The organism is Roseovarius pacificus (assembly GCF_900142665.1).
GTDB classification, from domain to species: domain Bacteria; phylum Pseudomonadota; class Alphaproteobacteria; order Rhodobacterales; family Rhodobacteraceae; genus Roseovarius; species Roseovarius pacificus.
On record NZ_FRBR01000004.1, the window covers coordinates 164,697 to 220,193 of the forward strand.

Sequence of the window (55,497 nt, forward strand, 5' to 3'; positions counted from 1 at the left end):
GACCCCAAGATGCTGGAACTGTCGGTTTACGACGGCATCCCGCATCTGTTGTCGCCGGTCGTGACCGATCCGAAGAAGGCCGTGGTCGCCCTGAAATGGGTCGTGGCCGAGATGGAAGAACGCTATCGCAAGATGTCCAAGATGGGCGTGCGCAATATCGACGGCTACAATGGCCGGGTCGCGGATGCGCTGGGCAAGGGCGAGATGTTCAGCCGCACGGTGCAGACCGGGTTTGACGACGAGACCGGCGAACCGGTGTTCGAGACCGAAGAGTTCGCGCCCGAAAAGATGCCCTATATCGTGGTCATCGTCGACGAGATGGCCGACCTGATGATGGTGGCCGGCAAGGAGATCGAAGCCTGCATTCAGCGCCTTGCGCAGATGGCGCGGGCGAGCGGCATTCACCTGATCATGGCCACGCAGCGCCCGTCGGTGGACGTGATCACCGGCACGATCAAGGCGAACTTCCCCACGCGGATCAGTTTCCAGGTGACCTCGAAGATCGACAGCCGCACCATTCTGGGCGAGATGGGCGCCGAGCAACTGCTGGGCATGGGCGACATGCTGTATATGGCGGGCGGCGGCAAGATTACCCGCTGTCACGGGCCGTTCGTCAGCGACGAAGAGGTCGAGGAAGTGGTGACCCATCTCAAGGCCTATGGCCCGCCGGCCTATGTGGGCGGTGTGCAGGATGGCCCGGACGACGACAAGGCCGACAGCATCGACGCGGTTCTGGGCCTGTCCACGGGCGGCAACACCGATGGCGAGGACGCGCTGTACGATCAGGCGGTGGCGATTGTCATCAAGGATCGCAAATGCAGCACCTCCTACATTCAGCGCAAGCTGGCGATCGGCTATAACAAGGCCGCGCGTCTGGTGGAGCAGATGGAAGACGAGGGCGTCGTCAGTTCGGCCAACCATGTCGGCAAGCGCGAGATTCTGGTTCCCGAACAATAGGGCGGTGCGCGCCGGTGATTTGACCGGCGCGGTCGTGCGCTGCGGTTCGTCGGAAGGCGGTGGCGGACCGGCGCGGGCTTGATATCCCTGTCCGGGGTCCTGATATCAGATCGAACGCTGTTGTTATTGAATATCCGGCAGGGCACGGGCCAGATTGGTGTGTGACCTGTCACGAAAGGAGCCCGACGGCATGAAATTGATCCCTGTTCTGGCCGCTGGCGCACTGAGCGTCGCCATGGCCTTGCCCGCGGCGGCGGAAAAGTTGTCTCTGAGCCAGCTCTCGTCTTATTTCAACGGGTTCCGCACCGCGCAGGGCGAATTCACCCAGATCAACGACGATGGCACGATCAGCACTGGGCGGTTGTACATCAAGCGCCCCGGCCGGGTGCGGTTCGAATACGATCCGCCCGAGCGCACGCTGGTGGTGGCCGATGGCGTTACGGTGGGCGTGGTCGATCCCAAGTCGAATACCGGCCCCGAGGGCTATCCGCTGCATCGCACGCCGCTGAAGATCATCCTTGCGAACCGGGTAGACCTGACCCGCGAGCGGATGGTGACCGGCCATGACAGCGACGGCAAGACCACCACGGTGCGCGCGCAGGACCCCGAGCATCCCGAATACGGCAGTATCGACCTGGTGTTCACCGCCGATCCGGTGCAGTTGCGCCAGTGGATCGTGAACGACGACAGCGGCAGCAAGACGACGGTGGTTCTGGGAAATATGGAAACCGGGATGCAACTGGCCAATGACCGGTTTGTCATCCCCGGCATCGGAACCGGCCCCAAACGCAACGACCGCTGATCGCGGGGCCGCCTGCGAGGGTGAATGAACGGGCGGGTATGCGACCCCGCCCGTCGTTTCTTTAGAGTACGCCGAAACCGCGCCCGTTGCAGGACATGAGCTGTGCCTGATAGAGGCGCGAGCGTTCCTCGACATTGGCCGACACCCGCAGGAGCCATGGCTTGGCATTGTAGCTGCCCCGCGAAAACCCGGTGCGGCCTTCGTGGTAGGCGAGGTACTGGTTGCGCGCGTCATGAAGCGGGATGCCCAGCCGTTCGTAGGATTTGGCCATGTACCAGCCCATGAAATCGGTGGCGTCGTCGATATCGTTGCGCCGGGCCGAAAACCGCCGCGTGTCGCGTTTGTATTCGTCCCATGTGCCGTCCAGCGCCTGGCTGTAGCCATAGGCCGAACTTTGCCGGCCCATCGGGATGACCCCCAGAACATAGCGGAACGGCGTGCGGGCGTTGCCGTCGAATTTGCTTTCCTGATGGATGGTGGCCATCTGCACGTGCACGGGGACGCCCCAACGGCGCTCGGTCGCGCGGAAGGCGCGTTTGTACTGTGGCCGTTCGGCCAGAATGGCGCAGGCATTGTCCAGGTTTCCGGGCGGCGGGCCGCTGCGCCCGCCCATGCCGCAGGACGCGACCAGAAACAGGATCATGACTGCGCGAAGAGTTCTGCTCATCTGCCTCTCGCTTTCGTTTTGTCTTTTTTGCCAAGTCTAACGCAATTGGCGGTGCGGGGGAATCCTGAAATCGGGGGTGTTTACGGCAGGGCCACGGGGAGGCCGGTTTGACGGACTGTCACTGCAAGGTTCACAGACTGTTTCCCGCGTTTTTCCGCCCAGAGGTTGGACAAACCGCCCTTGAAACCGGTAGGCTGCGCAGTTAGGGGCTGCATTATGATGTTGAAGACACGCGCAAAGTATCATTTGGGACAGGTTGTCCGTCACCGCAAACATCCGTTTCGCGGCGTCGTGTTCGATGTGGACCCAGAATTTTCCAATACGGAAGAATGGTATCACTCGATTCCCGAGGACAGCCGCCCGTCGCGCGAGCAGCCTTATTACCACCTTCTGGCCGAAAACGAACAAAGCTACTACGTGGCGTATGTATCGGAACAAAACCTGATCGCCGACTATTCCGGCGAGCCGGTGGATCACCCGGATATTCCCGATTTGTTCGGCCCGTTCGAGGATGGGCATTACCCGCTGCATTTTCAGTTGAACTGAGGGGGCGCAGGGGCGTTTTGCCCGGCATTTCCTAGTATCCCAGGGCGCAGCCGTCCTTGCGCGGGTCGCTGGCCCCTTCCAGCACGCCGTCAGGGCGGATCAGGATGGCCTGTGCGCCGCCGATGGGCTGTTCGGGGATGGCGATCCGGTGGCCCATTTCGGCCAGTTCGGCGCGCACCGCGTCGCTATAGCCGCGCTCGACCTTCATCACGCCCGAATCGGTGAAGGCGCGCGGGGCGTCGATGGCCGATTGCGGGTCCATCCCGAAATCGCGCAGGTTCGACACGAATCGCGCGTGCCCGTTGGGCTGATAGGCGCCGCCCATCACGCCGAAGGGCATCGTGACGCGCCCGTTTTCGCCCAGCATGCCGGGGATGATCGTGTGCATGGGGCGTTTGCCACCGGCCATTTCGTTGGGGTGGCCCGGTGTCAGGCAGAACCCCGCGCCGCGATTTTGCAGCAGGATGCCGAATTTTTCCGATGCGATGCCCGACCCGAAGCCGTGGAAGATCGAGTAGATCAGCGAGACTGCCATGCGGTCGCGATCGACGACGGTGATATAGATCGTGTCGCGATGCACGGCCTCGGCCACGGGGGCGGGATCGGGCATGGCGTTTTGCGGGTCGATCAGCGCGGCGAGTTTCGCGGCGGTGTCGGGCGACAGCATGTGGTCCAGCCGCGCGGTGTGATCGGGATCGGCGATGATGCGGTTGCGCGCATCATAGGCCAGTTTGGCGGCCTCGGCCTCGATATGGGCGCGCTGGCTGCCGGTGGGGTCCATGCGTGCGATGTCGAAATGCGACAGGATATTGAGCATCAGGATCGCGGTGGCCCCTTGCCCGTTGGGCGGATGTTCCACCAGATCGACGCCCTGATACGGGCCGGACACGGGCGTGGTGTAGTTGCTGGCGGGGGCGGCGAAATCATCCGCCGTGTGAACGCCGCCAAGCGCGTTGAGCACGGCCAGCATATCGTCGGCGACTTCGCCGCTGTAGAAGGCATCGCGCCCGTCGCGGGCGATGCGGCGCAGCACCTCGGCCTGACCGGGGGAACGGAAGATTTGCCCGGTGGTGTAAGGTGCGCCGTTGTTGGAATAATGGTCAAGCCCATGACCTTGCAGGATTTTTCCTGCCTCCGGCCAGTCCAGCGCGACGCGCGGGGCCACCGGCACGCCCTGATCGGCATAGTGGATGGCCGGGGCCAGCAGGGCATCGAGGCCGAGTTTGCCGTGATCGGCGCTGAGGCGGCAGAAGGCGTCGATGGCGCAGGGGATCGTCACCGCGTCGGGGGTATTCAGGGGGACGGTGGCATGGCCGCGTGCGCGCAGCCCGGCGGCGCTGGCCGCAGCGGGGGCGCGGCCCGAGCCGTTCAGGGCCTGAATGTCGTCGCTGCCCGGCGGGGTGAACAGCACGAAGCAATCGCCGCCGATCCCTGTCATTTGCGGTTCGCAAATGCCCAGCAGGACCGCGCCCGCGATGGCCGCGTCCATGGCGTTGCCGCCACGTTCCAGAATGTCGATTGCGGTTTTTGCCGCCAGCGGGTGCGAGGTGGCGCACATGCCGTTGGTGGCGAAGGTGGCGGACCGTCCGGGAAGGTGAAAATCGCGCATCGGGAGCCTCTGATTGATAGCAGGGGCAAGCCTAGGGGGCTACGGGCGATTTGCCAATGTTTCTGGGGAAGTACCTCGACGCCGCGCACTGGGTGGGGGCTGTTGAACGCGACGCCGAGGGAAGCCTTTTGCAGCTACGCGATCAGTTTTGCCCCGGCATTCAGGCGGATTTTCGTGCACATTTGGGCAAATTCGTGATCTTGGGTTTATACGCCTGCGTTCCGGTCCGGAACCGGGCCGAAATCCAGCTCCAGACGATTTTCCCCGCCGGTTCGCGTGTAAACCGCCGATTCGGTGAGATCGCGAATCAGGAACCAGCCGAATCCGCCTTCGGGCAGGTCCGAACGGGGGACGTGCGGATCGGGCAGGATACCGGGCGGTGGTGTTCCTGCGGGCATGGGGTTGCCCCGGTCCTCAAGAACGATGCGCAGCCGGCCATCCCGCAGAGAGGCGCGCAGGGTGACCGGGCCGGACACCTGCCCGGCATAAGCATGTTCGGCGATGTTGTTCAGCGCCTCGGCAAGAACCAGTTCCGCCGTTCCCAGCCGATCCCGGCTCAGGCCATGCCGTGCCAGGGTATCGCGCACCTGTCGCAATACCGGGCGAACCTCGGTTTCACACCCGGTCAAGCGCAGGGTGAAACCGTCGTCGGGGGGGATGGGCGGCATGACGTGATTTGCCTTGCCCGGGGCCGGGGGCCGCTCAGCCGGCGGTGTGGGGGGCCAGATCGGCGACATGGGCGTGAATGTAGAAAACCGAATCCATCCGGGTCAGGCGAAAGACCTTGGCCACATCGGGCGTCAGCCCGGCAAGGTCCAGTTGTTTGCCATGTGCCAGCTGCTTTTTCGAGGCCACGATGGCCCCAAGCCCGCTGGAATCCACGAAACAGACGTTGGACAGGTCCAGCACGATATGGTTCGGACCCGTTTCGGTGGCGGCGCGCATGGCGTCCTTGAACCGGATGGCCACGGCGGCATCGATTCGCGGGATAGTGACGGTGATGATCTTGAGATCGTTGTTTTGGGTTTCCTGGAGGGGCATGATGTTCTCCGGCCGTAGGTAGTAATACGGGCGAGGCTAGACCCCATTCCTTACCATTCGGTATTCATCCACGGGACAACAGGAGGACGGAGCATGAAAGAGGTTGTGATCGCGGGCGCGGCCCGCACGCCGATGGGCGGATTCCAGGGGGACTTCGACGGGGTCGAGGCCCCGGTTCTGGGCGGTGCGGCTATTCGCGCGGCGCTGGCCGATGCCGGAACGCAAAGCGTGGACGAGGTATTGATGGGTTGTGTGCTGCCAGCCGGGCAGGGGCAGGCACCCGCGCGGCAGGCCGGATTCGCCGGGGGGCTGGGCGAAGAGGTTCCCGCGACCACACTGAACAAGATGTGCGGCTCGGGGATGAAGGCGGCGATGATGGGGTTCGATCAGATCGGGCTTGGCCATGCCGACACGATGATCGTGGGCGGGATGGAGAGCATGTCGAACGCGCCCTACCTGTTGCCCAAGATGCGCGGCGGCGCGCGGCTGGGGCATTCCCAGGTGATCGACCACATGTTTCTGGATGGCTTGGAGGATGCCTATGACAAGGGCCGCCTGATGGGCACCTTTGCCGAGGATTGCGCCGAAAAGTTCCAGTTCACCCGCGAAGCGCAGGACGAATATGCCATTGGCTCGCTGGAAGGGGCGCTGGCGGCGCAGAAATCCGGTGCGTTCGAGGGCGAGATCGCGCCGGTGACGATTTCCACCCGCAAGGGGGAGGTCACGATTTCGCAAGACGAGCAGCCCGCCAAGGCACGGCCCGACAAGATCCCGCAACTGAAACCGGCCTTTCGCAAGGACGGCACGGTGACGGCGGCGAATTCCAGTTCGATCAGCGACGGGGCGGCGGCGATGGTGCTGGCCTCGCGCGAGGCGGCCGAGGCGGGCGGGCTGAACATCCGGGCGCGGATCGTCGGCCATGCCAGCCACGCGCAGGCGCCGGGATGGTTCACCACCGCGCCGGTGCCCGCCGCGCAAAAGCTGCTGGAGCGGATCGGCTGGAGCAAGGACGAGGTGGACCTGTGGGAGGTGAACGAGGCCTTTGCCGTGGTGCCGATGGCCTTCATGCAGGAAATGGGCCTGCCGCGCGACAAGGTGAACGTGAATGGCGGGGCCTGTGCACTTGGGCACCCCATCGGGGCCAGCGGTGCGCGGATCATGGTGACGTTGCTGAATGCGCTTGAAAAGCGCGGGCTGAAACGCGGTGTCGCGGCGATCTGCATCGGCGGCGGCGAGGGCACGGCGATCGCGATCGAGCGCGTTTGATTTCCGATCCGGCCCGGCGGCGTAAAGCGCGCCACCGGGCCGTCTTTATTATGCCTTCATGCGTGCGCTGGCAGGGTCGTAGAGCGGTTTGAGGCTGGCCTCGGCCCTGACCCGTGTTCCGGCCACGTCGATTTCATAAGCGGAAGCCAGGAGCTGATCAGCGGTTTCACCGGCGCAGGGTACGTAGCCCATGCCGATGGCCCCGCCCAGATGGTGGCCGTAACTGCCCGATGACAGATAGCCCACGATCTGCCCGTCGCGCAGCACGGGTTCGTTGTGATAGAGCAGCGGCTCGGGGTCGGTCAGGCGGAACTGCATCATGCGGGTTTGCAGCCCCTCGTCGCGCTTGCGCTGCACGGCGTCGCGGCCGATGAAATCGGGTTTGGATTTCGACACGGCAAAGCCGAGACCGGCCTCGAGCACGTGATCCTCGCAGGTGATGTCATGGCCGAAATGACGGAAGCCCTTTTCGATGCGGCACGAATCCATCGCGTGCAGGCCGCAGAGTTTCAGGCCGTGATCTGCCCCGGCTTCGATCAGGGTCTCAAGCACATGCGCGGCCATGTCGGTGCCGATGTAGAGCTCCCAGCCAAGCTCGCCCACATAGGACACGCGATGCGCACGGGCGAGGCCCATGCCGATCTCGATCTGGCGGGCGGTGCCGAACGGGTGGGCGGTGTTGGAGAAGTCATCCGGTGACACCGCGCGCAGCAGGTCGCGCGACTTCGGGCCCATGACGGCCAGAACGCCCTCGGACGTGGTGACATCGGTGATCACGGCCATGTAACCGCCAAGGTGACGGCGCAGCCATGTTTCATCGGCCAGCCGCGTGGCGGCGGGGGTGACGACCAGATAGGCGGTTTCCGACAGGCGGGTGACGGTCACGTCGGCCTCGATCCCGCCCTTCGGGTTGAGGAACTGGGTATAGACGATCCTGCCCACCGGAACGGAGATATCCGCGCCGCAGACCTGATTGAGGAAACCTTCGGCGTCCGGGCCTTCGATGCGCAGCTTGCCGAAGGAGGACATGTCGTACAGGCCCACCCCGTTGCGGATCGCGCCATGCTCGGCGGCGGCGTTGGCGAACCAGTTCTGACGGCCCCAGGAATAGGCATAGTCACGGTCCTGCCCCGGATCGGCGAACCAGTTGGCGCGTTCCCACCCGGCCATTTCGCCCATCACCGCGCCCCGATCGAGGAGGTGGGCGTGAAACGGGCTGCGCCGCACGCCGCGTGCGGTGGCTTTCTGCCGGTAGGGGAAGTGATCGGCGTAAAGCAGCCCCAGCGTTTCGGTGGAGCGGCGTGCCAGATAGGTGCGGTTGCCCTGAAACGGGTGCATGCGTGAGATATCGACATCGCCCAGGTCGAAGGGCTTTTCGCCGTCCTCCATCCATTGCGCCAGCGCCATGCCCGCGCCGCCCGCGGACTGGATGCCGATGGAATTGAACCCGGCGGCGATCCAGACATTGTCCATCTCGGGGGCGACGCCAAGGTGATAGGCGTCGTCGGGGGTGAAGGATTCGGGCCCGTTGAAGAAGGTGTGAATGCCTGCCTCGCCCAGCATGGGCATGCGGTTGACGGCCCATTCGAGGATCGGTTCGAAATGGTCGAAATCCTCGGGGAGCTGGTCGAACTCGAAATCCTCGGGGATGCCGTTCAGAGCCCAGGGTTTCGAGACCGGCTCGAACGCGCCGAGCATCATCTTGCCCGCGTCTTCCTTGTAATAGGCGCATTCGTCGGGCACGCGCAGCACCGGCAGAGGAGTGAGGCCGGTGATGGGTTCGGACACGATATAGAAATGCTCGCAGGCCTGAAGCGGGACGTTCACGCCCAGCATCGCACCCACCTGCCGCCCCCACATGCCCGCGCAGTTCACCACATGCTCAGCCTCGATATGGCCCGATGTGCCGTCTTCGCCCTGCCAGTCCACGCCGGTGATGCGGCGGCCCTGACGGGTGACGCCGGTGGCAAGGGTGCGCTCGGCCACGGTTGCGCCGCGCTGACGCGCGCCCCTGGCCAGGGCAAGCGCGATATTGGCCGGATCGCCCTGACCGTCCTTGTCGAGATAGACCGCGCCGGTGACGCCGTCGATGTTCAGATGGGGATATTTCGCCTGAACCTCGGCGGGGCTGATTTCCTCGACATCGACGCCGAAGGCGCGGGCCATGGCGGCCTGACGGTAGATTTCCTCGCGCCGCTCGTCGGTGAGGGCGACGGTGATCGAGCCAGTGCGCCGGAACCCCGTGGCGACGCCGGTTTCCTCTTCGAGATTGCCATAAAGTTCCTGACTGTACCTGGCGAGCCTGGTCATGTTCGCCGTGGCGCGCAGTTGCGCGATGAGGCCCGCGGCGTGCCATGTGGTGCCGGAGGTGAGCTGTTTGCGCTCCAGCAGGACGACATCGCGCCAGCCGAGGCGGGTGAGGTGATAGGCGACGGAACAGCCGATGATGCCGCCGCCGATGATGACGGCGCGGGCGTATGTGGGAAGCTGGGTCATGAGCGGGCCTCTGGGTGCGATTGGCGGTTGGTTTCGGATGTTGCCGCGTCCGACCGTCCGGGGGATGTTGTCCCCCGGACCTGCCGGGATATCTGGAAACAGAAGACGGCGGGGGTCATGTGACTATGTGCCCGGCAGCTTGGAGGCGGCGGGCGAGTTCGGCGATATGATCCGGCCCGATTTCGCAGCAGCCGCCGACGATGCTGGCCCCCTGATCGACCCAGCCCATGGCGAAATCGGCATAGGCGGTTGGGGTGAGGTCCGTCCGGGCGGAGAGCGCATCGACGGTTGCGCCGTCTTGCAGGAAGGCCTGGGTGATGGCGGTGAAGCCGTTGGCATAGGCCCCGTAAGGACGGTCGAAGGTTTTCAGGATATCGAGCGCCGGGGCGACGGCCTCGGGGCGGGTGCAGTTGATCAGCACGGCGTCGGGCCGAAAACGTTCGATCAGCGGGGCGAGCCCGTCGAGGGCTTCGCCCGAGCGCAGGCGGGTGCCGTCTTCGTCCTGCACGGTGACGGCCAGCCAGACCGGCAGGCCGGTGCGCGAGGCGGCGCGCAACGCACCTTCGGCTTGCGGGGTCGAGGCCATGGTTTCGAGCAGCAGGAGATCGACGCCGTGTTCGCCCAGCAGGCGCATGGGGCGTTCATAGAGGTTTTCGGCCTTGTCGGGGGGCGGGCAGATATCGGGCCTGTAGGAGGCCAGAAGCGGGCCGATGGCCCCGGCGATGCGGCCATGCCCCGCGGCATCGCGCGCGGTGCGGGCGGCGGTCACGGCTGTGTCCATCAGAGGCGCCATCTGTCCCTGAAGCCCGGCATGTTGCAGGCGGTTTTGCAGGATGGTGTAGCTGTTGGTGGTGGCGACCGTGGCCCCGGCGGCGAAATAGGCATCATGCACCTCGCGCAGCAGGTCGGGATGGTCGATCATGGTTTGCGTGGACCAGAGCGGCGTGGGCGGATCGCCTGCACGGTTGACCAGTTCCTGCCCCACGGCACCGTCGAGAAGGGTGATGCCACTCATGCGCGCAGCCTTTCGTTTTCCGGGTCCCAAAGGGGGCCGTCGGGCTGCACGGTGGCGCGGTGGCGCTGGCCGTAAATCTCGACCTCGAGCACCGTGCCGGGGGCGGCGAGATCGGCACGGACCATGCCGAGCGCCACCGAGGCATTGACGCGATACCCCCATGCGCCGGAGGTGGTTTCGCCCACGATCTGCCCGTCATGCCAGAGGGTGGACATATAGGGGGCATCGGCCTTGTCCGCCTCGACGATCAGGGTGACGAAGCGTTTGGCGGGGCCTGTTTTCCGCTCGGCCAGAAGGGCCTGTTTGCCGGGGAAATCCTGTGGCTTGTCGAGGTTCACGAAGCGGTCCAGACCGGATTCGAACAGGGTGTAGTCGGTGGAGAGGTCGCCCTTCCATGCGCGGTAGCCCTTTTCGATGCGCAGGGAATTGAGCGCGTACATGCCGAAGGGTTTCAGCCCGTGCGCCTGCCCGGCCTGGCAGACGGTATCGAACACGGCGGCGGTGTCCGGGGTTCTGGTGTGGATTTCCCACCCCAGTTCGCCCGCGAAAGACACGCGAACCAGCCGCGCCCACCGGCCCGCGATTTCGGTGGCCTGATGGGTCAGCCAGGGCTGGTACAGGTCGGCGTCGCATATCCCGGCCAGCAGATCGCGCGATTTAGGACCGGCCAGGATTTGTGTCGCATATTCGGCGGTGCGGTCGGTGAGGGTGACGCCCTCGACCCCGTGCAGGGCGTTTGAGAGCAGGTCGTGATCGTGCCATTGCGCGGCGGCGGCGGTGATCAGGGTCATCAGGTCGTCGCGGTGGCGGACGACGGACATTTCGGTCACGACACGCCCACGCGCATCCGCGAAATGGACCAGCCCGATGCGCCCCACGCGGGGCACGGCGCCGGTGATCTGCCCGGCCAGCCAGTCGGCGGCGTTCGGGCCTTCGATGTTGAAGCGCGAAAAGCCGGGCAGATCGAGGATGCCGCAGGCATCGCGCACGGCCTCGCATTCCTCGCGAATCCGCGGCTCCCACGGGCCGGCGCGGTTCCAGGTTTGGGTGCTTTCCTCGGAGGTGTCGTCGCCGGGACGGGCGAACCAGTTGGCGCGTTCCCAGCCGTTATAGGCCCCCATCACGCCGCCCAGATCCCTGATGCGGTCATGCACGGGGCTGAGTTTCCGATCCCGCCCGGCGGGCCATGAATGCCAGGGGAAATGCATGGCGTATTCGTGGCCGTAGACCTCCATCCCCTTGGCGATGCAATAGTCGCGGTCGGTGTAGTCGGTATAGCGGCGCGGATCGGTGGCCCACATATCCCATTCGGTCGCGCCCTCGGTGACCCATTCGGCCAGCACCTTGCCCGCGCCGCCGCCCTGCGCGATGCCGAAGGTAAAGACGCAGGCCTCGAACGCGTTGGGCACGCCGGGCATCGGGCCGATCAGCGGCAGGCCGTCGGGGGCATAGGGGATGGGGCCGTTGATCACCTTGTTGACCCCGCCGGTGCCAAGGATCGGCACGCGCGCGACGGCATCCTCGATATACCATTCCAGCCGTTCCAGATCGTCGGGGTAGAGCTGAAAGCTGAAATCTTCGGGCATGGGATCGTCGGGTTGCACCCAGTGGGCGCGGCAGTTGCGTTCATAGGGGCCGAGGTTCAGGCCGTATTTTTCCTGCCGCAGGTAATAGGAGCTGTCCACGTCGCGCAGCAGCGGCAGTTTGTGGCCTTGCTGGCGGCTCCAGTCCTCCAGTTCGGGGATTTCGTCGGTCAGCAGGTATTGGTGACTCATCACCATCATTGGCACGGTGCGCCCGCCGAAGGGTCTGAACCATTCGCCCACGCGTTGGGCGTAGTAGCCTGCGGCGTTGACCACGTAATCGCAGCGGATGTCGCCCTTGTCGGTTTTTACGATCCATTCGCCGTTCTGCCGGTCGATGCCGGTGGCAGGGCAGAAGCGCAGGATCGTCGCGCCCATGTCGCGCGCGCCTTTGGCAAGCGCCTGCGTGACCTGAGCCGGGTCGATATCGCCGTCGTTGGGATCGTAGAGCGCGCCTTGCAGGTCGTGGGTTTCGATGAAGGGATAGCGGGCCTTGATCTCGTCCGTGGACAGGATTTCAAGATCCATGCCCTGATAGCGCCCCATGCCGCGCGCGCGTTCGAATTCCTGCATGCGTTCGTGGGAATGGGCCAGCCGGATCGAGCCGGTCTGGTGGTAGTTCATCGGGTAATCGACCTCGGCCCCGAGGCGGGCGTAAAGCTCGGTCGAGTAGCGCTGCATGTTCATCACCGACCAAGAGGTCGAGAAGGTGGGCACATTGCCCGCCGCGTGCCATGTGGAGCCTGCGGTAAGTTCGTTCTTTTCGAGCAGGACGCAATCGGTCCAGCCTGCCCTGGCCAGATGGTAAAGGCACGAGGCCCCGACCACGCCGCCGCCGATGATGACCACCCGTGCGGTGGATGGAAACTCCGCCATGATACGCCCCCCTTTTACTGATCCTGTTGCGGCAACCCGTCCGCGATGTCGTAATAGTCGCCCTTGTCGGCCACGAAGATGTGCTTTTCGATTTTGAGGCCGGTGGGTTCGTCCAGCGCGCCGAGCGCGACGCTCATGGTGGTTTCGTCATGGGCGGTCCAGAACAGGAACGAGCCGCAGCGCGGGCAGAAGCCGCGTTTGGCGGCTGGCGTGGCCTCGAACCATGCGACGGGGCCGGTGATCGTGATGTTTTCCTTCGGGGCATAGGCAGAGGCCCAGAGATGGCCCGACATCTTGCGGCACTGGCCGCAATGGCAGGCACTGGCCCCTTGCAACGGGGCGTCCACGGTAAAGCCGATATCGCCGCAAAGGCAGTGTCCGGTGTGCATGTGTTATACCTTTCCTGTAGGGGTGGCGGCCGTGCCGAGCGCGATGCCGTAGACGACGAAGCACGCGGCCATGGCGCGGCGCAGCCAGATGTTGAACACCGCCCCGAGTGCGGCGCGCCCCAGCCCTGCGCCAAGCGCGGTGAACCCTGTATAGCTGAGTGCGGTGATGGTCAGGGCGGTGGGGAAGATCACCCACATCTGATCCCAGATCGGTATGCCGGGCTGTACGAACTGGCTGAAGGCGGCAAGGTATCCGGCGACGCTTTTGGGGTTGATGGTGGCGATCGCGAAGGCGCGCCAGTAGATCGATCCGGGGGCGGCGGGTTCGGCGCGGACGGGCCGTCGTGCCATGATCCAGCCGCGTATGCCGAGCCAGATCAGCACCCCCGCGCCGATCAGTTTGGCGGCGGTAAAGGCCGTGGGTGAGGCCGCGATCAGCGCGGTGATCCCGGCGGCGGAGAGTGTCAGGAACAGGGTGGCCTGTGTCAGGATCGCTGCCACGCCCCACAGTCCGCACCGGAACCCGTGACTCATGCCGTTGCGGATGCAATTCAGGTGATTGGGCCCCGGCGTGGTCACGAAGACCACCCAGAATACTGCGAAAATTGTCCAGGCGTCGAAGGTCATGAATTACCTCAATAGACTGGCGGGGCGATCACCCAGATCGCCACGGCGGGGGCGTCATAGGGGTTGATCCACTCAAAAGGTTCGGCCCGGACGCGGAAACTGTCGCCGGGATGCAGGGTGAACCGGCGCTTGGCGATGATCAGGTCCAGCTTGCCCGAGATCAGGTACCCCACTTCTTGCGTGGGGCGGGTGACGACCTCGCCGATGCGGCTGTGGGGCTCGAAGGTGCAGTGGACCATCTCGAAATCGTCGGTGAGGTCAGGGGAGAGGAGTTCTTCGATCAGGCCCGCCGCGCCCGAGCCGATGCGCCGCCGTGCCCCTTGCCGGACCACATGACCGGCCTCGTCCACCGGGCCGGAGGGTTGGCCGAAGAGCATGGAAACGGGCACGTCCAGAATGGCGGCCATATGGCGCAGGTCGGTGATCGAGGGGTCGGACATGTCACGCTCGACCTGGCTGAGCCAGCCGACGGAACGGTTCAGCCGCTCGGCCATGGCGTTGAGCGTCAGCCCCCGCGCCTTGCGCAGCGCGCGCAGGTCGGCGCCAAGGGTGCGGAGGCGGGTGATGTCGGCTTGTTGCATCTGCGGCGGGTCGTGAAATTATTGCGTCGAATTTCACGGTGCGGTGATTCCGTGAAAAAATCAAATGAAATTTCACGCCGGTTGCGTTGCAGGGCGGGGACGGGCCGGATATGTGCAGGGGTCTGGCACCGGAGGCCCGTCAATGATCGACCCCTTGCAAATCCTTCTGGGCTGGCTGGCCCTGGTCAACCTGTTGGCGTTTCTGGCACTGGCCAAGGATAAGCACGCTTCAAAAAAACGCCGCCGCCGGGTGCCGGAGCGGCGATTGCTGTGGCTGGCCGCGCTTGGCGGGATGCCGGGGGTTTTCGTGGCGATCCACCTGTTTTCGCACAAAACCCGCAAACAGCCGTTCCGCCGGTGGCTGTTCCTGATCCTCGGGGTGCAGATCGTGGGGCTGGGCCTGCTGCTGGCGATGTGAGCCGGGCGCGGTCAGAGGCGGCTGAAGGTGGCGCGCAGGATCAGGGCCAGTTGCTCGGCGTCGTGGCTGTCGAAGGCGGCGGGCCGGTCGCTGTCGATGTCCAGAACCCCGATCAGGCCGCCCGCACCGTTCCAGACGGGCAGCACGATTTCGGAGCGGGTGGAACTGGAACAGGCGATGTGATCGGCGAAGGCCTCGACATCGTCAACGATCTGCGTTTGCCCCGTGCGGGCCGCCGCGCCGCAAACGCCACGGTCGAAGGGGATGGACAGGCATCCGTGCCCGCCCTGATAGGGGCCTATTTTCAACAGGTTGGGGTCGGTCACGCGGTAGAATCCCGTCCAGTCGAACCTGTCGTCGGCATGGTGCAGCTCGCAGGCGAGGGTGGCCATCAGGGCGACGGGGTCGGTTTCGCCTTCGGTCAGGGCGGCGATGGATTTCGAGACGGTGTCATAGTCGATGCGCATGGGAATAGCCTTGCCATACTGTGCCGCAGCGCGCCAGAGGGTGTGGCCCCGGCGGCGGGGCTGGTGTAGAGGGCCGCCTATGGACAGCGTTTACGACCCGCCGCAAGACCCGCTGAAGGTGCTGCACGAGGATCACGAGATCGTCGTGGTGGACAAGCCCGCCGGATTGCTGAGCGTGCCCGGCAAGGGCGCGCATCTGGCCGATTGCCTGTTGGCGCGGGTGCAGGAGGCGTTTCCCACGGCGCTGCTGGTGCATCGGCTGGATCGCGATACATCGGGTGTGATGGTCTTTGCACAGACCCCGCACGCGCAACGCCACCTAGGGCTGCAATTCGAGAAGAGGCAGACGAAAAAGACATATGTGGCAAGGGTTTGGGGATATCTCGAGCCGAGATCCGGCACGGTGGACCTGCCGTTGATCGTGGACTGGCCCAACCGCCCGCGCCAGATGGTGTGCCATGAGACCGGCAAGGCGGCGGTCACTGACTGGCGGGTGTTGCGGCATGGGCAGGAGGAAACACGGGTGCGGCTGATGCCAAAGACCGGGCGCAGCCACCAGTTGCGGGTGCATATGCTGGCGCTCGGGCATCCGATTCTGGGCGATCCGCTTTATGCGACAGGCGCGGCGGCGGCGTTTCCCCGGCTGATGCTGCATTCGGAAGAATTGCGCCTGCGCCACCCGGATGGCGGGGCCGGGATGCGGTTCAGGGCGAAGGCGCCGTTCTGAGGGGCGACTGACGAAAATCCGGTTCGGTATCGCATCGGTATCACGTCGGTATCGTGTCGGTGTCAGAGGTGCAGCGCCAGCTTGCGCCCCTCGTAGAAGGCATAGGGCGCCAGCCGTGGCGCGACGCAATCGCCGATCTGGTGACAGGCGATCCCGGCGGCGTCCAGATCCTGCGCCAGCATATCGAAGGCGGTGTTGGTCGTGGCCAGAACCAGCGTGTCGGCGTCGATCATGGTGGTATCCCCGGTCAGCATCGAGAGCACGGCGGCCTGTTGACCCGTCCATTTGTCGATGACGGATTCGGTGTGGAAACGCACCCCGGCGCGGGCCAGTGTCTGGCGCAGCGGCACGTCCGAGGTGGTGCGGCCCAGTTCGGCGGCGATATGGGCATCGGGCGTGACGATGGACACCTCGTGGCCGCGCTCGGCAAGGAACCATGCCGTGCCAGAGCCGCGCCAGTGCCCGCCCTCGTCCAGAAGGACGACGCGTTTGCCGGGCACCATCGCGCGGCGCATGATGTCCTCAACCGAGCAGACATTGCCCGCCCCGATCCCGTCGAGCCTGTCGCGTTCGGGCAGCCAGCGCTGGAAACCGGTTTCCGGCGGGAGCGAGCCGGTGGCGACGATTACCTCGTCCGCGCCGTATCCGGCCACGTCCTCGGCATCGACAAAGGTGTTCAGGCGCAGATCGACCCCGAGCGCGTCGAATTGCCGTTCGTACCAGTCGAGCAGTTCAAGCACCTGACCGCGCCGGGGCTGTTCCCCGGCCAGCCGGAATTGCCCGCCGATTTGCGCGCCGGCCTCGCAGATCGTGACGCTGTGACCGCGCGCTGCCGCAACGCGGGCGGCCTCCAGCCCCGCAGGGCCCGCGCCGATCACCAGCAGTTTGCGGGGGGCGTCCGCAGGGGCGATGCTGCCTTCGCTGCCCCAGTCGTGTTCGCGCCCTGCGGAGGGGTTGACCAGACAGGAAATCCAGTAATCGCGCGAGCGGCGGCCCCAGCACATCTGGTTGCAGGAAATGCAGTCGCGGATGTCGTCATCGCGGTTTTCGGTGACTTTGCGGCCCCAGAACGGATCGGCGATCTGGCCGCGCACGACGGACACCAGATCGGCCTCCTGAGCGCGCAGCATGGATTCGGCGTTGTCCGGTGTTCTGATCTGGCTTTCCGCGGTGATGACCGCGTGCGATACCTGCGCCTTGAGCCGCCGGGTCAGATCGGCACTGAGTTTTTCGCCATGCACGAAGGTGGGCATGACGCGATCATAGTCGATATAGCTGCCGGACCCGCAGGAGATGTAATCGACATGGCCGGTGGCGTCATAGCTGCACAGGATTTCCGTCATGTCGTCCAGTGACAGGGCGACGGGGTCTTTCGCGGCGTGGCTGGCGGAAAGGCCGATGATGAAATCCTCGCCGCAGGCCTGCCGGATGCCCTCGATGATGCGGCGGCCAAAGCGCATGCGGTTCTCCAGACTGCCACCCCATTCATCCGTGCGCCGGTTCGACCACGGGCGCCAGAACTGTTCGATGAGGGAATGATAGGCGGCCCAGACTTCGACCCCGTCGAACCCCGCCTTGCGACAGCGTTCGGCGGCACGGATGTAGCCGCCTATCAATTCTTCGATCTCGTTGGCGCGCAGGGCGTGGCTGCCATCGCTGTCGTGATAGGAGGGCATGCCCGAGGGCGACCAGTTGGGGCGGTAGGACAGATCGGCATCGCCATGTTGGCCGACATGGTAAAGCTGCTGCACCATCACCGCGCCTTCGGCCTTGCACGCCTCGGTGATCCGGCGAAAACCGGGGATGACGGCATCGTCGTTCGGGCGGAAATTCCCACGGGTCAGAACAGCGGTGTCATGCACGGGCTGTGGTTCGACCACGATCATCCCGGCCCCGCCGCGCGCCCGTTCGAGGTAGTAATGCAGGTGCTGTGTGCCGGGCAGCCCGTTTTCGGACATGTTGGCGGTATGCGCGCCGAACACCACCCGATTGCGCAGGGTCTTGCCGCGCAGCACAAGCGGCTGGGTCAGGATGCGGGCGGATGGGGTGCCGGTCTGTTGCATTTGGGGTCTCCGGAGGGGGATGTGCGCGTGATCCCAGGGGTTTGATTGGGTGGGCCGCAGAAAACTCTAGCCAAACCGGGGCACATGAATTGTATAATTGTCCTATTTTACGGAATAATTGATCGCAGGTTTCATGATGCCCCCATCCCGGCCCGAGGCCCGGCCTTATCTGAGTGCGGCGATTGTCCTGTGTCCCGGTTTTACCCTGACGCCGATGTCGTGTTTTTCGGATGCGTTGCGGCTGGCGGCGGATCAGGGGGACAACAGCCGCAAGGTGTTGTTCCAATGGGAGTATGCCGTGGCGGGCGAGGGCGGGGCGGTGTCGAGTTCGGGGCTGGAGGTGCGCCCGACCATCGCGCTGGACGAGATCATGGGGTTCGACTGTATCGTGGTGTGCGGTGGTTTGCTGCGGGATATGGGGCAGATCCGCCCTGACCTCTACGATCTTCTGCGGCAGGCGCATGAAGGGGGGGCGCTGGTGGTCGGGCTGTGCACCGGGTCTTTCGTGCTGGGCGAGGCGGGGCTGCTGGAGGGCAAAAGCTGTGCGGTGCATCCCAATGTGCTGCATGCGTTCAGCGAAAGGTTTCCGGGCACCACGCCGCTGACGCGCAAGACCTATTGGGAGGAAGGCCGGGTCATCACCTGCCCCGGTGGGGTGTTGTCGCTGGATGTCGCCGCGCATCTGATCCGCACATGGGGCAACATGAGCCGGACGTTCAAGGCGCTGGATTATCTTCTGTTCAACTATGAAAACCCCCGCACATATTTTCCCAAACGCCCCTATCAGGAACGGCTGGAGCGCGCCGCGACCCTGACGCGCGATGCGGTGGGGCTGATGGAGGCCAATATCGAAACGCCTTTATCCGTCGCCTCTCTGGCGCGGAGGCTCGCCACCACCCGGACCCGCCTGACCCGCGTGTTTCAGCGCGATATGGGGGAAACCCCGGCCGCGTTCTGGCTGAACATGCGCCTCGATATCGCGAGCCGCTTGTTGGTGGAGCGGTCCCTGTCGGTGACCGAGATCGGGTATGAACTGGGCTTTTCGGATACCGCGCATTTCTGCCGGCAGTTCCGGCGCCGGTTCGACCGGACGCCCGGCCAGTTCCGCAAGCTGCATCAGGACCGGAGGGACGGTGCGCGCTGACACCCGTTTCTAGCTGCGCAAAACGCGGTCGGTCAGGTTGAGCCGGGCGGCGACAATCGGTTTCAGCGTGGCGGCGAGCGCCGGGTCATCCGCCTGTATCTGCGCCAGTTCGTCCAGCCGGTTGGTGGCCACCAGTTGCAGCGCGTCCATGCGCGCAGCGCCCTGGGCATCGCGGGGCAGGGCCGGGACGGGCTGGATCAGGTCCGGTTTGGGATCGGGCGCGAGGCCGGCCAGATCGGCGGCGGGCAGGTCGGTTTCCACGAAGGCATAGAGCCCCACGCCCTTGGCGGGCAGGGCGTAGGTGCACAGCGCCACGTCGCGCACCTGTGCGTGATCCAGCAGGGCGGTGCGCAGGGCGGGGCCGTCGCGCTCGATCCGGTCTTCGGTGCCTTCGCCGTCGGACCAGTTCATCAACCGGCGGGTGACGAAATTATAGAGCTTCTTGCCCGTGGCCATCCAGATACGGGCCGGAAGGGCCTTTTGGTTCAGCATCCGCTGTTCGGACGGCGTGAGCAGGTTCGGCGCATAGGCGCGTTTCTGTTTCAGAAGGTGGCGCAGGTCTTCGCGCGCCATGATGCGAAACAGCTTGCTCCGGCGGCGGTGGACGCTGGCCAGCTGGAAGTCGATCACGGCGGCGCGGCCTTCGGGGGTCATCAGCCAGTTCTGCGGTTTGGCGATGTCGTTATGGGTCACGCCCGCGCGGCGCATCTGGCGCAACAGGCGTTTGGCGTCGCGATACCATGCCGGATCGGTGGGTTTGGCCAGTTGCAGGGGTGTGCCTTTGGTCCAGCTGCGCAACAGGCCGGTCTTGTCGACGCGCACCAGAACCGGGCAGCCTTCGATCCCCTGCACGGCGCGCAGGGCCTTGATTTCGCGCCGGGCAAGACCCCAGGCGATGGGCCTGGCATATAGCGGCACGGTGTCGAGCTTGCGCAGCACCACCGGGAAATCGGCCACACCCGCAAGCTGCCCTGAAACGGTTTCAGAGAAGATATCGCGCTTGTGCACGGTTTCGGGCAGGAAATCGGCCCGAGAGAGATCGGCAGGTGGTGTCATCGCGCCTGTCTTAGTGGCTTTCGCAGGACGTGGGAAGAGGTGGGGCTAACCGATCAGCCCGCCGGATGGGGGCGCGGCGCTGTTTTGCGACAGGCGGGCCACGGCGCGCAGGTATTTGCGTTGCGCCAAGCGTGTCGATCAGGGCCGGGTGCCGGGATGATGCGCAGTTCGATCAGGCCGAGGACAGGACGATCCCACAATTATCGAGGGCGTCACGCGCCCGCGCCCTGGCATCGCGATCACGGTCGGGATGCAGGGCGAAGGCGCGCAGGTCCATGGGCTTATGCGCCCGGTGTCCAGCCCGAGACGGCCTTGACTTCGAGGAAGTCCTCGATGCCCCATTTGCCGCCTTCGCGCCCGTTGCCGGATTGCTTCATCCCGCCGAAGGGCGAGCCCATGCCGCGGCTCTGGCCGTTCATTTCCACCATGCCCGAGCGCAGCTCGACCGCGCAGCGGTTGGCGCGGGCGCCATCCTGTGTCTGCACATAGTTGGTCAGGCCGTAGGGGGTGTCGTTGGCAATGGCGAGCCCGTCCTCTTCGGTGTCGAAGGGGATGATCGACAGGACCGGGCCGAAGATTTCCTCGCGCGCGATGGTCATGTCGTTGTGCACGTCGGCAAACACCGTGGGTTTCACGTAAAAGCCCCGGTTCAGCCCGTCGGGCCGCCCGGTGCCGCCCGCAACCAGCCGTGCGCCTTCGTCGATGCCCTTCTGGATCAGGTCCTGAATCTTGTTGAACTGAACCTCGTTCACCACGGGGCCGATATGCTGGCCTGCCTCGCTGGCCGGGCCGACCTTGACCGATTTGGCCACCTCGGCGGCGGTTTCGACGGCCTGGTCGTAAACCTCGCGCTGCACCAGCATGCGGGTGGGGGCGTTGCAGGACTGCCCCGAGTTGTTCATGCAGTGCAGCACGCCACGCTTGACCGCGTTGTCATCGGCATCGGCGAAGATCAGGTTCGCGCCCTTGCCGCCCAGTTCGAGGCTGACGCGCTTCAGCGTGTCGGCGGCGGCCTTGGAAATGAGCTTGCCCGCGCGCGACGAGCCGGTGAAGCTGACCATGTCGACATCCGGGTGGGTCGAAAGCTGCGTGCCGACGCCCGCACCGTCGCCGTTCACCAGGTTGAACACGCCCTCGGGGAACCCGGCCTCGTCCATCATTTCGGCGAACAGGAGCGAGGACAGCGGCGATTCCTCGGAGGGTTTCAGCACCATGGTGCAGCCGGCGACCAGCCCGGCGATCACCTTGAGCGTGACCTGGTTCATCGGCCAGTTCCACGGCGTGATCATCGCCACCACGCCGATGGGGTCGTGAATGATGCGATCGTTGGGGGCGTGATCTCCGAGCGGTTCGATGAATTCGAAATCGCGGGCGACGGTCAGGAACGCCTTGATATGGCCCATGCCCGCGCCGACCTGCGACTGACGGGCCATGTCGATGGGCGCGCCCATTTCCAGGCTGATGGCCTGGGCCATGTCCTCGGCGCGGGATTTGTAGATGTCATACAGTTTTTCGACCAGCGCCAGGCGCTCGTCCTTCGATGTGCGTTTCCATGCGGGAAAGGCGGCCTTGGCAGCGGCGACGGCGGCGTCGGTATCGGCCTGTCCTCCCAGAGAGATCACCGCGCAGGGCTCTTCTGTGGACGGGTCGATCACATTGTGATCCTGTGAGGCGGCGGGATTGACCCATTCGCCGCTGATGTAGAACTGGCGTTTCTCGATCATGGTTGACCTCCGTGGATTTGCTGGCACCTTGGCAGTCTGGTAACCGGCCCGCAAGGGCAGGGATTCTCTGGTTTCCGGAATTTGATCAAATTCCGTATTGCAACGGACTTCAAGCGAAAAGGACACGATTATGTCACTGCGTATCAATGACACGATCCCGAATCTGACGGTCGAGACCGATCAGGGCACCATCAATCTGCATGACTGGGTCGGCGACAATTGGGCGATCATCTTCTCGCATCCCAAGGATTTCACCCCGGTTTGCACCACCGAATTCGGAGCGGTAGCGCAGCTGGCCGATGAATGGGACAAGCGCAACTGCAAGGTGCTGGGCGTATCGGTGGACGGCGTCGAGGACCACAAGAAATGGAAGGGCGATATCGAGGCGGTGGGCGGTGCGACCCCCGGTTTCCCTATCGTGGCCGATGACGGGCTGGAACTGTCCAAGGCGTTCGACATGCTGCCCGCCGAGGCCTACCTGCCCGAGGGCCGTACACCTGCCGACAGCCAGACCGTGCGCTCGGTGTTCATCATCGGGCCGGACAAGCAACTGAAGCTGAGCATGACCTATCCGATGAACGTGGGGCGCAACTTTGCCGAGGTGCTGCGCGCACTCGACGGATTGCAGACCGCCGCCCGCGAAAACGTGGCGACGCCCGCGAACTGGAACGTGGGCGATGACGTGGTGATCCCCACCGCTGTCAGCGACGAGGACGCCAAGGCCAAATACGGCGCGTTCGAAACCAAGCTGCCCTATCTGCGCATGACCAAGCTGCCGGGGTGAGAGTTGCAGACGCATGACAAAATATCGGAGGCGCCACTGTCGAAGTGGCGCCTTTTGTCGATCGGAGCGGCGCTTCGATAGGAGAAGCGGAATTTCTGAACCACAGCGTGTCAGCGGTGTCTGGTTGACGACGGGTTTATCAAGGCCGCTTTTTGTTGCAAGTTCCTGGGATGTCCTTAGTGAGCCGACGTGACCCCTGACCCAAAGTGATGATCATGAACCTCCGCCCAACCAGAAATCACTCCGACTGGCGGCTTTCCGCGGGTTTCCGGCTTGGGCTGATGCCCGAAGTCGAACAGAAGGTGTTCTGTATAGGTTTCCAACGCAATGGCACGACGTCGACGGGCGATTTTTGCGAACAGCAACTGGGAATGGCGCGCCGTGGCTATCGTATTGCACAGCGGCGCAAATGGTCGCGATGCTGGTATCAGGGGGCGTTGGAGCGCATTTTCTCAGACCCCGTTTTCCGGACCGGCCAGGTTTTTGATGACGGGCCCTGGTGGTTTCCCAAGCTGTATGAAACTCTTTACGAGAGGTTCCCGCAGGCAAAATTCGTCATGTTCGACAGAGACCCGGAAGCCTGGTTTCGCTCGATGGTTGCCCATTCCGGTGGCCGTTCGCCGGGGTTCACGGATATACATGCAAGAATTTACCGACGCGAAGACGAATTGCGCGAACTGAGCGATGGTGATCCTGGAAATGTGCCGGCCATCAACGGTTTTTCGCTGGAAGACAAGAAAGAGCACTACATAGGCATTTATAGACAGCATAATGAAGATGCTGCGGAGTTCTTTGCCAGAAGGGCCCCAGACAGGTTTTTCCGCACCGATCTGAACGATCCTGAAAAATTCAGGAAGATGGCATGTTTTCTGGGCTTCGAGGACCGGAGCTATGATGAGGTCAGATCAAACGTCATCGCTTCGAAATGAAGTGGCGCTGGTGCGGTGTTTCATCCTGTCCCCGGCCCATTACGAAGACCTGGGCCTTGCGACGCAGGCGGCGGTTTTGTCGCTGTCAAATATCCTGTTCTGGACCCAGTCGGGTTATTTCGACACCGAAGCGATCCACAAACCGTTGCTTCACACCTGGTCGCTCGCGGTTGAGGAGCAGTTCTATTTTGTCTGGCCGCTCGTGCTTGTACTGCTTCTGAAGATCACGAGCCTTACACGAACATTGGCGATCTTCGCCGCGGCAAGTGTGATCAGTCTGGCGGCGGCGGAATACATGCTGGGCCGCGATCCGTCCGGTGCCTTCTTTCTGCCGGTGTTTCGCGTGTATGAGTTCGGGTTCGGGGCGACGCTTGCCCTGACCGGGAAGATTGCCCGCCCCGGGGCTGTTGCGCATTTCTCCTCGCTGGCCGGGCTGGTGCTGGTCTTGGGCGGAAGCCTTGTATTTACCGAACATCAGCGGTTTCCCGGTCTTGCGGCGCTGGTGCCATGCCTTGGCGCAGCGCTTTTGATCTATGCCGGACCGCAGGCGATCCTGAACCGTGTTCTTACCCTGCAACCGATCCGATATATCGGGCTTATCAGCTATTCGCTGTATCTCGTGCACTGGCCGATGCTGGTGTATTTTGCCTATTATCATAATATTCCGGACAGCCCGGCCGAAATTGCGATGCTCAGCCTGGCGGCTGTGGCCCTTGGCGGGCTGTTCTACCATTTCGTCGAAACCCCGTTCCGGCGAAGAACCCCGGCAAGGTTCCGGATTTCCGGCAAGCAACTGGGTATATCGGCATTTGTCGGTGCGGTGGCGATCACCCTGACGGGCGGCAAGATTGACGAAAAACATGGATATCCCGAGCGCCTTTCGGGCGAGATGCGGGCATTGCAGGAGCGTATCGAGGCTGCCGGAATTGGCCGCGAAGAGGCGATTCGCCTGACGACCTGTCATTTCACGCCGGAGACTGCTGAACAGTTGGCCAGAGATTTCACGGGATGCCTGCCCGAAAGGGCTGAAAACGCTATTGTCGTGCTGGGCGACAGTCACGCGGCCGATATCTGGGCGGGATTGTCCCGCGCCTATCCGGACCACGCCGTGGTGCAGTTCACCGGCGCGGGGTGTGATCGGGGGCGTGATCCCGGCGAAGCAGGCCTGATCGATTGGGCGCATTGCGACAGCTTGCAGGAGATATCCGGGCGCTGGATTTCCGGCAACAAGGCGGACGTGGCGGCTGTTATCTATTCGCAGCGTGCCGCATCGATGATGATCGGAGACCCGGTGATGGACAGTGCCAGCCTTGCGCCCGACCTGCAGCGTCTGGACGCTTTGGAGGCGGATCTGAGCCGTGTGGCCGAGCAGGGCGTGCCGGTCTTGTTCTGGGGGCCGCGCCCTGAATTTCACCCCTCGCTGGATGTGGCTACCGGTACGTTTCCGACGCTCGAAGCGCTTCTGGCTATTTATGGCGAGGCTGACATGACGCCTTATCGGCAGCTTGACGATACTCTTGCCGCGCGTTTTGCGGACAGTCCGGTTACCTACTTTTCAAGCTTCGTTCCGCTTTGCACCCCGGAATGTCTGTTGCTGATAGATGGGGGTGAGCCGGCGATTACCGATTACGCACATTGGAGTCCGGCAGGTGCTCGACTGGCCATTTCGCGGATCGTTACGGGTACGCCGGTGCTAGAGGATTTGCTTGGGTTTCCGGATGTTGCCAGCACATCGCAGTAAGGCTGCGTCCTGATATCAGGCCTGTACGATCCGGGCTGCGTTCAGCATGCCGCAGATGCCTTCGGGGGCCACATTGGCGATAACGTCAAGAATGCTGAGGCCGGGTTCGAAGCCTGCATGACCCTGATCGTAGGGCGGCAGGGCGGGTTCGAGAAAGTGGAGCGAGAGCCCGGCGACGGCGAAGCTGTCGGCGTCATAGAGATCGCGCCCGCCGATCATGTTGACATAATCCTGCGCGCCGACGGCACGGCAGGCGGCGATGATCCGCTCTTGCCCGGTGAGGGTATCGTCGAGACCGAGGGACGAGATACGCCGGATCGGGGTGGTCAGCCCGAGCGCGTCAAAGCAGAGATGCAGGGCGTATTCGGTCGCTTCCGTGAAGTCCGCGGGTTGGGGGGAGTGTGCTAGGTGTCGAGCGAAATCCTCGATAAGACGCAGGGCATCGTCGGTGTAGGGGGCCTTGGCGTAGGCTTGCCGAACTGTCCTGACAAGTTTTTCGCAGTCACGCGCGGCAGTTGGCCCGTAGGCTTTATTGGAAATCAGGTCGATGCGCGGGCGCTTGTTGACCGGAATGGAAAACATTGTCTTGCGCCCGTTGATCAGCAGGTTGTTTCGGTTCATCCAGCCTTGTTGGATGAACTGCACCGTGTCGAGCAGCCAGAATTCGTCGACGGCGGCGGCAAGCTGGAAGTAGCCGATATAGGGAAACAGGTAGGGCTGCATGATAGCGACCCTTCGGGGGGACTGCACCGTGCTTGCGCCGATCATTCGTGGCCTTTGAGAAGTTGGCCGGGCGACAGTGGAGGACGGGCCTTCATGCTGGCGTAGAGGCGCGACCAGGCCTCGAAACGCGCGCGTTCTTCGGCCGGTAAGTCCTGATAGGCGGGTTTGTTGTGCGGCTCGGTCAGGGCGAGATGGGCGCGCAGATCTTCGAGCGTATCGAACCGACCGAATGCGGGCTGGCCCTGTCGGGCGGTTTCATAGCCCATAGCGGCCATCATCGGGCCAGCCACGGCCTCGATATAGGCGATCTGCTCGTCATCCAGTTCGCGGCGGAACTTCTGCGTGTTGTCCGAGATCAGCGGTTTGTCGAGATTGGACCACATGGAGGAGCGTTGCGCGTCTGACCGCGCGCTTGAGCTGCGTTCGGAAAAGCGCAGCATTTCTTCGGAAAACGGCAGGTCGAGCATGGTACAGACACGGCGCAATTGGCCTTCGGGATCTGCCAGAATGTCCTCGTAGCGCAGGAACGCGACCGGGGTCACCGGCCCTAGCTGGGCCAGCGTTTCGAGATACCCCGCCTGATCTTGGCGCCAGCGTTCGGCGGCGCGCAACACGCCGCCGCGCATCACCGGGCCGTTCGTCCAGGACACCGCCATGTCGCGCGGATCGCGCACCATGAACAGGATGCGTGGCCGGGTGCTTTGGGCTGTCAGCATGGGCAGGTATCGGAAGGATGAATTCTCCTTCATCATGACATGCGGTTTGCCGGCGGCTTTCGCTTCGGCGGCATAGAGCGCCGCGGCCATGTCGCCCGCGTGGCTGAGCCCGGTAAGGAGTGCCGCACGTTCATCGGACGGCCAGGCGTCGATCGCCCACTGGCTGACCTTGGCATTGAAAAGGGCAAGAACGGCCTGGCGCAGATCGTCCGATCCGGGGGCGTAGCGGTAGGCGCATTCGCTCATCACCTTGAATAGGTGGCTGGCACCGGGGGCGCAGACCTGCGGGTGGGCGTCGAATATCTTGGCAATCATGTTGCTGCCCGAGCGTTCGGAGCAGAACAGGATGACAGGCGTCTCCAGACGGGGCATCAGGCGGCCCCTTCCGGGCGGGCGGCAGACACGGATATCCGGCGAATCTGGGCGACAATGTCTTCGTTCGGGACAAGCCGCATTTCGGGCGCGTTCGACAGGTTGAAGATACGCGCGTAAAGGTCATCGGCATTCGGCGTGGGCCGGTCGGACGGTAGCGGACGATAGTATTTGCGCAAGGTCACGGGGCCGGATTCCGGGCCGATCACCACCGGGCTCAGGCACAGGAACGGGGTATGTGCGCGCGGCGAATGCGGTGTCGTGGTGCCGGGAAAGGGCTGGGTGCCGACGTCCGCGTCGATCACGAGCGAGTGCATTCGGCGCTCTTGCCATTTATAGAAGCGGCCCCACCACGGCTTGCGTTCGAGCCGATCGATGATGGCGGCGGCTGAGAGATCGCTGAGTTTGTAGTTCGACGCGGCGAATTGCGCCCCGTTGGGCAGGGCAGCGGCGAAATTGGCGAGTTTTCGGATTGCGGTTTCCTGCTCGGCGTCGCAAATCACGAAACCACCCTCGCCCACGCCCCAGGGCTTGGTATGATGCGCAGAGATGATTTCAATCGGGGCATCGGGTTTGCGGGCGCTGTCCGGCCGATCCAGCAGGCCCGTAGCGTTGTCCACCACGAACTGCTTGCCGTTTTGCGCGCAAAAGGCCGCGATATCGTCCCAGTCGGACTGCTGAGCAAAAATGTTGGTGTAGACCACGCCATCATAGCTGTCGAGCGGCAGGGCACGAAGGGCATCGAGATGGAACCGGCCTTGCGCATTGCAGTCGATCACGGTGCTGCCGGACAGGGGGCCAACATGGGCCGAGAAGAAATTGAAGGCGCTGGTGACCCAACGAAATCCCGGAGTGCGCGCTTCGAGTGCATGCAGTCCACAGGCGATGTGCAGGGCTGCAGTGCCGTTGCAGACGGCCACCACGCGCCTGTGTTCGGGCAGATCGGCCAGGAGGGCGACCATGCGTTCGAGGAGCGCCGCGACCGGCCCGCCATTGGCGTGATGATTGGCCTTTACCGACAGGGAAAGAAGTTCGGCCAGCCGCTGGTGGTCATAGATCTTGTTTTCGATAAAGGGGATCGGCGTGGTTGGTGCGGGCGCGGGCAATTCATCGCAGGACGCAGGGGCAGGGACACCGGCCGCACAGGCCAGTTCCACGAGGCGCCGATCGCGCAAGCCAAACTTTCCTGAATATCTGGATGTGACCGCAGGCATGCTGAGGCCCATCGCCGGGATAGCGGCCGCCAATTGCCGCCGATAGGTTTGGGTCCAGCGGACGACCATCGAGTCGTCGGGGCTGTAGGCGGCCAGCGTGCCGCCCAGATCGACGAAATGAAACCGCTCGAATGTGTCCAGAACCTGAAAGCCCAGCCAACTTGTGAGCGATCCGCCTGCGGCACCGATCACCACGGGCGGGCGGGCACTCTGCTGATGGGTCTTGAGCACCTTGAACAGACGTGCGCGAATTTTGTCGCGCTTCAGTCTGGCCTCGGTTGCGTCCACCTCGATCACCGTGAGTGAGTACAAGCCGATGCTGTCGAACAGGGCACGGTTGCTGGCGTTGCCGACAAAGATCACCTGCCGGTCGCGCAGCGCGTCGAGAAAACGCCCGAGGCCGCCGGTGATCGCTGCGACCTTAAATTCGTGCCCGGTGAAACCGTTTTCGGCCACGTTGTCACGATGCGCCTGTGGAACGAAATGGGCGATCAGGTCTTCGCACGATTGCCTGTTCTCATAGGGTGTGCCCTCGATCCGGGCCGATCCGGGCCACGGGGACAGCGAGGCCACGAAATGCATCCCCTGTTCAGGAGACGGCAGGTCGCGCATGCGCGTCAGAAGATCGGCCAGCATTCCACCTTCGGCGAACTTGCTTCCCTTGACACCAAGGCGGGCGTCGATGTCGTCGCCAGGATGGGTCGCGAACGACTCGCGGTCGATCCCGCTTGCTTCGAGCCGCGCCAGCCGTTCCCAGAAGCCATGGTTGATTTTGCAAAAGGCGAACGAGGCGTCGTTTTCGAGAAGATCGAGAATGCGTAGAAAGCCCGGTTGATCGTCCTCGATAACAGGGGCCGCGCGGAAACCCTGATCGGTCTGGTTGAATAGTGGCGTTGTGGCCGGCGCTGTGCCCGTACCCGCGAGCGATGCGGGGACAGTCGCCGGAACCGTGCCACTGAAGCGGCGTAGCAAATGCTTGAGAGCCAACCTGTTCATTTCGCTACATTGCGCTCCGGATTGAATACTGCACAACCAGGCACGTTGCTGCCCATGAAACTGTCGGATGCAGCGCCTGAACCAGATTAATGGCCGAACCCGATTTATTGCTGCTAACGTGCAATGCAGGGGCAGTCAACTTGGACCCCGGGTTCGGGGTTTATGCGCATTCCGACGCCGTTGCGATGAATGGTCAATAGAAACGGTCGTAGTCAACACGGTAAAGCATTTCGATACGGCTGCGGGTTGTGGTGTCCAGAACTTTGGCCATGATACGTTCGGGTTCGATGGATTTCCCCCGGATTTTTTCCATGAAATCCATTGGGCGATTGCCTTCGGGATAAGATTTCTGGTGATGCCCGAAAGACGCCTTGATGCATCCTCCTGAAGTTTTGTCGAGCCATTCGGTGACAGCGTCCATTCCATCTTCGAGTCTGAAGACCATGCAGTCTTCGGAGATGAACCTGTCGGCGGGCAGGAAATGGTTGTCAAAGGAGTTTTCGAAGTAATCGCCCGATTTCTCGAGCTGCGTCAGAAAGCGCTTCAGGCTTTGGCGGCGTGGAAGCCGGCCCAGGCCGCGGTTAAAGTTGAAGGCACTGAGAAAACGTTCAACCGGATCTCGCACAAAGCCGAAGCTGTAGTCGAAGAAATCCGGTGCGAAAAGCCGGGCGAGCGCGTCTTTCGGGATATGTTGAGGCGAGGACCTGTTCCAATGCGTGCCCTGATGCCCCCACCAGTCCGGATCGTGCAACGAGAGGATGATGCCTGCCTCTTCAAGACCGCGTTCGATGCTGGTGCCCCCGCATTTCGGAACGTGCGCAAAGTAGTAGATGGAGTCTTCTGTTCGAAACGCCGGCATGAATGATTCGCATTTATTGTGTTCTTGTCGTGGGGGACGACGTAGCAAGATTTAAAACAGTTTTACATAGCGGCAATCGTATCTGCGGGGCGAGCGGGACAACGCCGGTATCGCGTGGCCTGGCAAGGGAAGTTTTCGGTCTTGTTTTCGCACCCTGGCGTCTGAGACGAGACAGAAATCTTTCGAAAAACATCATAGTTAGATGCGCGCCGGACACGCGCAGGTCTGTTACACGTCGTCGTGGAACTGGCCCAAGTGCTGGCCTTTCGTTTCGCGAAGCCTATGAGCCTCTGACGCGGCGTGCCTGCCCATAGGGCCCTCCAGGGCAGACATTATTTTCAACATCGTGTCAGAGCTTTCGCGTGACAACGAAAGTGGCGATTTCTTGAGAAACTGGAACCCCCGGTATCGCAGCGTGTAGAAGGGCATGGAGTATCCCATCGCCTGTCTGGCCACGGTCATCAAAATGATCTGGATACGGTCCTCGCGGCCTCGATCTGTGTCCCGGTCGCTTTGTACGACTTCGTTGCGTTTTCGTTCGAGCTTGGGATCTTCGGGGATCACCAGGTTGCGCGCCACCTCATCCAAGGCGGTATTGTCGAGTTTTTTGATTTCGTGGTCGAGGTCAAACACGTTGCAAGTTGCCGTGTGATTGTAGCCATGAGAGATGACCCATTGGGTCAGGCCGATTTCGCCGCGTCTGACGGTGCGCTTCTTATGGTTCGACAGGCGGAAACGGCGCCAGTAGCGAAGAAATGCAGGGTCGCGCAGGATACGGGGTCCCATCGCCAGAGCGTATGAGGCGTAATGGTAATTCGGGTGGTCGATGGTGTATTCCCACACCAGATCGCGAAACCGTTCGACATCGTCACGTCTGATCCCGTAATTCGAAGTCGCCCCGACGAAATCGCAGCCCGCCGCGCGGACGTCGTCGAACCAGCTGCGCGGGGCTTCGATCATCCAGGTCGAGTCGTTGAGGATGTAAAGCCGTTCGAGCGTGGGCAGCTGGCTGGCCATTTGCAGAACCGCGTCGCGGTAGCCGCCGAAATCGTAGCCCACGTTGGGCCGTTCGATCACCAGTGCAGATTGGTCCAGCAGCGTTGCGCGATCTGTTTCGGACAACGGCAGGTTCGAGACGACGACGGGGGTGATCCCGTGTTTCGCAATCTGCGCCAGCATGTCGTGGTGCGACGCAAGCAAACCGTCGGGCGCATAGACGAGATACACCGCCACCTCTCCGGCGATCGGTTTGGCCCCCTGGTGCACGACCTTCTGGCGAGAGATTTTGCGGTCGTAAAGCGGGCGCAGGAACAGGTATTCCCAGATCACGCCGGGCAGACCGGCCAGTTGCCGACCGGCCCGCTTCAGTTCGCGTTTCACTTTCCAGAGTGGAATTTTCTTCATGAGGTCGCCTTGTGTCGCAGGGCTTGCCAGACGCCGCGCAGGAAAGCCGCCTGTTTGGCGCGTTTGCGGGCCGATAGCAGCGTCAGGGGGGAAATCAGTTGTCCCACCGCCGACAGCAGGGCCTTGCGCCCCGCGCCGGGCAGGTGGTGTTTGCGCGTGGCATAGACCCGCGAGCGGCCCATGTGAAACGCCTTGAACGCAGCGGATTGCGGCGAGCGTATGGTGGAATTGCCCGCATCGTGCATCACCCGGGCATCGCGCACGAACATCAGTGTTCCGCACTGCGCACGCAGGCGCAGGGCCAGGTCGTCGTCTTCGTGATAGAGGAAAATCGCGGAGTCGAACCCGCCCACGGTTTCAAAGGCCGCGCGGCGCACGAAAAAGGCTGCGCCGGTCAGTACGGGCACTTCGCGGTCGGCCTCCGGCCAGCCAGACGGGAGCTTTTCGGATTTGGGCAGCAACACGCTGCCGCGTTTGAAATAGGGCCGTCCGTTCGCCTCGCTGATCGCGGGATTGAAGGCGACGGCGTCAGGGTAGGTCTCCGCCGCGGCAACCAGCGCCTCCAGCGCGCCGTCCTCAAGCCGGGCATCGGGGTTGAGAAACAGCAGGAATTCGGTGCCGGCCCTGGCCGCTCCGATGTTGCAGGCGGTGCCGAAGCCGCGATTGTCGTCATTGCGGATGAGCTCTGCGCCGTGCTGTTCGGCAAGTTGGGCCAAAGCATCCTGGTCGGTCGAGGCATTGTCGACGATCACGCAGGACGCGCCGGGCGGCAGCGAAGCCAGCATGCCGGGCAACACCGCGAGGCTGTTGTGCGCCACGGTTACAACGGTAACGCGTTCTGATGCGGGGGCGATTGACATCTGGACCTGAAAACAGCCTTTTGGCGAAAACCGGAATTCGGGGAAACCCATAGCAACTGCCACGCATCAGGGGAAGCCCGGACGAAGCGCCGAAACGCGGAAGGACAGCACATGGCCAAGCGAAAACCGTTCGAGATCGCGGGCGTCACCGTGCCGCCCGGAACACGGCGCACGGTGGATGTGCCGGTAAGCTATCTGTCGGATCATACGCCGGTGCATTTGTCGGTGCATGTGGTTCACGGGCGCAAGCCGGGGCCGGTGATGTTCGTTTCCGCCGCCGTGCATGGCGACGAGGTGATCGGCGCCGAGATCGTGCGCCGGTTGCTGAACGCCAAGGCGCTGACGCCGATGTCGGGAACCTTGCTGGCGGTGCCGATCGTCAACACGTTCGGGTTTCTCAATCACTCACGCTATCTGCCGGACCGGCGGGATCTGAACCGGTGTTTTCCCGGACATGCAACGGGCTCGATGGCGTCGCGGCTGGCGCATATCTTCATGACCGAGGTGGTGCGGCGCTCCGATCTGGGGATCGACCTGCATTCGGCGGCGATCCGGCGCACGAACCTGCCCCAGTTGCGCCTGACGGCGGGCAATTCCCGGCTGCGCGATTTGGCCGATGTGTTCGCCGCGCCGGTGGTGATGACATCGAATCTGCGCGACGGTTCGCTGCGCATGGCCGCCGAAGAGGCGGGTGTGGACGTTCTGCTCTATGAGGGCGGCGAGGGGCTGCGATTTGATGAGTTGCCCGCACAGGCGGGGGTGGCCGGTATTCTGAGGGTGATGAACCACCTTGGCATGATCGCCAAGAAAGGGGTGCCGAAAAAGCGGGCCGAGCCACTCTATTGCAGCGATTCAACATGGTATCGCGCCCCGGCGGGCGGGCTGTTTCGCGGCTATACGGGCATTGGCGAAATGGTCGAGCCGGACACCGTTCTGGGGGCGATTTCCGACCCGTTCGGAGAATTTGAGGCTGAGGTTGTTTGCGATCAGGCGGGCATTGTCATCGGTCGCACGAACATGCCTGTGGTCTACGAGGGAGACGCGCTGTTTCACATCGCCGAACCGGCCAGTGCCGAGGACGTGATGCCGGATATCGGCCTGCATCTGAAAACCGCGCCGATGTTCGACGAGGACGAGATCATCTGATATCGGCGCCGTGGGCGGAGCTGTTTATTTTTCGGATGCGCCGGAGGTATCGAAACGGGCGGGATTTGCCGGTCCGATAAAGATCGACAGGCTGAGCAGCCCGAAGATGAACTCGTAGACTTCCCACTTGCGGGGCAGGTCCACAGCTGCGACCAGCAGGCTGGCCACGACCGCGATGATCGTATGGCGCAGCCCCGGAACCGGAACCATCAGCGCATCAGCCAGTTTCGCGATCCAGCGCACACGCGGGTAAAGCGGCGGCAGGACCACCAGATAGAGCAGCAGGATTGTGGTCAGGACACTGCCGAACAGTGTTTTGGCCAATTGCTCCCCGCCAAAGGCCAGATTGTGCAGGTTCGTTTCGTATTGGCGATTGTTTTCGAGGAAGTAACCGGTCGTCTCCCAGCCGATAATCCGCTGACCCCAGGAAATTTCCTCGCCTGCGCCGAAAACGAAGATCAGCGCGTAGAAGGCCACCAGAAGGCCCGCGCCGATCCGCGCCGCGCGGCCCAGCCGGATCGCGCGCCAGAACAGCACGAGGCTTGCCATGAACAAGGCCACGGCTGTGCCGTATTCGATCGGCCCGTCCTCGATTGCAAAGCCCGTGGCAAACTGCGGTCCGAAGTCCAGAACCGCGTATGCCAGGGTGAATACAAGGGTGGCGTTCAAGAAGCCGAAGATCACCTGATCGGCGAAACTGAATCTGCTCATACTGGATGCCTGTCATGTTCCCGTCACAATCTGTGCGTTGCCGTATCCCAGTGAGCGCGGGGAGGCAAGACATAGTGACGTGAATTGGCGGGAAACGGCACGGCATCTGGTACGTGGTGCATCCTTCGGGTGTTAAATTGTGCATATCGCCCTGTCCAAATGACAAACCCCCGAAGCAGCTGCCCGGGGGTCGTCTTTGTCGTGTAGCGCCAGTGGGATGATATTATCGCCCGGCGCGTTTGCGTGTCGCGCTACGCTGCGACGCGGGCTTCAGAGAAGACCTTCGCGTTGGGCTTTCTTGCGCGCCAGCTTGCGGGCGCGGCGAATCGCCTCGGCCTTTTCGCGGGCTTTCTTCTCCGACGGTTTCTCGAAATGCTGCCGAAGCTTCATTTCGCGGAAAACGCCTTCGCGTTGCAGCTTTTTCTTCAGGGCACGAAGCGCCTGATCGACGTTGTTGTCGCGAACACTAACCTGCATGTGGTGTCACCACCTTTCCAAGTTGAAGTTGCATTAGAGTGCAGGAAACCGGCATATAGCAAAGCCCCGTTCTTTTGTCTAGGGTGGGGCGCAACGAACGGAGGCAAGCGATGACAGAGCCAGATATCAAGGCCCGGTTGCTGGATGCGGCCAGGATGCATGTCCCTTTTGACGGCTGGACCGAGGCCGCGTTTCAGGCCGCGATGGCCGACACGGGGGTTGCGGAAGGCGTGGCGCGCGCCGTGTGTCCGCGCGGCGCGGTCGATCTGGCGCTGGCCTATCACGAAGAGGGCGATCAGGTGATGCTGGAGCGTCTGAGCGCCACCGATCCTGGCGACATGCGCTTTCGCGACAGGATCGCCGCCGCCGTGCGGTTCCGGCTGGAGGCCGTGGAGGACAAGGAACTGGTGCGCCGTGGCATGACGCTGTTCGCGCTGCCGACCCATGCCGCGGATGGGGCCAGGGCGGTTTGGGGCACCTGCGATCGTATCTGGACGGCTTTGGGCGACAGTTCGGACGACGTGAACTGGTACACCAAGCGTGCCACCCTTTCGGGCGTCTATAGCGCGACGCTTCTCTATTGGCTGGGCGATGACAGCCCGGATCATCAGGCGACGTGGGATTTTCTGGATCGCCGCATCGACGACGTGATGTCGTTCGAGAAGTTCAAGGCGCAGGTGCGCGACAACAAGCTGCTGAGCGGCCTGATGGCCGGGCCCTTGAAGGTTCTGGATAATATCCGCGCCCCACAACACCCCGGATCGCGCCCCGACATGCCGGGCCGCTGGACCGGACAAATCTGAGGAGACAGGCATGAGCCAGACAATGAACGCCGTGGAGATCACTCAGCCCGGCGGCCCCGAAGTGCTGAGGCTGAGAACCCGCCCCGTGCCGACGCCGCGCGTCGGCGAGGTTGTGATCAGGGTGGCTTATGCCGGGGTCAATCGCCCGGATGCCTTGCAGCGCGCGGGGCTTTACGCACCGCCTCCCACCGCCAGCGATTTGCCGGGGCTGGAAGCTGCCGGAGAGATCGCCGCCGTGGGCGAAGGCGTCAGCGACTGGTCGGTGGGCGATCAGGTCTGTGCGTTGCTGCCCGGCGGGGGGTATGCCGAATATGTCGCCACGCCTGCCGCGCATTGCCTGCCCGTGCCCAAGGGCATGGGCCTGCGCGAGGCCGCCTGCCTGCCCGAGACATTCTATACCGTCTGGTCCAACGTCTTTCAGCGCGGCGCGCTGAAAGGGGGCGAGCGGTTTCTGGTGCATGGCGGGTCGTCCGGCATCGGCACCACCGCGATCCAACTGGCCCACGCGTTCGGCGCGCGGGTGTTCACCACCGCCGGGTCGGATGAAAAATGCGCCAAATGCCTTGAGTTGGGGGCCGAGCGCGCGATCAACTACCGCGACGAGGATTTCGTCGAGGTGATCCGCGCCGAGGGCGGGGCTGACCTGATCCTCGACATGGTGGGCGGCGATTACCTGCCGCGTAATGTCAAATCCCTGGCCGATGACGGGCGGCTGGTGCAGATCGCCTTTCTGCAAGGGCCCAAGGTCGAATTGAACTTTGCGCAGGTGATGATGCGGCGGCTGACGATTACCGGCTCCACCCTGCGACCGCAAAGCGATCAGGCCAAGGCGGCAATCGCCGAGGAGTTGCGCACGCATGTCTGGCCCTTGCTGGAAGCGGGCAAGATCGCCCCGGTGATGGATTCCGAATACGAACTGCCCAATGCCGCGCTGGCCCATGCCCATATGGAAGAGAGCGCGCATATCGGGAAAATCGTTCTGAAAGTGGGCTGATCCCGTGGGGGCGGTGCATCTGGTGGTGCTGGCCCTGACGCTGTTGAGCGTCGGGCTGAGCGGATACGCGATCTGGCGTGATTCCGGGCTGGAGTGGTCTTTTGCCGTGCCCGCCCCCCCCGCACCCGAAGATGCGCCGCGTTTCGAAACGGTGTTCGAATATTCCGTCGATCAGGGCATTGCCCATTCCCCGGCCATCGTGGTGCAGGACGAAGGGCCCGAGATCGTCTGGTTTCAGGGTTCGTCCGAGGCGCGGCCCGATGTTGCGATCCATCGCGTTGGGCTGACACGCGATGATGCCGGGCAATGGCGGGCAGGACCGCCGGAACCTTACATCACCAGCCACGCGCTTGGGGATGGTTTCGTACCCCGCCAACTGGTCGTGACGTTAGGAAACACCATAGAAAACGAGGGCGCGGAACAGTCGCTTTATGCGACGGTCGTGTCGGTGGGTGGTTGGGCGATGGCGTCGATTGCGGATGTGCGTATGCAGGACGGTCGCCCGGTGAGGGCCCGCAAGCTGAGCCTGTCGCCCTTTCTGAACCGGTCTTTTCTGGTGAAATCGCCGATGGTCGAATATGCCGACGGGTCCTTTGCGCTTCCCGCCTATTTCGAGATGGGCAGCACCTATGGCGCGCTGGTGCGGTTCGATGCAGAGGGGCGTGTGCGCGATCAACGCCGGATGACCGGGCAGGGCATCAAGCCGATCCAGCCGATGATTGTGCCCTTGGACGCCAGCCGCGCGGTGGCGTTCTTGCGCGATTTCAACGACAGTGGGCGGATCTATGTCAGCCGCACGGAAGATGGCGGGAGAAGCTGGAGCAAGGCGGGAGCCACCGACATCGCCCATCCCAACGCGCCGGTGGCGGCGCTGCCGGTGGCGGGGGGGCGCATCCTGATGGCGATGAACGGCAGCGGAGGCGATGCCAATCAGTTGCACCTGGCCCTGTCCGAAGACGAGGGCGAAAGCTGGCGGATGATCCACACGCTTGAAAAGACACGCGGCGAGGCGCGCTATCCGATGCTGCGCCGCTTGCCGGATGGGGACATCCTGCTGGCCTATTCGCAGGGCACGAAAACCGGTTTGCGGGCCGTGGTGATGAACGAAGCATGGGTGGCGGCGCAATGAGCGGTGTTCTGGCGGCAGGCGGATTGGGCGTTCTTGTCGCCTGGGTGGTGTTCGCGCTGGCCGGGTGGTTCGTGGCCGCGCCGTTGTCGGTCTGGCTGGGCGGGGTTGTCGGCGCTCTGGCAGTGTTGCTGCTGCGGGACACTGTGCCCATGCGTGGCCTGGTGGCATTGCTGGCGCCCTTCGGCGTGATGCTGCCCGCATTGGCGCTGCGGCATATGGCGGCCAGGCTGGGCCTGCCCGTGATGCCTTTTGGGACGGTGGACCTGCTGGTGTTCCTTGTGGCTTATATCGTCTTTCTGGCCAGTGCCATGGGGGCGCTGCCGGTGGATATCTATCGGCTGGGTTACGCCCCGTTCCCGGTGGCGGTGCTGGTGCTGGCGGTATGTGCCTATGGGCTGATCACCGGAAACTGGTTTCTGCCACTGGTGGCGGTGTTGGGGCAGGCCTTGTGGATCACGGGTTGGGGCAGCAGCAACTGGTTCGATTACGTCACCCATGTGCTGCTGGTGCCGATGGCCGCTGTAACACTGGTGCTGCGGCTGTTTTGAGTCGTGGAAGGCGCTGCGCCATTGAGTATTTGAGGAAAAGTGAAGGTGCGGGGCCTAGCGGATCGGCGCGAACAGGGCGTCTTTCATCGTGCAATCGCGCACCGTGTCGCGGCCGCAGGGAACGGGCTTCAGGTCTGTCGACAGGCACAGGCGGGCCTCCTGAATGCGGCCCTCGCGGCAGGTGATGGTCAGCATGTCGCGCTCCCACCCCGGATTGGCCTTGAGGAACGCTTCTTCGACCACGCTGGCAGGCAGTTTGACTGGGTCCTTGAGCTTGCGAAAGACCTCCGGGCGGTTGACGGCCTCGTAGGCCCTGCGCGACAGGGCGTAATAGGCCGGTGCCGACAGGCCCGAGCAACTGCCGTGCTTTTTCCACTGATACCAGGCCAGCCCGGACGTGCCCATGATGTCGGCCATCCCGGCGGTCATGGCGCGTGATGGCGGGCGTTCGGCGGTCTGGCAATGCGAGGGCCAGCCCCGGTGATATTGCGGCCAGAGCCCGTGCAATACCCAGCCATGATCGGCGGAGGCATCGCATTGCGGCGATCCGCGTGCGTCGCCTTCGAGCGCGCACCATGTAGGCGACCAGCTGAGCGACAGAACGTAGTAGTCGAACGCACCGGGGCGGCCACCCTCGGCGCGGGCCATGCCGGCCAGAAGCAGGAACACAAACAGCACACGCATTCTTTGGTCTTTCAATTTCTCGCCGCGCCTACTATATAGCCGCCAAGTTCCCCGACAACGGAAACCCGCACCCGCAAAGGTGCCGCCGAATTCCGGCGACGGGGAAGATATGCGTGAAGGAGGTCCGTGGGACATGGCAAAACCGCTTATGGCAAAGGCCACCGCCGTCTGGCTGGTGGACAACACGACGCTCAGTTTCAAGCAGATTGCCGATTTCTGCGGTCTGCACGAGCTGGAGATTCAGGGGATCGCCGATGGCGATGTGGCCGCCGGTGTGAAAGGGTTCGATCCGATCGCCAACAACCAGTTGACGCAGGATGAGATCGACGCCGCCGAGAAAGACCCGCTGCACAAGCTGACGCTGAAGTTCAACCCCGCCGCCGTGGGCGAGGAAAAGCGCCGCGGCCCGCGCTATACGCCGCTGTCCAAGCGTCAGGACCGCCCGAACGCGATCCTGTGGCTGGTCAAGTTCCACCCCGAACTGGCCGACAGCCAGATCGCCAAACTGGTGGGCACCACCAAGCCGACGATCCAGACGATCCGCGAACGCACCCATTGGAACATCGCCAACATGCAGCCCGTCGACCCGGTGGCACTTGGCCTGTGCAAGCAGTCCGAACTGGACGCCGCCGTGCAGAAAGCCGCCTCCAAGAAAGCCAAGGAAGGCGAAGCGATGAGCGACGACGATCGCCGCAGGCTGCTGAGCACCGAGCAGAGCCTTGGCGGCGATACCGAGCCGCGCATCCCGACCGCCATCGAGGGGCTTGAAACCTTCAGCCTCGGCGGGGACAGCGAGGATGAAAAAGAGCCGGAAATCGACGCCGACAGCTTCTTCAACCTGCCCGCAGACAGCGATGAGGACGACGAGGACGAACAGCCCTGATACTGGCCGTTCGGCTGAAATACGAAACCCGGTCGCTCATGGTGGCCGGGTTTTTTCGTAGATCGGAACGCGGTGCCGTGCCGGTCAGAGCGTCTTGCGGGCGTTGAGCGCGGCGCTGATCGTGCCGTCGTCGAGATAGTCCAGCTCGCCACCGATGGGCACGCCCTGCGCCAGCGACGTCAGGGTCACGCGGCCCTCGAGCTGGTCGGCGATGTAATGCGCGGTGGTCAGGCCATCCACGGTGGCGTTCAGGGCGAGGATGACCTCGGAAATCCCTTCGGCCTCGACCCGGTTCACCAGTTGCGGAATGCGCAGGTCTTCGGGGCCGACCTGATCCAGCGCGCTGAGCGTACCGCCCAGAACGTGATAGCGCCCCTTGAACGCCTGCCCGCGCTCCATCGCCCAGAGATCGGCCACGTCCTCGACCACGCAAAGCTGACCGTTGGCGCGTTTTTCATCCGTGCAGATATCGCAGATATCGGTGGTGCCGACATTGCCGCAGTTGAGGCATTCGCGCGCCGTGGCGGCGACCTTCTGCATCAGGTCGGCCAGCGGGATCAGTTGCAGATCGCGCTTGGCGATCAGATGCAGCACCGTGCGCCGTGCCGAGCGCGGCCCGAGGCCGGGCAGTTTGGCCATCAACTCGATCAGGGAATCGATATCGCGGTTCGAGGACATTGAAACAGCCGTTGCGCAGGGTGATCAGGGCAGGAGCGAGGGGATCAGAACGGCAGGTCCATGTCTTTGGGCAGGCCCATGCCTTCGGTGATCTTGCCCATTTCCTCCCTGGCTTTCTCGCCGGCCTTGGTCTGGGCGTCCTTGATCGCGGCAAGGATCAGGTCCTCGACCACTTCCTTGTCGTCGGAGTTGAAGATCGACGGGTCGATGTCCAGCCCCTTGAGCTCGCCCTTGGCGGTGCAGGTGGCCTTGACCAGCCCGGCGCCGGATTCGCCCTGCACGATCATCTGGTGCATCTCTTCCTGCAGGCTGGCCATCTTCTGCTGCATTTCCTGGGCGGCCTTCATCATCTTGGCCATGTCGCCCATCTGGCCCAATCCCTTGAACATGTCGGTTATCTCCTTGCGTCGCGCGGCCACAGGGGCCGGTCGTGTTGCGTTACATATCGGGGCGGCACGGGCGGAAGGCAAGCCGGTCGTGCCGCGGTGTCTGTCACTCTTCCTCGAAGGGGTCCCATTCGTCTTCGACTTCGGGCAGGGCTTCGGCACCGGCGTCGGCGGCAATATCGTCTTCGGTGCGGATCGAAGTGATGGTGGCCTTGGGAAAGGCCATCAGCACGGCCTGCACCAGCGGGTGTTCCGTGGCCTCGGCCCTGAGCGCGTTTTCGGCGGCATCGCGGATTTCGGAAATCGTATCGGCCCCGCCCTCGTTCACGAGGGTGACACCCCAGCGAATGCCGGTCCAGCGCTGCAACGCCGCGCCGAGGCGTTGTGACAGGTCCTGCGGGGCGTTGGGGGTGGGCTGGAATTCGATCCGGCCGGGGCGGTAGGAGGCCAGCCGCACATGGGTTTCGACCTCGACCAGCAGTTTGACATCGCGTTGCATGCGGATCAGTTCGACCACATGCTCGAAGGTCGGATAGTGCATCAGGGCTGTGTCTTGCGCCAGCGCCAGCGCCTGACCGTTGCCCGAGGCACTGGGGCCCGACGGGCCGGGATGTGTGGGCGCGGGGCCGGCAGGACTGCCCTGGGCCTGCGTACTATGGCCCTGCGCGCCGCCAGCCACGCCGCCACCGCCGCCCGGACCGGGGGCAGGGGGCGCAGGGGTGTCGCGCAGTTTGCGCACCAGTTCTTCGGGGCTGGGCAGATCGGCCACGTGGGTCAGGCGGATCACCGCCATTTCGGCGGCCATCATGGCGTTGGGGGCCTCGGCCACCTCGTCCAGCGCCTTGAGCAGCATCTGCCACATGCGCGTCAGCACCCGCATCGGCAGGGCCTCGGCCATCTGCTGGCCGCGGGTACGCTCGTCCGGGCCGATGGTGGGGTCTTCGGCGGCTTCGGGTGTGATCTTGACCACGGAAATCCAATGCGTGACCTCGGCCAGATCGCGCAGTACCGCCATCGGGTCGGCCCCTTCGGCATATTGGCCTGACAGTTCGGTCAGCGCGCCCGCCGCGTCGCCCTTCATGATCAGGTCGAACAGGTCCAGCACGCGGCCCCGGTCGGCCAGCCCCAGCATGGCGCGCACCTGTTCGGCCCCGGTTTCACCGGCGCCGTGCGAAATCGCCTGATCCAGCAGAGACGTGGCATCGCGGGCCGAGCCTTCGGCGGCGCGGGTGATCAGCGCCAGCGCATCATCGCTGATCTGTGCGCTTTCGGCATCGGCGATCCTGCGCAGCAGCGCGATCATCACCTCGGGTTCGATCCGGCGCAGGTCGAAGCGCTGGCAGCGTGACAGCACCGTCACCGGCACCTTGCGGATTTCGGTGGTGGCGAAGATGAATTTCACATGCTCGGGCGGTTCTTCCAGCGTCTTGAGCAGCGCGTTGAACGCGCTGGTCGAGAGCATGTGAACCTCGTCAATGATGTAGATCTTGTAGCGGGCCGAGGCGGCGCGATAGTGAACGGATTCAATGATTTCGCGGATATCGCCCACGCCGGTGCGGCTGGCGGCGTCCATCTCCAGCACATCGACATGCCGGCCTTCCATGATGGCCTGGCAGTGTTCGCATACGCCGCAAGGTTCGGTCGTGGGGCCTCCAGTGCCATCCGGGCCGATGCAGTTCATCCCCTTGGCGATGATCCGCGCGGTGGTGGTTTTGCCGGTGCCGCGGATGCCGGTCATGATGAAAGCCTGTGCGATCCTGTCGGTTTTGAACGCGTTCTTGAGCGTGCGCACCATGGCGTCCTGCCCGACCAGATCGGCAAAGGTTTCGGGCCGGTATTTCCGGGCAAGAACCTGATAGGGTTTGGCGGGGGTGTCGTTCATGTCGGGCCTTGTTGGATTCGCGGGTCAGGGGCCAACCTAAAGCCGGGCGCGGGGGCCGTCCACCTTGCTTTTGAATGCCGATGGGGCAAGGATATGCCCGGTGCGGTGCAGCACAGGGGGATCACATGCGGTTGAGAGGAATCCGGCGCAGCCGGAATATCGAGGATCGTCGCCGCATGGGCGGCAGGGCCGGGGCCGGGATCGGAGGGGTCGGCCTGTTGATCGTACTGGCGGTGGGTTATTTCGCGGGGATCGACGTGACGCCGCTGTTGCAGGGCATGCCGCAGCAGCAGAGCGCGCCGCGCGAGTTGAGCTCCGAGGAAGAGCGCGCCGCCGAGTTTTCCGCGCAAGTCCTTGCAACGACAGAAGAAGTCTGGGGCCAGATATTTCCGCGACAAGTGGGACGGGACTATACGCCGCCGGTGATGGTGCTCTATTCCGGCGTGACCCAGAGCCCTTGTGGCGGGGCCAGCGGGGCGACGGGGCCGTTTTATTGCCCGGCGGATCGCAAGGCCTATCTGGATACCGAGTTTTTCAGCACCCTGTCGCGCGAGCTGGGCGCGCGCGGCGATTTCGCGGCGGCCTATGTGATCGCGCATGAGGTGGCCCATCACGTCCAGAACGAACTGGGCATTCTGGGGCAGGTCAACGAGCGCCGTCAGGCGGTGGGCCAGGCGCGGGCCAACGCCCTGACCGTGCGGCTGGAATTGCAGGCCGATTGCCTGTCAGGGGTCTGGGCACGGGCGGTGGACGGGCTGCTGGAGCCGGGCGATTTGAAAGAGGCGCTGAACGCGGCGCGGATGATCGGCGACGACCATCTGCAACGCCGCGCGGGCCGGGTGCCGCAACCGCATACCTTTACCCACGGCACCAGCGAACAGCGCGCCCGCTGGTTCACTGCCGGGTATGAAACCGGCGACATCAACAGTTGCAACACCTTCCAGGCGCGCAACCTGTAAGGCGCTGAAATCATGTCGGGATTCGTCATTCATGCCTTATCTGTCTCGGACGGTATCCTGGCCATCGCGCCGATGCCGGGGCGGGGCGGGCACTATGCCGAGGACATGGCGCACCTGCATGACTGGCGGCCCGCGCTGGTGATGACCATGCTGTCGCATCCCGAACTGCGCGCCACGGGGCATCAAAATATCGGGGCCGATTTGCAGGATATGGGCACGCGCTGGATGCATGTGCCAGTGCCGGATATGGGCGTGCCGGGCCCCGAGGCCGAGGAGGCGTGGCACAAGGCCAGCAATGCGGCGCTGTCGGCCTTGCAGGGCAAGGGGCGGGTGCTGATCCATTGCATGGGAGGCTGCGGGCGCTCGGGCATGGCGGCGCTGCGGCTGATGATCGAGGCCGGAGAGGTGCCGGGGGCGGCATTGGAGCGGCTGCGGGCGGTGCGGCCCTGCGCGGTGGAGACGCCGGAACAGCTCGATTGGGCGAATCGGGGTTAAGATACTGTGTTGCAATGAAAACCCCGTTCGGCATCGCATCGGTAAAACGTCGGTATCGCGTCGGTGCGGGGCACCGCCGTGCCGGGGGTAACAGGGCGTGCGCAGGTCGAAACGTACGAAATGGACGCGGGTTTTGTACGAAACGAACACGGCATTCCCCCGGATCGTCTGCGATCCGGTTCGCGCCCGACCTCGCCCCCCAGGGCGGGCGCGAACCTGCGGTTGTTCCCTTGCGGCAATGGTCTGAATCTCGCGCCCCCTCCCCCTGTCCATCCCGGCAAAACCCGCCTAGTCTCATCCCCGAGGCAGTGATGCGAGGGCGGTGTGGGTAAGGTTCTGGTTCTGGGGGCGTATGGGCTGATCGGGGCGGCGTGTGTGACTGCGCTGAGGGCGCGCGGGGCCGAGGTGATCGGGCTCGGGCGCTCCGAAATGGCGGCGCGGCGGGCGCATCCGGGCATCGGGTGGATTTTCTGCGATATGGCGGTTCAGACGGTCGCGGACTGGCGGCGGCATCTGACGGATGTCAGCGTGGTCGTGAATGCCGCCGGGGCCTTGCAGGACGGGGCAAGGGACAGCCTGCACGCCATCCATGACAGTACCATCGCCAATCTGTGTGCGGCGGCCAGGGGCAGCGATCTGCGGATCATACAGATTTCGGCGGCGGGGGTATCGCCCGAGGCTTCGACGGAATTTTTCCGCAGCAAGGCGCGGGGCGATGCGCATGTCCGGGCCTCGGGGCTGGACTGGACCGTTCTGCGCCCGACGCTGGTGATCGGACGCACCGCCTATGGCGGTACGGCGCTGCTGCGCGGGGTGGCGGGGCTGCCGATGATCGGCGCGCGAGTGTTCGACGCGTGCCCGGTGCAGGCCATTGCGCTGGAGGAACTGGCCGGGGCCGTGGCCGATTGCACAGAGGGCAGGATGCCAGCCCGGCAGAGCTATGACCTGACCGAGCAGCCGGTGCGCGGCTTTGGCGAAACGGTGGCCCTGTTCAGGAACTGGCTGGGCTTTGCGCCTTTTGCGTGGCGCGTGCCGGTGCCGCCCGTGGCGATGCGGCTGGCCGGGTGGGGGGCGGATGCGCTGGGCTGGCTCGGCTGGCGTTCGTCCCTGCGCACGAGCGCGCTGCAAAGCATTGCCGATGGGGTGACGGGCGATCCGTCGGGCTGGCTGGCTGCTGGCGGGCGGGCCTTTACCCCCTTGCCCGAGGTTCTGGCCAATACCCCGGCCACGTTGCAGGAGCGCTGGTTTGCCCGGCTTTACCCGATGATGCCGCTGGTCATCGCGACCCTGTCGCTGTTCTGGCTGGTGTCGGGGCTGGTCGGGCTGTGGCAGTTCGGGCGCGCGGCGGAGATGCTGACAACGCGTGGCCTGCCCGATGGGCTGGCCGGTCTGGTCGTCGGGGGTGGGGCGATTGCCGATATCGCGCTGGGTGCGCTGGTGCTGTACCGGCCCTGGGCCGTGCGGGCCTGTCTGGCGATGGTCGTCGTGTCGCTGGGCTACATGGCCGGGGCGGCGGTGGTCGCGCCGGATTTATGGGCCGATCCCGCCGGTCCGATGGTCAAGGTGATCCCGGCGATGGTGCTGGCGCTGCTAGGCGCCGGGATGCTGGAGGAGCGATGAGTTACGAACTGTTGTTGTTCCTGCATGTGATCGGGGCCTGCATATTGCTGGGCACCGGGGCGGGAATCGCGTTTTTCATGGTGATTTCGAACCGCAGCCAGCAGCCCGGGCTGATCGCGCATACGGCGGGCATCGTGGTGCTGGCCGACACGATATTCACCGCCACGGCGGTGGTGGCGCAGCCGATCACGGGGGTGCTGCTGGCGCGGGTCGTCGGCTGGCCGGTTTTCGAGGGGTGGATTCTGGCCGCGCTCGGGCTTTATGTGCTGACCGGAGCGTTCTGGCTGCCGGTGGTCTGGATACAGGTCCGGCTGCGGCGGCTGGCGGCAGAGGCGGCCCGGCAGGGGCAGGGGCTGCCCGCGCAGTATCATCACCTGTACCGGATATGGTTTGCCTGCGGGTTTCCGGCCTTCGCGGCGGTTCTGGGCATCGTCTGGCTGATGATCGCCCGCCCCGATCTGCCGTTTTGAGCGACATGCGCCCGGGGCGCGGTGTTTCTGTGGGGATGTGGTGAGAGGCTGGACAACGACCCAAGCGGGGCTCGTTACGGCTGCTTCCTTCCGGACCTGACCGGGTTGGCGAGGCGCTTGCCCGCGCCAACCTCTCAATTTGTTACCTAGGGATGTTGCGCCGGATTCGCAAGGGGTTCTGACCCTACCGTCCGAGCGGCAGGCGCAGGCGCATGAAGCCGGTTTCGGTGTCGCCCAGATCGGTGGCCCCCAGATCGGCGATTTCCTGCGGATAGGCGCGCAGGCCGGGGCCGGTCAGGTGCAGGGTGCTGGCGCCGGGCACCGGGGCAAAGGACCATGTGGGCGTGACGCGGCCCGTCACCGGCGCGCCCTTGCGGATGAAGGCCGCCAGGATGTCGCGCACCGGTGTTTCGCCTTGCAGCACGATATCCGGCTCGGGCAGGGCCGGGTAGGAGCCGCCGCCGAAGGCGCGGTAGCTGTTGGTGGCGATCAGGAAACGGTCGCTGTCGGTGACGGGGGCCCCGTCATGTTCGAGATCGACGATGCGCGATGCGCCGGGATTGGCGATGCTGCCGTCGGGCGCGTAGCGCGGCGGTTGCGTCAGGTCGATCCGGTAGCGGATACCGTCGATCACGTCGAAGGCATGGCCCGGCATCAGGCTGTTGCAAAGCATCTGGTCGGCGCGGTCGGGAACGATCAGGCGAAAGCAACTGGCGGCGCGTTCCAGCCAGTCGCGCAGGCGCGCCCCGTCGATCCGCGCCCCGACCAGCGTATTGGGAAAGGAATAGAGATCGGCCGCATGGCGCAGGCGCAGCGGCCCGGCGGGCACGTCCGTATAATATTGAGGTCCGGCGCGCCCGCCGGTCTTGAACGGGGCGGTGGCCGACAGAACCGGCAGCCCTTCGTCCACAGTGCCGCGCACGGCCTGTTCCAGAGCCTGCGTCTTGGCGCGGTTGATCAGTTGCAGCATGGGATCGGTGCGGGTCATCGCCAGGTAGCTGTGCAGGGGCGCCTTCGTGCTGTTCAGCGGTTGGGCGACCAGTTTCAGCGTATGGTAATGGGCGTCGTCCAGCACGGAGCACAGGACCGGGTCGGGCGGGACGCGCGGCCCGGCGGTGTTGGGGGCGACGGGGCGGGCCTCGGCCCGATGGCCCGCGATGCGCCAGCCCTCGGGGCCCGGCGTCAGGGTCAGGTCCAGAACCCCCAGATGGGACCCGCCAAAGCCCGCCATGACGGCCGGTGTTCCATAAAGCGTGCCGGTTTGCGCATCGCCGCCCGGTATCGGCGCGCCCTGCGGGGCGGGAAACACCCGATGGCTGTGGCCGGCCAGTATGGCGTCGATCCCCGGCACGGTGGCCAGCGACAGGGCGGCATTTTCCTGATCGGGCCGGTCGGGGCCGGTTTCGATGCCCGTATGGGCCAGCGCGACGATCAGATCCGCCCCGGCGGCGCGCGCGATGGGCACAATCCGGCGCGCGGTGTCGGTGATTCCCTGGCTGTCCAGCCGGTCGCAAAGATGGGTGCGGTCCCAGATGGTGATCTGCGGCGGCACCAGCCCGATCACCGCGACCCGCAGGTCATGGGCGTTTCCCGCTCTGTCCTCGAGGCGGCGCTCCAGCATCTGGAACCTCGCAAAGGCCGGTTTGCCCGAGGCGCGGTCGGTGACATTGGCGCAGGTCACCGGAAACCGGGCCTGAGCCAGCGTGCGGCGCAGGGTGTCCAGCCCGAAATTGAACTCGTGATTGCCCAGGCCGACCGCATCGTAGCCAAGCTGGTTCATGGCGGTGATCACCGGGTTGTCGCCTTTCCACCCATTGGCGGGGATGGCCGTCAGATCGCTCATCGGCGTGCCTTGCAGGAAGTCGCCGTTGTCGAACAGCAGGCAGTTGCGCGCTTCGCGCCTGGCCCGCGCGATCAGGGTCGCGACGCGGGCGAGGCTGTGGGGCTGGTCGCTTTGGTTCGTGTAATAATTGAACGGGAGGAGATTGCCGTGAATATCGGTCGTTTCCAGCAACCGCAGGTCGATCTGCACGCTTCCGGTTTCGGGACGTCCCGCAGTGGAAACGTGGGGGCGTGTGTCTTCCACGGGCGAGTGTTCTCCGATCATGACCTGATACGAACCGTACGCCGCACTTCGAAGAAATGAGCGCGAGGAAAAAAGAAACACTCGTAAACCTGTTCAATTTTAAGGGTATACCGGAAGTTGTTCAATCACTCATTGCGCGAGGGCGGACCTGTCGGAAAGATGCCGCCGACATCTGGGTGCTTGCCCGCGCGGGCCGGGCATGGCACCAGTTGCGCAAAACGGGGGGAACGGTACGATGCGGCATGCGGAAACGGTGACATTCGGAGGCTCGGCGCTGGATCGGGCGCATGAACTGCGCGGTGACGATGCGGCGCTGGGTGCGGTCGTCGCCGCAGGGCAGGCCGATACGTTGCTTTTGTGGCGCGGCAAACCGCTGGTGCAGGGCGACGCGCTGGATCGCCTGATGCGCCTGCCGATGGACCATCCGGTTCTGGCGCAATCCGATCTGCCGCCGATCCTGCTGGGCCGCGAAGACGGGCGGCTGATTTTCGTGCACGATATCTCGGGCTGGCGGCCCGAGGGGCTGGACGAGGACGAACTGGGCCGGTTCCTGGACCTCAGCGAACAACGCCACCCTGACCTGCCCGGAGAGGCCGCCTTTGTCGAGCTGCGCCGCATCATGACCCGCCTGGCGCCGCGCGATGCCGAACTGGCGGCGACGGCGCGGGCGATGACGGGCTGGCATGTCTCGCACCGGTATTGCGCCCGCTGCGGGGCCGAAAGCGCGATGGAGCGCGAGGGCTGGCAGCGCCAGTGCCCGTCCTGCGGCGCGGTGCATTTTCCGCGCACCGACCCGGTGGTGATCATGCTGATCACGCGGGGCAACCGGGTGCTGATGGGCCGCTCGCATGGCTGGCCCGAGGGCATGTATTCGCTGCTGGCGGGGTTCGTCGAGCCCGGTGAAACCATCGAGGCGGCAGTGCGCCGCGAGGTGGACGAGGAAACCGGCGTGCAGGTCGGCGAGGTCGGCTATCTGGCCAGCCAGCCCTGGCCTTTTCCCGCCTCGCTGATGATCGGCTGCCGTGGCGAGGCGCTGAGCGACGAGATCACCATCGACCCGGTGGAGATCGAAGATGCGCTGTGGCTGACGCGCGAAGAGATCATGCAGGCCTTTGCCGGGGAGCATCCGTTTCTCGCCGCCGCCCGGAAAGGTGCAATTGCACATTTTTTGCTGCGCAACTGGCTTGCGGATACGCTGGATTAAGGCGAAAGTGCCGGTTGGTCAGTACAGGTAGTTTCCATGAAGTTCAGCAGTCACGAGGATATCGAGGCCCCGATCGAAGAGATTTTTGGCGACGTCACGGATTTTCAGGCGTTCGAGCGGCAGGCCCTGCGCCGTGGCGCAGAGGTGCAGCGCGTCGATGACCTGACACGGCCGGGCCCCGGCATGATGTGGGACGCGGCGTTCGATCTGCGCGGCAAGCGGCGCGAAATCACCATCGAACTGATCCGGCTCGATCCACCCAACGGATTGCTGGCCGAATCCCGCTCGCCGGGCATGGAGGGGCGGTTCGAGGTGGATCTCGTGGCGTTGTCGCGCAGCCGCACGCGGCTGAGCGTCACCCTGAGCCTCGAGCCCAAAACCCTGTCCGCGCGCCTGCTGGTGCAGTCGATGAAACTGGCGCGCAAATCCCTGACGCGCCGTTTTCGCAAACGGGTGGCGGGATTCGCGACCGAACTGGAAAACCGTCACAAGAAGGCCGGCCTGGCCTGATCCGGCCAGCCCGCGCGGATCAGTGGCGGCGCGGGTCGGCGGGGTAGACGCCCAGCATGGTGATATCGGACGTGAAATAATCCAGCTCGTCCAGTGCGCGTTTCACCCCCGGATCGTCGGGGTGACCTTCGATATCGGCGTAAAACTGCGTTGCGGTGAACGATCCGTCCACCATGTAGCTTTCCAGCTTGGTCATGTTCACGCCATTCGTGGCGAAACCGCCCATCGCCTTGTAGAGCGCGGCAGGGATGTTGCGCACCTGAAAGACGAAGCTGGTCATCATGCCGTCATCGCCCCGGCGTGACAGGTCGGGCTGGCGGGCCATGACCAGAAAGCGCGTGGTGTTGTTGCCCTGATCCTCGATATGGCGGGCCAGAACGTCGAGGCCGTAAATGTCCCCGGCCAGTTCGCTGGCCAGCGCGGCAAGGCCGGGTTCATTCACCTCGGCCACGTGTTTGGCCGAACCGGCGGTATCCGCGCCGGTGACGCGGCGAATGTCGTGTTTTGCAAGGAAATCACGGCACTGCCCCAGAAGCATGGTGTGGCTCATGGCGCGGTTCACGTCCTCCAGCCGGGTGCCGGGCAGGGCCAGCAGGTTGATGTGCACCCGCACGAAGGCCTCCGAGACGATATGCAGCCCCGATTTCGGCAGCAGGTGGTGAATGTCGGCCACGCGCCCGAAGGTAGAATTCTCGACCGGCAGCATGGCCAGTTCGGCATCGCCTTCGCGGACGGCCTCGATGGCGTCCTCGAAGGTGCGGCAGGGCAGTGCCTCCATCTCGGGGTAGGTTTCGTGGCAGGCCTGGTGCGAATAGGCGCCGGGCTCACCCTGGAAGGCAATGCGCTTGGTCATACGGGGTATTTCCTGTCAAAAGTCCGCCGGTCGGGCGTTTGGTCGCGCAAACTACACCTTGCGTCGAACAAGGGGAAGCGGATAGATACCGCGCGACGGATACTAACGGGAAACGGGCTAATGTTCGATACGATGACATTCACCAAGATCCTTGGCGGCTTTTGCGGCGCGCTTCTGGTCTTTCTTCTGGGCGGCTGGGCTGCCGAGTCGCTTTATCACACGGGCGGCGGTCACGGCGACGGCCACGAACAGGCCTATGTGATCGACACCGGCGAGGACGAAGGTGGCGAAGAGGCGGTCGAGGAAGGCCCGAGCTTTGCCGAACTCTATGCCTCGGCGGATGCGGGCAATGGCGAACGCGTCTTCAACAAGTGTAAAGCCTGCCACAAGGTCGAAGACGGCGCCAACGGCACCGGCCCGCACCTGTACGGGGTGGTTGGCCGCGCCGTCGACAGCGTGGACGGTTTCGGATATTCCGGCGCGCTCGAACAGGTGGCCGAAGTCTGGACGCCCGAAGAACTGTTCCACTTCCTGGAAAATCCCAGTGGTTTCGCGCCGGGCACCGCGATGAGCTTTGCCGGTCTGAAAAAGGAAGAGGACCGCGTGAACGTGATCGCCTATCTGGACATGACCGATGGCGGCATGACCGAAGTCGAAGCCCCGGCCGCCGCCGAGGAAGAAGCCGCCGCCGAGCCCGCAGCGGAAGAAGAGGCCGCGACCGACACTGCTGCTGCCGAGGAAACCGCCGAGGAGCCCGCTGCCGAGGAGCCTGCCGCTGAGGAGCCCGCTGCCGAGGAACCGGCGGCGGAAGAAGCCGCTGAAGAGCCTGCCGCCGAAGAGGCCGCCCCGGCCGAGGAAGACACCGCCGCTGCCGAAGGCGACGCATCCGGCTTTGCCGCGATGGTGGCTGCCGCGAATCCCGACGATGGCGCAAGTGTATGGCGCCGCTGTCAGGCCTGTCACAAGCTGGAAGAAGGCAAGAACGGCGTCGGCCCGCATCTCTATGGTATTGTCGGGCGTGAAATCGCCAACGTCGAAGGCTTCCGCTATTCCAAGGCGCTCGAAGAGCTGGAAGGCACATGGACCGTCGATGAGCTGAACGCATGGCTGGAAGACCCCAGGGGCTATGCACCGGGCAACAAGATGAGCTATGCTGGTCTGCGCAAGGAAGAGGACCGCGCCGCGCTGATCGCCTACATGCAGGCGGCCATGCAATAAATCCGCGCCGTTCCCGAATGTCAGGGCCGCTTTCCGGGCAACCGGAAGGCGGCCTTACGCTTTTGTGAGGTCCGAATCGCGGTCCGATCCGTTTCCGCGCTTGAACATGGGTCGGCCCCTCCATTAGCTTGCCACAGGCGGCAAACGCACCAGATCGCATGGTGCGGGAAAAGGAGACTGCGATGATCCGACAGCGCAACAGGGCCGTGGCCCGGACCAGCCCCCTGAGCATCCCGCACCGGGCGATGGCGGTCCTGATGGGGTTGGCCATCGGGGCGGTGATCGCCCACGCGGCGCTGGCCGACGAGGGCGAAGGCGAGGTGATCCGCTCGCACGGGTATTCCTATTACGGCGATCTGAGCTATCCGGCGGATTACGAGCATTTCAATTATGTGAACCCGGACGCGCCAAAGGGCGGCGAGATTTCGATCTATGCGCCGGGCACGTTCGATTCGATGAACCCCTATTCGCGCAAGGGCCGCGCCGGGCAGTTGTCGTGGATGGTCTACGAAAGCCTGCTGGGCGATATGCCCTCGGGCGGCGGGGCCTCGCCTGCCGATGCCTATGGCGAGATGTACGGCCTGCTGGCCGAAAGCCTCGAATATGACGAGGGCAAGACCTGGGTCATCTTCCACATGCGCCCCGAGGCCCGGTTTGCCGACGGTACGCCGGTCACCGCGCATGACGTGGTGTTTTCGCATAACCTGTTCCTGGAACAGGGCCTGCCCTCCTATGCGCAGGCCGTCAGCCGCCGGGTGACCGGGGCCGAGGCGCTGGACGATCATACGGTCAAGTTCACCTTCGCCACCGGCATTTCGCGCCGCTCGCTGATCGACCAGGTGGGCAGCACGCCGGTGTTTCCGCGCAAGTGGTACGAAGACACCGGCGCACGGCTGGACGAATCGCGGCTCGAGGCCGCGCCGGGATCGGGCCCCTATCAGGTGGCCAGCTACGACGTGAACCGCCGCATCGTTTACCGGCGCAACCCGGAGTACTGGGGCCGGGATCTGCCGATCAATCAGGGGCGGCACAATTTCGATACCATCCGGATCGAGTATTTCGCCGATGACAACGCCGCCTTCGAGGCGTTCAAGGCGGGCGAATATACCTTCCGCTGGGAAGGCAATTCCAAGACATGGGCCACGGGCTATGACTTCCCGGCGGCCAACAGGGGGCAGGTCAGGCTGGAGGAACTGCCCGACGGCACCCCGCCCGAACCCAACGGTATCGTCTTCAACCTTGGCCGCGAGGTGTTGCAGGACAAGCGCGTGCGCCAGGCGATCGCGCTGGCCTACAATTTCGAATGGACCAACGAATCGCTGCAATACGGGCTGTTCAAACAGCGCCATTCCTTCGTGCAGGACACCCCGCTGGAGGCCAAAGGCGTGCCGGAAGGGGCCGAACTGGAACTGCTGAAATCGCTTGGCGACGTGGTGCCGCCCGACATGCTGAGCGAACCGGCGGTGATGGCGCATTCCTCCGCGACCGACCGCCTGAACGACCGGCGCAACCTGCGCCGCGCCATGAAGCTGCTGGACGAGGCGGGCTGGACCGTGGGCAATGACGGCAAACGTCGCAACGCGCAGGGCGAGCTGCTGAGCATCGACTTCCCGATCGCATCCTCGGGATCGGCCACGCTGGGCGCGGTGGTGGACAGTTTCGTCAGCAACCTGAAACTGATGGGCATCGACGCGAGTTTCGAAAAGGTGGACCCGTCGCAATACACCCTGCGCAGCCGGGATCGCGATTACGATCTGGTGTTCGACGGCTATACCAGTTTCCTCGGGGCGGGCACGGGCCTGATGCAGCGTTACGGCTCGACCGAGGCCGAGTTCAGCCTGTTCAACCCCGCCGGGCTGGCCAGCCCGATGGTGGACGCGATCATCGACGCCGCGCTGAACGCCGAAACCAGCGAAGAGGAAGAAACCGCCCTGATCGCGCTCGACCGCGCGCTGCGGCACGAATTCTTCATGGTGCCGGTCTGGTATAACGACAGCTATTGGGTGGCCTATTGGGATATGTACGAACACCCCGAAACCCTGCCGCCCTATGCGCTGGGCGTGCTGGATTTCTGGTGGTTCAACGCCGACAAGGCCGAGGCGCTGAAAGCCTCGGGCGCGCTGAGGTAACCCGCCGATGGGTGCCTATATCCTGCGCAGACTGCTGCTGATCGTTCCCACGCTTCTGGGGATCATGGTGATCAATTTCGTCCTGGTGCAATTCGTGCCGGGCGGCCCGGTGGAGCAGGTGATTGCCAACATGCAGGGGCAGGGCGACGTGTTCGACAGCTTTGCCGGATCGGGCAGCGATGCCGGGCAGGACATGACGGGCGGCGGCGGCAATGAGAAATACCTTGGCGCCCGTGGCCTGCCGCCGGAACTGATCGAGGACCTGGAGCGCCAGTTCGGGCTGGACAAACCGCCGCTGGAGCGGTTCCTGAACATGATGTGGAACTACATGCGCTTCGATTTCGGAGAAAGCTATTTCCGCAAGATCGACGTGACCGACCTGGTGCTGGAAAAGATGCCGGTCAGTATCAGCCTTGGCCTGTGGTCGACGGTGATCGCCTATCTGATCTCGATTCCGCTCGGCATCCGCAAGGCGGTGCAGGACGGGTCGGGCTTCGACACCTGGACCAGCGGGGTCATCATCGTGGCCTATGCGATCCCCGCCTTCCTGTTCGCGATCATGCTGCTGGTCCTGTTCGCCGGGGGCAGTTACTGGCAGTTTTTCCCGCTGCGCGGGCTGACCTCGGACAACTGGGAGCAACTGAGCCTGTTCGGCAAGATCGTGGACTATTTCTGGCACATCACGCTGCCGGTGGTGGCCTCGACCATTTCGGCCTTTGCGACGCTGACGTTGCTGACCAAGAACTCGTTCCTCGACGAGATCAAGAAACACTATGTCATGACCGCCCGCGCCAAGGGGCTGAGCGAGCGGCGGGTGCTCTATGGCCATGTGTTCCGCAACGCCATGCTGATCGTGATCGCGGGCTTTCCGGCGGTGTTCATCGGGGTGTTCTTTGGCGGCTCGGTCCTGATCGAGACGATCTTTTCGCTCGACGGTCTGGGGCGGCTCGGGTTCGAGGCCGCCGTGGGGCGCGATTATC

The 55,497-nt window shown here is 64.0% G+C and carries 53 protein-coding genes and 1 other RNA gene (2 of these 54 running past the window's edge); 25 read left to right on the forward strand and 29 right to left on the reverse strand.

The features are described 5' to 3' along the window. Window positions 1-957, forward strand: partial view of a DNA translocase FtsK gene (locus tag BUB53_RS09715; protein WP_073034517.1) — the end only. It extends 1,941 nt beyond the left edge of the window; the window shows 957 of its 2,898 coding nt (coding positions 1,942-2,898); the start codon falls outside the window, past its left edge; it ends in the stop codon at window positions 955-957. Window positions 958-1,147: 190 nt separating this feature from the next. Further along, a complete protein-coding gene (locus tag BUB53_RS09720; RefSeq protein WP_073034518.1) occupies window positions 1,148-1,759 on the forward strand; it encodes a LolA family protein in 612 nt (203 codons plus the stop codon). Window positions 1,760-1,820: 61 nt separating this feature from the next. On the opposite strand, the gene BUB53_RS09725 is transcribed toward BUB53_RS09720, so the two are convergent. Then, the gene (locus BUB53_RS09725) at window positions 1,821-2,426 is read right to left on the reverse strand and encodes a transglycosylase SLT domain-containing protein (RefSeq protein ID WP_073034519.1); all 606 of its coding nucleotides are present in this window, start codon (window positions 2,424-2,426) and stop codon (window positions 1,821-1,823) included. Between the two features lie 219 nt (window positions 2,427-2,645). Between BUB53_RS09725 and hspQ the strand changes: the two genes are divergently transcribed. Then, complete coding sequence (hspQ, locus tag BUB53_RS09730) at window positions 2,646-2,972, forward strand: heat shock protein HspQ (protein WP_073034666.1); 327 nt, start codon at window positions 2,646-2,648, stop codon at window positions 2,970-2,972. Window positions 2,973-3,003: 31 nt separating this feature from the next. Here the strand turns inward: hspQ and BUB53_RS09735 are convergent, their stop codons facing one another. From BUB53_RS09735 to BUB53_RS09745, 3 genes are all read right to left on the reverse strand, one after another. Continuing rightward, window positions 3,004-4,581 (reverse strand): gamma-glutamyltransferase family protein, encoded by a 1,578-nt coding sequence (locus BUB53_RS09735; protein WP_073034520.1) that lies wholly within the window; start codon window positions 4,579-4,581, stop codon window positions 3,004-3,006. 206 nt (window positions 4,582-4,787) lie between these two features. Continuing rightward, window positions 4,788-5,249, reverse strand: a complete 462-nt coding sequence (locus tag BUB53_RS09740; RefSeq protein WP_073034521.1) for an ATP-binding protein — start codon at window positions 5,247-5,249, stop codon at window positions 4,788-4,790. A 34-nt stretch (window positions 5,250-5,283) separates the two neighbouring features. Continuing rightward, entirely contained in the window at window positions 5,284-5,622 is a 339-nt protein-coding gene (locus BUB53_RS09745; RefSeq protein ID WP_073034522.1) for an STAS domain-containing protein, read from the reverse strand. Window positions 5,623-5,715: 93 nt separating this feature from the next. Here BUB53_RS09745 and BUB53_RS09750 point away from each other — a divergent pair, with 93 nt between their 5' ends. Then, window positions 5,716-6,888 carry a thiolase family protein gene (locus BUB53_RS09750; RefSeq protein WP_073034523.1) on the forward strand — a complete coding sequence of 391 codons (1,173 nt, stop codon included), beginning with the start codon at window positions 5,716-5,718 and terminating at the stop codon, window positions 6,886-6,888. Window positions 6,889-6,936: 48 nt separating this feature from the next. Here the strand turns inward: BUB53_RS09750 and BUB53_RS09755 are convergent, their stop codons facing one another. From BUB53_RS09755 to BUB53_RS09780, 6 genes are all read right to left on the reverse strand, one after another. Then, the gene (locus tag BUB53_RS09755; protein WP_073034524.1) at window positions 6,937-9,384 is read right to left on the reverse strand and encodes a GcvT family protein; all 2,448 of its coding nucleotides are present in this window, start codon (window positions 9,382-9,384) and stop codon (window positions 6,937-6,939) included. Window positions 9,385-9,499: 115 nt separating this feature from the next. Next, entirely contained in the window at window positions 9,500-10,399 is a 900-nt protein-coding gene (locus BUB53_RS09760; RefSeq protein ID WP_073034525.1) for a homocysteine S-methyltransferase family protein, read from the reverse strand. Then, entirely contained in the window at window positions 10,396-12,858 is a 2,463-nt protein-coding gene (locus BUB53_RS09765) for a GcvT family protein (protein ID WP_073034526.1), read from the reverse strand. The genes BUB53_RS09760 and BUB53_RS09765 overlap by 4 nt, the downstream gene beginning before the upstream one ends. A gap of 14 nt (window positions 12,859-12,872) precedes the next feature. Continuing rightward, entirely contained in the window at window positions 12,873-13,247 is a 375-nt protein-coding gene (locus tag BUB53_RS09770) for a GFA family protein (RefSeq protein WP_073034527.1), read from the reverse strand. Between the two features lie 3 nt (window positions 13,248-13,250). Then, a complete protein-coding gene (locus BUB53_RS09775) occupies window positions 13,251-13,874 on the reverse strand; it encodes a LysE family translocator (RefSeq protein ID WP_073034528.1) in 624 nt (207 codons plus the stop codon). Between the two features lie 8 nt (window positions 13,875-13,882). Next, entirely contained in the window at window positions 13,883-14,455 is a 573-nt protein-coding gene (locus tag BUB53_RS09780; RefSeq protein WP_073034529.1) for a helix-turn-helix domain-containing protein, read from the reverse strand. A gap of 142 nt (window positions 14,456-14,597) precedes the next feature. Here BUB53_RS09780 and BUB53_RS09785 point away from each other — a divergent pair, with 142 nt between their 5' ends. Next, a complete protein-coding gene (locus BUB53_RS09785; RefSeq protein ID WP_073034667.1) occupies window positions 14,598-14,873 on the forward strand; it encodes a DUF1294 domain-containing protein in 276 nt (91 codons plus the stop codon). An 11-nt stretch (window positions 14,874-14,884) separates the two neighbouring features. Here the strand turns inward: BUB53_RS09785 and BUB53_RS09790 are convergent, their stop codons facing one another. Then, window positions 14,885-15,340, reverse strand: coding sequence for a GAF domain-containing protein (locus tag BUB53_RS09790; protein WP_073034530.1), 456 nt, complete (start codon window positions 15,338-15,340; stop codon window positions 14,885-14,887). A gap of 79 nt (window positions 15,341-15,419) precedes the next feature. Here BUB53_RS09790 and BUB53_RS09795 point away from each other — a divergent pair, with 79 nt between their 5' ends. Continuing rightward, entirely contained in the window at window positions 15,420-16,067 is a 648-nt protein-coding gene (locus BUB53_RS09795; protein WP_073034531.1) for an RluA family pseudouridine synthase, read from the forward strand. A 62-nt stretch (window positions 16,068-16,129) separates the two neighbouring features. On the opposite strand, the gene BUB53_RS09800 is transcribed toward BUB53_RS09795, so the two are convergent. Next, entirely contained in the window at window positions 16,130-18,130 is a 2,001-nt protein-coding gene (locus BUB53_RS09800; protein ID WP_073034532.1) for an oxidoreductase, read from the reverse strand. 133 nt (window positions 18,131-18,263) lie between these two features. On the opposite strand from BUB53_RS09800, the gene BUB53_RS09805 reads away from it, so the two are divergent. After that, a complete protein-coding gene (locus BUB53_RS09805) occupies window positions 18,264-19,274 on the forward strand; it encodes a GlxA family transcriptional regulator (RefSeq protein WP_084729051.1) in 1,011 nt (336 codons plus the stop codon). 9 nt (window positions 19,275-19,283) lie between these two features. Here the strand turns inward: BUB53_RS09805 and BUB53_RS09810 are convergent, their stop codons facing one another. Together BUB53_RS09810 and BUB53_RS09815 are read right to left on the reverse strand one after the other, a co-directional pair. Continuing rightward, window positions 19,284-20,330 (reverse strand): serine/threonine protein kinase, encoded by a 1,047-nt coding sequence (locus tag BUB53_RS09810; RefSeq protein ID WP_073034535.1) that lies wholly within the window; start codon window positions 20,328-20,330, stop codon window positions 19,284-19,286. A 281-nt stretch (window positions 20,331-20,611) separates the two neighbouring features. After that, complete coding sequence (locus BUB53_RS09815; RefSeq protein WP_073034536.1) at window positions 20,612-22,054, reverse strand: aldehyde dehydrogenase family protein; 1,443 nt, start codon at window positions 22,052-22,054, stop codon at window positions 20,612-20,614. A gap of 130 nt (window positions 22,055-22,184) precedes the next feature. Here BUB53_RS09815 and BUB53_RS09820 point away from each other — a divergent pair, with 130 nt between their 5' ends. The 3 genes from BUB53_RS09820 (at window position 22,185) to BUB53_RS09830 (ending at window position 25,508) form a co-directional block, all read left to right on the forward strand. Further along, window positions 22,185-22,838: a peroxiredoxin gene (locus BUB53_RS09820; protein WP_073034537.1), complete on the forward strand. Its 654-nt coding sequence runs from the start codon at window positions 22,185-22,187 to the stop codon at window positions 22,836-22,838. A 215-nt stretch (window positions 22,839-23,053) separates the two neighbouring features. Further along, window positions 23,054-23,767, forward strand: coding sequence for a sulfotransferase (locus BUB53_RS09825; RefSeq protein WP_159437793.1), 714 nt, complete (start codon window positions 23,054-23,056; stop codon window positions 23,765-23,767). Further along, window positions 23,733-25,508, forward strand: coding sequence for an acyltransferase family protein (locus tag BUB53_RS09830; RefSeq protein ID WP_159437795.1), 1,776 nt, complete (start codon window positions 23,733-23,735; stop codon window positions 25,506-25,508). Before BUB53_RS09825 ends, BUB53_RS09830 begins: the two co-directional genes overlap by 35 nt. Window positions 25,509-25,523: 15 nt before the next feature. Here BUB53_RS09830 and BUB53_RS09835 read toward each other — a convergent pair whose 3' ends face one another. The 6 genes from BUB53_RS09835 to BUB53_RS09860 all read right to left on the reverse strand — a co-directional run bounded on the left by BUB53_RS09835 (window position 25,524) and on the right by BUB53_RS09860 (window position 32,652). Continuing rightward, window positions 25,524-26,231 carry a WbqC family protein gene (locus BUB53_RS09835; RefSeq protein WP_159437797.1) on the reverse strand — a complete coding sequence of 236 codons (708 nt, stop codon included), beginning with the start codon at window positions 26,229-26,231 and terminating at the stop codon, window positions 25,524-25,526. Between the two features lie 41 nt (window positions 26,232-26,272). Further along, window positions 26,273-27,319 carry a sulfotransferase family protein gene (locus BUB53_RS09840; RefSeq protein WP_073034541.1) on the reverse strand — a complete coding sequence of 349 codons (1,047 nt, stop codon included), beginning with the start codon at window positions 27,317-27,319 and terminating at the stop codon, window positions 26,273-26,275. Further along, window positions 27,319-29,529: a DegT/DnrJ/EryC1/StrS family aminotransferase gene (locus BUB53_RS09845; protein ID WP_073034542.1), complete on the reverse strand. Its 2,211-nt coding sequence runs from the start codon at window positions 29,527-29,529 to the stop codon at window positions 27,319-27,321. The genes BUB53_RS09840 and BUB53_RS09845 overlap by 1 nt, the downstream gene beginning before the upstream one ends. A gap of 193 nt (window positions 29,530-29,722) precedes the next feature. After that, window positions 29,723-30,388, reverse strand: a complete 666-nt coding sequence (locus BUB53_RS09850; protein ID WP_073034544.1) for a sulfotransferase family 2 domain-containing protein — start codon at window positions 30,386-30,388, stop codon at window positions 29,723-29,725. Window positions 30,389-30,616: 228 nt separating this feature from the next. Then, window positions 30,617-31,792 carry a rhamnan synthesis F family protein gene (locus BUB53_RS09855; protein WP_073034545.1) on the reverse strand — a complete coding sequence of 392 codons (1,176 nt, stop codon included), beginning with the start codon at window positions 31,790-31,792 and terminating at the stop codon, window positions 30,617-30,619. Next, a complete protein-coding gene (locus tag BUB53_RS09860) occupies window positions 31,789-32,652 on the reverse strand; it encodes a glycosyltransferase family 2 protein (RefSeq protein WP_073034668.1) in 864 nt (287 codons plus the stop codon). The genes BUB53_RS09855 and BUB53_RS09860 overlap by 4 nt, the downstream gene beginning before the upstream one ends. 111 nt (window positions 32,653-32,763) lie before the next feature. On the opposite strand from BUB53_RS09860, the gene BUB53_RS09865 reads away from it, so the two are divergent. After that, complete coding sequence (locus BUB53_RS09865) at window positions 32,764-33,798, forward strand: succinylglutamate desuccinylase/aspartoacylase family protein (RefSeq protein ID WP_073034546.1); 1,035 nt, start codon at window positions 32,764-32,766, stop codon at window positions 33,796-33,798. Between the two features lie 24 nt (window positions 33,799-33,822). Here BUB53_RS09865 and BUB53_RS09870 read toward each other — a convergent pair whose 3' ends face one another. After that, window positions 33,823-34,509 (reverse strand): hypothetical protein, encoded by a 687-nt coding sequence (locus BUB53_RS09870; protein ID WP_073034547.1) that lies wholly within the window; start codon window positions 34,507-34,509, stop codon window positions 33,823-33,825. A gap of 270 nt (window positions 34,510-34,779) precedes the next feature. Then, complete coding sequence (gene rpsU, locus BUB53_RS09875) at window positions 34,780-34,986, reverse strand: 30S ribosomal protein S21 (RefSeq protein WP_007818122.1); 207 nt, start codon at window positions 34,984-34,986, stop codon at window positions 34,780-34,782. A gap of 110 nt (window positions 34,987-35,096) precedes the next feature. Between rpsU and BUB53_RS09880 the strand changes: the two genes are divergently transcribed. From BUB53_RS09880 to BUB53_RS09895, 4 genes are read left to right on the forward strand one after another with little or no spacing between them, the layout of a single operon-like run. Beyond that, the gene (locus tag BUB53_RS09880; RefSeq protein WP_073034548.1) at window positions 35,097-35,789 is read left to right on the forward strand and encodes a COQ9 family protein; all 693 of its coding nucleotides are present in this window, start codon (window positions 35,097-35,099) and stop codon (window positions 35,787-35,789) included. A 10-nt stretch (window positions 35,790-35,799) separates the two neighbouring features. Further along, a complete protein-coding gene (locus BUB53_RS09885) occupies window positions 35,800-36,783 on the forward strand; it encodes an NAD(P)H-quinone oxidoreductase (RefSeq protein WP_073034549.1) in 984 nt (327 codons plus the stop codon). A gap of 4 nt (window positions 36,784-36,787) precedes the next feature. After that, on the forward strand, window positions 36,788-37,912 hold the full coding sequence (locus BUB53_RS09890; RefSeq protein WP_073034550.1) for an exo-alpha-sialidase: 1,125 nt from the start codon (window positions 36,788-36,790) through the stop codon (window positions 37,910-37,912). Further along, the gene (locus tag BUB53_RS09895; RefSeq protein ID WP_143163183.1) at window positions 37,909-38,460 is read left to right on the forward strand and encodes a hypothetical protein; all 552 of its coding nucleotides are present in this window, start codon (window positions 37,909-37,911) and stop codon (window positions 38,458-38,460) included. Before BUB53_RS09890 ends, BUB53_RS09895 begins: the two co-directional genes overlap by 4 nt. A gap of 54 nt (window positions 38,461-38,514) precedes the next feature. Here BUB53_RS09895 and BUB53_RS09900 read toward each other — a convergent pair whose 3' ends face one another. After that, on the reverse strand, window positions 38,515-39,144 hold the full coding sequence (locus tag BUB53_RS09900) for a ribonuclease T2 family protein (RefSeq protein WP_073034552.1): 630 nt from the start codon (window positions 39,142-39,144) through the stop codon (window positions 38,515-38,517). 133 nt (window positions 39,145-39,277) lie between these two features. Between BUB53_RS09900 and BUB53_RS09905 the strand changes: the two genes are divergently transcribed. After that, window positions 39,278-40,027 carry a DUF1013 domain-containing protein gene (locus BUB53_RS09905; RefSeq protein WP_073034553.1) on the forward strand — a complete coding sequence of 250 codons (750 nt, stop codon included), beginning with the start codon at window positions 39,278-39,280 and terminating at the stop codon, window positions 40,025-40,027. Window positions 40,028-40,111: 84 nt separating this feature from the next. On the opposite strand, the gene recR is transcribed toward BUB53_RS09905, so the two are convergent. From recR to BUB53_RS09920, 3 genes are all read right to left on the reverse strand, one after another. Next, window positions 40,112-40,705, reverse strand: coding sequence for a recombination mediator RecR (gene recR / locus BUB53_RS09910; RefSeq protein WP_073034554.1), 594 nt, complete (start codon window positions 40,703-40,705; stop codon window positions 40,112-40,114). 44 nt (window positions 40,706-40,749) lie between these two features. Beyond that, on the reverse strand, window positions 40,750-41,094 hold the full coding sequence (locus tag BUB53_RS09915; protein ID WP_073034555.1) for a YbaB/EbfC family nucleoid-associated protein: 345 nt from the start codon (window positions 41,092-41,094) through the stop codon (window positions 40,750-40,752). Window positions 41,095-41,197: 103 nt separating this feature from the next. Beyond that, window positions 41,198-42,973 carry a DNA polymerase III subunit gamma/tau gene (locus tag BUB53_RS09920; RefSeq protein WP_073034556.1) on the reverse strand — a complete coding sequence of 592 codons (1,776 nt, stop codon included), beginning with the start codon at window positions 42,971-42,973 and terminating at the stop codon, window positions 41,198-41,200. A 125-nt stretch (window positions 42,974-43,098) separates the two neighbouring features. On the opposite strand from BUB53_RS09920, the gene ypfJ reads away from it, so the two are divergent. The 4 genes from ypfJ (at window position 43,099) to BUB53_RS09940 (ending at window position 46,517) form a co-directional block, all read left to right on the forward strand. Then, a complete protein-coding gene (ypfJ, locus tag BUB53_RS09925) occupies window positions 43,099-43,932 on the forward strand; it encodes a KPN_02809 family neutral zinc metallopeptidase (protein ID WP_073034557.1) in 834 nt (277 codons plus the stop codon). A gap of 12 nt (window positions 43,933-43,944) precedes the next feature. Next, entirely contained in the window at window positions 43,945-44,427 is a 483-nt protein-coding gene (locus BUB53_RS09930; RefSeq protein WP_073034558.1) for a protein-tyrosine phosphatase family protein, read from the forward strand. A gap of 324 nt (window positions 44,428-44,751) precedes the next feature. Further along, window positions 44,752-46,047 carry an SDR family oxidoreductase gene (locus tag BUB53_RS09935; RefSeq protein WP_073034559.1) on the forward strand — a complete coding sequence of 432 codons (1,296 nt, stop codon included), beginning with the start codon at window positions 44,752-44,754 and terminating at the stop codon, window positions 46,045-46,047. Beyond that, the gene (locus BUB53_RS09940) at window positions 46,044-46,517 is read left to right on the forward strand and encodes a DUF2269 family protein (RefSeq protein ID WP_073034561.1); all 474 of its coding nucleotides are present in this window, start codon (window positions 46,044-46,046) and stop codon (window positions 46,515-46,517) included. The genes BUB53_RS09935 and BUB53_RS09940 overlap by 4 nt, the downstream gene beginning before the upstream one ends. Window positions 46,518-46,555: 38 nt before the next feature. On the opposite strand, the gene ffs is transcribed toward BUB53_RS09940, so the two are convergent. Both ffs and BUB53_RS09950 read right to left on the reverse strand, forming a co-directional pair. Beyond that, window positions 46,556-46,654: signal recognition particle sRNA small type (ffs, locus tag BUB53_RS09945), an RNA gene on the reverse strand. A 47-nt stretch (window positions 46,655-46,701) separates the two neighbouring features. Then, a complete protein-coding gene (locus BUB53_RS09950; protein WP_159437799.1) occupies window positions 46,702-48,603 on the reverse strand; it encodes a bifunctional 2',3'-cyclic-nucleotide 2'-phosphodiesterase/3'-nucleotidase in 1,902 nt (633 codons plus the stop codon). A gap of 235 nt (window positions 48,604-48,838) precedes the next feature. Here BUB53_RS09950 and nudC point away from each other — a divergent pair, with 235 nt between their 5' ends. Together nudC and BUB53_RS09960 are read left to right on the forward strand one after the other, a co-directional pair. Next, window positions 48,839-49,807, forward strand: coding sequence for an NAD(+) diphosphatase (nudC, locus tag BUB53_RS09955; protein ID WP_073034562.1), 969 nt, complete (start codon window positions 48,839-48,841; stop codon window positions 49,805-49,807). Window positions 49,808-49,843: 36 nt separating this feature from the next. After that, complete coding sequence (locus BUB53_RS09960) at window positions 49,844-50,317, forward strand: SRPBCC family protein (protein ID WP_073034563.1); 474 nt, start codon at window positions 49,844-49,846, stop codon at window positions 50,315-50,317. A 19-nt stretch (window positions 50,318-50,336) separates the two neighbouring features. Here the strand turns inward: BUB53_RS09960 and BUB53_RS09965 are convergent, their stop codons facing one another. Continuing rightward, window positions 50,337-51,170 carry a prephenate dehydratase gene (locus tag BUB53_RS09965; protein ID WP_073034565.1) on the reverse strand — a complete coding sequence of 278 codons (834 nt, stop codon included), beginning with the start codon at window positions 51,168-51,170 and terminating at the stop codon, window positions 50,337-50,339. 120 nt (window positions 51,171-51,290) lie between these two features. On the opposite strand from BUB53_RS09965, the gene BUB53_RS09970 reads away from it, so the two are divergent. The 3 genes from BUB53_RS09970 to BUB53_RS09980 all read left to right on the forward strand — a co-directional run. Then, complete coding sequence (locus BUB53_RS09970) at window positions 51,291-52,388, forward strand: c-type cytochrome (protein WP_073034567.1); 1,098 nt, start codon at window positions 51,291-51,293, stop codon at window positions 52,386-52,388. A 182-nt stretch (window positions 52,389-52,570) separates the two neighbouring features. Further along, window positions 52,571-54,517, forward strand: a complete 1,947-nt coding sequence (locus BUB53_RS09975; protein ID WP_084729061.1) for an extracellular solute-binding protein — start codon at window positions 52,571-52,573, stop codon at window positions 54,515-54,517. Between the two features lie 7 nt (window positions 54,518-54,524). Further along, on the forward strand, window positions 54,525-55,497 hold the 5' portion of the coding sequence (locus BUB53_RS09980) for a microcin C ABC transporter permease YejB (RefSeq protein WP_073034568.1). 119 nt of this gene lie beyond the right edge of the window; 973 of the gene's 1,092 nt are visible here — the first part of the coding sequence; it begins with the start codon at window positions 54,525-54,527; its stop codon lies beyond the right edge, outside the window.

Excerpts from the sequence above, each read along its gene's own strand:
- BUB53_RS09810 (WP_073034535.1), bottom strand. The coding sequence starts at position 20,330 with ATGACACCACCTGCCGATCTCTCTCGGGCCGATTTCCTGCCCGAAACC.
- BUB53_RS09790 (WP_073034530.1), bottom strand. The coding sequence starts at position 15,340 with ATGCGCATCGACTATGACACCGTCTCGAAATCCATCGCCGCCCTGACC.
- nudC (WP_073034562.1), top strand. The coding sequence starts at position 48,839 with ATGCGGCATGCGGAAACGGTGACATTCGGAGGCTCGGCGCTGGATCGG.
- BUB53_RS09830 (WP_159437795.1), top strand. The coding sequence starts at position 23,733 with ATGAGGTCAGATCAAACGTCATCGCTTCGAAATGAAGTGGCGCTGGTG.
- BUB53_RS09880 (WP_073034548.1), top strand. The coding sequence starts at position 35,097 with ATGACAGAGCCAGATATCAAGGCCCGGTTGCTGGATGCGGCCAGGATG.
- BUB53_RS09785 (WP_073034667.1), top strand. The coding sequence starts at position 14,598 with ATGATCGACCCCTTGCAAATCCTTCTGGGCTGGCTGGCCCTGGTCAAC.
- BUB53_RS09905 (WP_073034553.1), top strand. The coding sequence starts at position 39,278 with ATGGCAAAACCGCTTATGGCAAAGGCCACCGCCGTCTGGCTGGTGGAC.
- BUB53_RS09900 (WP_073034552.1), bottom strand. The coding sequence starts at position 39,144 with ATGCGTGTGCTGTTTGTGTTCCTGCTTCTGGCCGGCATGGCCCGCGCC.
- BUB53_RS09920 (WP_073034556.1), bottom strand. The coding sequence starts at position 42,973 with ATGAACGACACCCCCGCCAAACCCTATCAGGTTCTTGCCCGGAAATAC.
- BUB53_RS09895 (WP_143163183.1), top strand. The coding sequence starts at position 37,909 with ATGAGCGGTGTTCTGGCGGCAGGCGGATTGGGCGTTCTTGTCGCCTGG.
- BUB53_RS09965 (WP_073034565.1), bottom strand. The coding sequence starts at position 51,170 with ATGACCAAGCGCATTGCCTTCCAGGGTGAGCCCGGCGCCTATTCGCAC.
- BUB53_RS09850 (WP_073034544.1), bottom strand. The coding sequence starts at position 30,388 with ATGCCGGCGTTTCGAACAGAAGACTCCATCTACTACTTTGCGCACGTT.
- ypfJ (WP_073034557.1), top strand. The coding sequence starts at position 43,099 with ATGCGGTTGAGAGGAATCCGGCGCAGCCGGAATATCGAGGATCGTCGC.
- BUB53_RS09870 (WP_073034547.1), bottom strand. The coding sequence starts at position 34,509 with ATGAGCAGATTCAGTTTCGCCGATCAGGTGATCTTCGGCTTCTTGAAC.
- BUB53_RS09725 (WP_073034519.1), bottom strand. The coding sequence starts at position 2,426 with ATGAGCAGAACTCTTCGCGCAGTCATGATCCTGTTTCTGGTCGCGTCC.
- BUB53_RS09840 (WP_073034541.1), bottom strand. The coding sequence starts at position 27,319 with ATGCCCCGTCTGGAGACGCCTGTCATCCTGTTCTGCTCCGAACGCTCG.
- BUB53_RS09820 (WP_073034537.1), top strand. The coding sequence starts at position 22,185 with ATGTCACTGCGTATCAATGACACGATCCCGAATCTGACGGTCGAGACC.
- BUB53_RS09720 (WP_073034518.1), top strand. The coding sequence starts at position 1,148 with ATGAAATTGATCCCTGTTCTGGCCGCTGGCGCACTGAGCGTCGCCATG.
- BUB53_RS09860 (WP_073034668.1), bottom strand. The coding sequence starts at position 32,652 with ATGTCAATCGCCCCCGCATCAGAACGCGTTACCGTTGTAACCGTGGCG.
- rpsU (WP_007818122.1), bottom strand. The coding sequence starts at position 34,986 with ATGCAGGTTAGTGTTCGCGACAACAACGTCGATCAGGCGCTTCGTGCC.
- BUB53_RS09960 (WP_073034563.1), top strand. The coding sequence starts at position 49,844 with ATGAAGTTCAGCAGTCACGAGGATATCGAGGCCCCGATCGAAGAGATT.
- BUB53_RS09940 (WP_073034561.1), top strand. The coding sequence starts at position 46,044 with ATGAGTTACGAACTGTTGTTGTTCCTGCATGTGATCGGGGCCTGCATA.
- BUB53_RS09815 (WP_073034536.1), bottom strand. The coding sequence starts at position 22,054 with ATGATCGAGAAACGCCAGTTCTACATCAGCGGCGAATGGGTCAATCCC.
- BUB53_RS09930 (WP_073034558.1), top strand. The coding sequence starts at position 43,945 with ATGTCGGGATTCGTCATTCATGCCTTATCTGTCTCGGACGGTATCCTG.
- BUB53_RS09845 (WP_073034542.1), bottom strand. The coding sequence starts at position 29,529 with ATGAACAGGTTGGCTCTCAAGCATTTGCTACGCCGCTTCAGTGGCACG.
- BUB53_RS09795 (WP_073034531.1), top strand. The coding sequence starts at position 15,420 with ATGGACAGCGTTTACGACCCGCCGCAAGACCCGCTGAAGGTGCTGCAC.
- BUB53_RS09805 (WP_084729051.1), top strand. The coding sequence starts at position 18,264 with ATGATGCCCCCATCCCGGCCCGAGGCCCGGCCTTATCTGAGTGCGGCG.
- hspQ (WP_073034666.1), top strand. The coding sequence starts at position 2,646 with ATGTTGAAGACACGCGCAAAGTATCATTTGGGACAGGTTGTCCGTCAC.
- BUB53_RS09775 (WP_073034528.1), bottom strand. The coding sequence starts at position 13,874 with ATGACCTTCGACGCCTGGACAATTTTCGCAGTATTCTGGGTGGTCTTC.
- BUB53_RS09975 (WP_084729061.1), top strand. The coding sequence starts at position 52,571 with ATGATCCGACAGCGCAACAGGGCCGTGGCCCGGACCAGCCCCCTGAGC.
- BUB53_RS09755 (WP_073034524.1), bottom strand. The coding sequence starts at position 9,384 with ATGACCCAGCTTCCCACATACGCCCGCGCCGTCATCATCGGCGGCGGC.
- BUB53_RS09765 (WP_073034526.1), bottom strand. The coding sequence starts at position 12,858 with ATGGCGGAGTTTCCATCCACCGCACGGGTGGTCATCATCGGCGGCGGC.
- BUB53_RS09865 (WP_073034546.1), top strand. The coding sequence starts at position 32,764 with ATGGCCAAGCGAAAACCGTTCGAGATCGCGGGCGTCACCGTGCCGCCC.
- BUB53_RS09970 (WP_073034567.1), top strand. The coding sequence starts at position 51,291 with ATGTTCGATACGATGACATTCACCAAGATCCTTGGCGGCTTTTGCGGC.
- BUB53_RS09770 (WP_073034527.1), bottom strand. The coding sequence starts at position 13,247 with ATGCACACCGGACACTGCCTTTGCGGCGATATCGGCTTTACCGTGGAC.
- BUB53_RS09735 (WP_073034520.1), bottom strand. The coding sequence starts at position 4,581 with ATGCGCGATTTTCACCTTCCCGGACGGTCCGCCACCTTCGCCACCAAC.
- BUB53_RS09780 (WP_073034529.1), bottom strand. The coding sequence starts at position 14,455 with ATGCAACAAGCCGACATCACCCGCCTCCGCACCCTTGGCGCCGACCTG.
- BUB53_RS09885 (WP_073034549.1), top strand. The coding sequence starts at position 35,800 with ATGAGCCAGACAATGAACGCCGTGGAGATCACTCAGCCCGGCGGCCCC.
- BUB53_RS09855 (WP_073034545.1), bottom strand. The coding sequence starts at position 31,792 with ATGAAGAAAATTCCACTCTGGAAAGTGAAACGCGAACTGAAGCGGGCC.
- BUB53_RS09760 (WP_073034525.1), bottom strand. The coding sequence starts at position 10,399 with ATGAGTGGCATCACCCTTCTCGACGGTGCCGTGGGGCAGGAACTGGTC.
- BUB53_RS09915 (WP_073034555.1), bottom strand. The coding sequence starts at position 41,094 with ATGTTCAAGGGATTGGGCCAGATGGGCGACATGGCCAAGATGATGAAG.
- BUB53_RS09750 (WP_073034523.1), top strand. The coding sequence starts at position 5,716 with ATGAAAGAGGTTGTGATCGCGGGCGCGGCCCGCACGCCGATGGGCGGA.
- BUB53_RS09835 (WP_159437797.1), bottom strand. The coding sequence starts at position 26,231 with ATGCAGCCCTACCTGTTTCCCTATATCGGCTACTTCCAGCTTGCCGCC.
- BUB53_RS09745 (WP_073034522.1), bottom strand. The coding sequence starts at position 5,622 with ATGCCCCTCCAGGAAACCCAAAACAACGATCTCAAGATCATCACCGTC.
- BUB53_RS09800 (WP_073034532.1), bottom strand. The coding sequence starts at position 18,130 with ATGCAACAGACCGGCACCCCATCCGCCCGCATCCTGACCCAGCCGCTT.
- BUB53_RS09825 (WP_159437793.1), top strand. The coding sequence starts at position 23,054 with ATGAACCTCCGCCCAACCAGAAATCACTCCGACTGGCGGCTTTCCGCG.
- BUB53_RS09740 (WP_073034521.1), bottom strand. The coding sequence starts at position 5,249 with ATGCCGCCCATCCCCCCCGACGACGGTTTCACCCTGCGCTTGACCGGG.
- recR (WP_073034554.1), bottom strand. The coding sequence starts at position 40,705 with ATGTCCTCGAACCGCGATATCGATTCCCTGATCGAGTTGATGGCCAAA.